This window comes from Streptomyces sp. NPDC047042 (assembly GCF_040644035.1).
Lineage (GTDB): Bacteria > Actinomycetota > Actinomycetes > Streptomycetales > Streptomycetaceae > Streptomyces.
Genome location: NZ_JBEYVP010000037.1, coordinates 56,828 through 111,376 on the forward strand (window position 1 = coordinate 56,828; position 54,549 = coordinate 111,376).

Consider the following 54,549-nt stretch of genomic DNA (forward strand, 5'->3'; position numbering starts at 1 on the left):
GAGCACGGGCCGAACCGACTATGGCCAAAAATACCTCCGATGTCTTAGGTCCGGACCATTGACCCGGGGCCTGTCGCCCCGGGACGCTGTGTCGCGCCGTCACAAGCCCTCAGGTCGAACGAACAGTCAACTGTGAGGTGATGAGTGTCATGAGCCCGTCCAGAAGGGCACTGCTGGGTGCGGCCCTCGGCGGGGCCGCCGGAGCGGCCGTCGGTCTGCCGGCCGCCACCACCGCCAACGCCGCCTCCTGGCAGCAGAAATGGGCACCGTCGGCGAGCGCCGACGGCCTCGGCGCCTTCGAGACGATCGAGGACGACCGCGCCGACTCCCACACCGCCGCACACCCGCACATCTACGCCACCGGCGACAACTGGCGCTTCAACATGCACACCGTCGACCGGGACACCTCCACCGACCGCCAACGCCACGAGGTCACGGGACTGCGGAACGGCAGCGGCGGCAACTACCTCAAGTGGACCGAGGGCCAGACCTGGCGGGTCACCTACTCGATGTACATCCCGAGCTCGCTCAAGGCGACCACCACCTTCACCCACATCATGCAGATGAAGCAGCCGGGCAGCGGTACCTCGCCGCTCGTCGTGCAGTCGCTGCGCCGGGTGAACGGCGTCCAGACCATCGAACTCAAGCTGGCCATCGACAACATCCTGGTCGGCCGCACCGACCTGGCACCGCTGCACGACAGATGGACCGACGTCGACTTCCAGATCAAGGTCGGCAACGGCTCGGCGGGCACGGTCCGTTGGATCCTCAAGTCCGGTGGCGCGACCGTGATCGACGCCTCGAAGACCGGCGTCGACACCTTCCTGGCCGACCGTGTGCGCCCGAAGTGGGGCATCTACCGCTCTCTCGGCGACACCTCCGGGTCGCTGCAGGACACCTACCTCCTGCTCACCAACCTCCGCGGCTACCAGCTCGTCTGACGGCCACCGGTGAGGGTCAGGCCCGGTACAGGGCCTCGACCTCCTTCGCGTACGCGTCCTCGATCGCCCTGCGCTTCAGCTTCAGGGACGGGGTCAGCAGACCGTGCTCCTCGGTGAACGGCTGGGCCAGGATGCGGAACGTACGGATCGACTCGGCCTTGGAGACCAGGGTGTTCGCGGCGACCACCGCACGCCGTACCTCTTTCTCCAGGTCCGGGTCGCGCACCAGTTCGGTCGGGGTCAGCTGCGGTTTGCCGCGCATCGTCAGCCAGTGCTCGACCGCCTCGTGGTCCAGGGTGACCAGGGCCGCGATGTACGGACGGTCGTTGCCGACCAGGATGCACTGCGCGACCAGGGGATGGTCCCGGACGCGTTCCTCGAGGCCGCCCGGGGAGACGCTCTTGCCGCCCGAGGTCACCAGGATCTCCTTCTTGCGGCCGGTGATCGTGAGGAAGCCGTCCTCGTCGAGGGAGCCCAGGTCGCCGGTGGCGAGCCAGCCGTCGTGCAGGGTCGCGTCCGTCGCCTTCTGGTTGTTCAGATAACCCTGGAAGACGTTGTCGCCGCGCAGCCAGATCTCGCCGTCGTCCGCGATGTGCACGGTCATGCCCGGGATGGCCTGGCCGACCGTGCCGTAACGGGTGCGCTCGGGCGGGTTCGCGGTGGCCGCCGCCGTCGTCTCCGTCAGCCCGTAGCCCTCGTATATATGGACGCCCGCGCCCGCGAAGAACAGACCGAGCCGCCGGTCCATCCCCGAACCGCCCGTCATGGCGTGCCGTACCCGCCCGCCCATCGCGGCCCGGATCTTGGAGTAGACGAGCTTCTCGAACAACTGGTGCTGCATCCGCAGGCCGGCCGACGGGCCGGGGCCGACGTCCCAGGCCTTCTCCTCCATGGCCTCCGCGTAGCGCACCGCACACTCGACGGCCTTCTCGAAGGGACCGGCCTTGCCCTCCCGCTCGGCCTTGCGGCGGGCCGCGTTGAAGACCTTCTCGAAGATGTACGGCACCCCGAGGAAGAACGTCGGCCGGAACGCGGCCAGGTCGGGCAGCAGCGCCGCCGCGTTCAACTGCGGCTGATGGCCGAAACGCACCCCGCCGCGGATCGCGGCCACCTGCACCATCCGGCCGAAGACATGCGCGAGCGGGAGAAAGAGGAGGGTGGCCGCCTCGTCGCCCTTCTTGGAGTGGAACACCGGTTCCCAGCGCCCGATCATCGTGTCCGCCTCGAACATGAAGTTGGCGTGGGAGATGACACAGCCCTTGGGGCGGCCCGTGGTCCCGGAGGTGTAGATGATCGTCGCCGTCGACTCGGGGGTGACGGCGAGCCGGTGCCGGTGCACCGTGTCGTCGTCGAGGTGGGCGCCGGCCTCGTACAGCTCCTGCACCGCGCCCACGTCGAGCTGCCACAGCTGACGCAGCCGGGGCAGCCGGTCGATGACCGTGGCGATGGTCATGGCGTGGTCCTCGTGCTCCACCATCGCCGCCGTCACCTCGGCGTCGTACAGCATCCAGAAGACCTGCTCGGCCGAGGACGTCGGATAGACCGGCACCACCTGGGCGCCGATGCTCCACAGCGCGTAGTCGAAGAGCGTCCACTCGTAGCGCGTACGGGACATGATCGCGACCCGGTCCCCGAACCGGATGCCCTGCGCGAGCAGGCCCTTGGCGAGGGCGAGGACCTCGTCGCGGAACTCGCCCGCGGTCACGTCCCGCCACTGGCCGGTCTCGTCCTTGCGGCCGAGCGCGACACGGTTCGGGTCTTCCTGGGCATGTTCGAACACCACGTCGGCCAGTCCGCCCACGGGCGGCGCCAACGCCAACGGAGGGTTGGTGAATTCGCGCAAACCCGCTCCCAGTGACGCTTTGCACAGCGCCGTGAAAGCTACCCCACGGCCAGGCCGGGCGGGAGGGGGTACCAAGCCGAGTACTGTTCGGTTTCGACGTCGTGCCGGGGGCGTCCCGGGGCGGAAAATGCGTCTGTATGGGTAGGGGTCGGACAGAATTTCTTGCGCCGAAGCGGGCCGCGCTTCGCCAATCTCCACCGAATCCGACCGACCCGCTCACCGCCCGCGCCAGGCCTCTTGGGGCTTTCTTTAAGGTTGACCGGCCCCTGAGGTCAGCTACTCACCGTGACATCGTCAGCGGCGGTGCAGCCGGTCCCCGCTCGTCAGGATCGCCGCCGCCAGCGCGTCCGCCGCGCTCTGGGCCGACGTACGACGGCGGCCGTGCACCAGGACGAAGTCGACCTGACCCAGCTCCGGCAGCCCGGCCCGGTCGGGTACGCGGACCAGACCGGGCGGGATCATCCCGCGCGAGTGGGCCATCACACCGAGGCCCGCGCGGGCCGCCGCGATCAGTCCGTTGAGGCTGCCGCTGGTGCAGGCGACGCGCCAGGCCCGGCCCTGTCGTTCCAGGGCCTCCATGGCGAGGGCGCGGGTGATGCCCGGCGGCGGGTAGACGATCAGCGGCACCGGGCGGTCGGGGTCCAGGCGGAGCCGTTCCGTACCGATCCATACCAGCTCGTCGTGCCAGACCGGCTCGCCGCGCGGGTCCTCGGGGCGCCGCTTGGCCAGGACGAGGTCCAGTTTCCCGGCGGTCAGCTGCTCGTGCAGGGTGCCCGACAGCTCGACCGTCAGCTCGAGATCGACCTCGGGGTGGTCGTACCGGAAGGCCTCCAGGATCTCCGGCAGCCGGGTCAGTACGAAGTCCTCCGAGGCGCCGAACCGCAGTCGGCCGCGCAGCCGGGTGCCCGTGAAGAACGCCGTCGCCTGTTCGTGCACCTCCAGGATCCGGCGGGCGAAACCGAGCATCACCTCGCCGTCCTCGGTCAGCTCCACGGAGTGGGTGTCCCGGGAGAACAACTGCCGTCCGGCCGCGTCCTCCAGCCGCCGCACATGCTGGCTGACCGTCGACTGACGCAGCCCGAGCCGCCGGGCGGCTTGCGTGAAGCTGAGCGTCTGGGCGACGGTCAGGAAGGTGCGCAGCTGAGAGGGGTCGTACATTCCTCCACGGTACCGGGTCATCACGCAACGCGATGACAGTCAGAGCGGTGTACAGGATTCCCGATCACGAACCGGAAGAGGACGATGGAAAGGGCACGCCCGTCCCTGTATTTGACCTCCCTGTATGGAGCACCGTGAAACGCCTGAAGTGGCCGAGCTGGATGCCGATCGACCCCTACATCCTGCTGTTGCTCGGGACGGTGGGCCTCGCCGCGCTCCTCCCCGCGCGCGGGACGGGCGCCGACGTCGCCTCGGGGGCCTCCACGGCCGCCATCGCCTTCCTCTTCTTCCTCTACGGCGCCCGCCTCTCCACCCGCGAGGCGCTGGCGGGACTGAAGCACTGGCGGCTGCACGCCACGGTCCTCGCCTGTACGTTCGTCGTCTTCCCGCTGCTCGGCCTGGCCGCCCGCGGACTCGAACCGGTGTTCCTGACCCACGACCTCTACATCGGGCTGCTCTTCCTCACCCTCGTCCCGTCCACGATCCAGTCGTCGATAGCCTTCACCTCAATGGCCCGGGGCAACGTGCCCGCCGCGATCTGCGCGGGCTCCTTCTCCTCCCTCGTCGGCATCGTCGTCACCCCGCTGCTCGCGGCCACCCTGCTCGGCAGCACCGGTGGCGGCTTCTCGCTCGACTCACTCCTGGAGATCGTGCTCCAACTGCTGGTCCCGTTCCTCGCCGGGCAGTTCCTGAGGCGCTGGATCGGCACGTTCGTCACCCGGCACAAGAAGGTGCTCGGGCTGGTCGACCGGGGCTCGATCCTCCTCGTCGTCTACACCGCGTTCAGCGAGGGCATGGTCGAGGGCATCTGGCACCAGGTGAGCCCGGCCCGGCTCGCCGGACTCCTGGTCGTCGAGGCGGTGCTGCTCGCGGTGATGCTGGCGCTCACCTGGTACGGCGGCAAGGCGCTGGGCTTCGACCGCGAGGACCGGATCACGATCCAGTTCGCCGGCTCGAAGAAGTCCCTGGCGGCCGGCCTGCCCATGGCAAGCGTCCTGTTCGGCACCCAGGCCTCGCTGGCGGTACTGCCGCTGATGCTCTTCCACCAGATGCAGCTGATGGTGTGCGCGGTCATAGCCAAACGCCGCGCCCACGACCCGACACCCGAGCCCGGGACCACCGTGCAGAACCCGCCCCCCATCCCGGCCGCCACAACACCACACCCCAACTGAGCCCCAGCCCGACCGACCCGGGCGCGGGGCCTTGTGGGACTGGCACGCGTTCCCCGACCTCAGGGACGCCGGGGCTGCTGTGATCGGGCTGGCGTTCCCCGACTTCAGGGGCGCGGGGAACTGCGCGACCGGCCCCAACCGGCCCGCGGTGACGCACACACCCGCGGGCCGCGGGGGGCAGGCGCTGTGGGACCGGCTCGCGCTTCCCGACCCCTAGGGGCGCGGGGAACTGCGCGACCAGCCCCCACCTGCCCGCACCGATACACACACCTAGCTCGACGTCACCTCATCCATCGGCAACCACAACACCGTGCCCCCCGTAACCGCCCCCCCACTCGCCGACACAGACGCCGCCGACAACTCGCCCGTACTCAACGCCCGATCCCACACCCGCACCTCATCAATCGCCCCACTGAAGTGCTGCAAACTGTCCACCCGTTGCCCCACATGCACCCCGAACCCCGAGTTACGACTGACCGTCCCGGCCACGTCCGCCACACTCACCGCCGTACCGTCGACGAAGAGGGTGAACTGCCCACCACCACGCCGCAGAGCGACAAAGTGCCACTGGCCGTCGTTGTACGTGCCCACCGAGGTCGCCGACGCCGTCCTGACCGCCGACGCCCCGTCCCGGACGGTCATCAGCCCCCGTACGCGCCCGCTCGCGGGCTCGGCCCGCAGCCAGACCTGCGGCTGGGTGGAGCCGACCCCTCCCATCCACAGCAGCGGCCGGTCACCCGTCGTCGCCGTGGAACGGAACCAGAGCGCCACCGTGAAGTCCTTCGTGCCGAGCGGCAGCCGGTCGCTGTACGGCAGGCGTACGGCATCGTTCACACCGTCGAACTCCAGCGCGCCACCGCCGAACACACCACCCGTCCGCGTGGCGCCGCCGAGCACGGCGGCCGGGCGGGCCTGCGGGGCCAGGTCGGGCGTGGTCGGGTCCGGGCCGCGCGCCGGCGTCAGCCAGTCCTCCGTGAAGCGGGCGAAGCGGATCTCGTCGCGCGCCTCGACGGTTCCGCCCTCGTACATCAGACCCACCGTCGCGCTGTCGATCTTCACCAGGTCGGAGTAGCCCGACCAGTCCCGGGTGACGACCGTGCCCCGGTCCACGCTGTCCCAGGTGCGCCCGCCGTCGTACGAGGAGCGGATCATCATCGTCCGGCGCCGGTCGGGATCGGCCGGACAGGCCAGCAGGATCCGGGCGCCGAAGCCGACGGTGGAGCACTGGACCTGCGGTGCGTAGAGGTCGGGGAGGGCACGGAACGGAGTGAGGAAGCTGGCGCCGCCGTCCGCACTGAAGGCCTGGGTACGGTGGCCGAGATCGGTCCCGTCCTGTTCCCGCCCGCTGACCAGGATCACCCCGTCCGAGCGCTCGGTGAGCGTCACCTCTGACGGTTTCTGCCGGAAGGTGCCGTCCGCCGCGATGGGCCAGCTGTCGGTGGCGCCGACCTTCCAGTGGTCGCCGCCGTCGTCGCTGAAGATCAGCGCGGCGTGGTTGGCGCTGATCCGGTCGCCCGCCCATGTCTCGGTGTTGACCCCGAACACGAGCCGGCCCGCGTGCTCGCCCCGGGTGAGCTGGATGCCGTGGACGGGGCCCGTCGCGTACCAGGAGTTCCACTCGGGCGGCATGATCTCGGCGCTGAGGTCGCGCGGATCGGACCAGGTCAGTCCGTCGTCGTCGCTGTACTGCAGATGGGGGCTGCGGTCGCAGGGGACCGGGCAGTTGCCGCCGCCCCGGCCCGTGTTCCAGCTCTCCGCGAGGATGATGCGGCCGGTCTCCCGGTCCACGATCGGCGTCGGGTTGCCGTGCGTGTCGACCCCGCCGTCGTCGACGACCTTGAGCGGGCCCCAGGTCCGCCCGTCGTCGGTCGACCGCTTGAGGACGATGTCGATGTCACCGGCGTCCCCGCAGTTGTCCTTGCGTCCCTCGGCGAAGGCCAGCAGCGTGCCCTTCAGGGTCCTGACGATCGCGGGGATCCGGTAGCAGGAGTACCCGGGGTCCTGGGAAGCCCGGAAGAGCACCTGCTGTTCGAACGTGGCCGTCGGGGTGGTCGGTTCGGCGTCCGCCGGGCTCGGCAGGGCGAGCAGCAGAGCGGCCGTGGTGAACACGGCCATGAGGGTGAATCTAAGGCGTGCGCGAAGACTTGACGGCATGTACGGCCTGCCCTTCAACGTCTGGACTTCATGCGTCTGGACTTCAGAGTTCGTTGACTTCAGAGGTCTGGACATCTGAACAACCGGGCATCCGGAAATCCGGACATCCCACGTCCAACGTGCGCGCAGAAGACGGTAGTTGGATGCTCAGCCGCCCCACAAGAACCGTGTGTCGCGGGTTCAGGACAACCTTGCTATTCGGCCGTACGCGATCACACCACTCCTCCGTAGAGCCGCCAGAACCGTTGGGCATCCCAACGATAAACGTATAACCGTTGGGAGGTCCAATGATTATTGGCTAGTATTTCTTTATGTCTGTCGAACTTCGTTCCATACGCGTCCTCCCCAGCTGGATCCTGGGGAGGGCCGCCGACCGCGGGCGGGCGCTGGTCGCCGCCGCGCTGGCCGGCGAAGGGCTGAAGATGTGGCATCACGTGGTGCTCTCCGCCGTCGCGGAGCTGGGCCCGGTCGCGCAGGCCGAACTGGTGCGCGGGGTGGGGCTCGACGCCAAGGACATGGTCGGCGTCCTCAACGACCTCCAGGCCGCCGGACTGGTCGTACGCGCACCCGATCCGCACGACCGCCGCAAGAACGCGGTGACGCTCACGGCACAGGGCCGGCGACTGCTGGCCCGCTGCGAGCGGGCGGCGCGCAAGGCCAACGAGGAGCTGCTGGCGCCGCTCACGGTCGTCGAACGCGAGCTGTTGACGGGCCTGCTCACCCGGGTCGCGAACGCCGGGTGACGTACCGGTAGAGGCGGGGCCCCAGCGGCGCAGGGGGCGCTCCCCGCCGTTCGGGGCCCCGCCGCCGTGTCGCGGGGAAGCCGGTCAGCCCTGGGAGGCCGTGGCCCGCAGGGCGATACGGTCCTCGCCCGCGTACACGTTCATGTTGGCGCCCCGCAGGAACCCCACCAGGGTCAGCCCCGACTCGGCCGCCAGGTCGACGGCGAGCGAAGAGGGCGCCGAGACGGCCGCCAGTACGGGGATCCCGGCCATGACGGCCTTCTGCGCCAGCTCGAAGGAGGCCCGGCCCGAGACGAGAAGGATCGTGCGGGACAGCGGCAGGTCGCCGTTCTGCAGCGCCCGGCCGACCAGTTTGTCGACCGCGTTGTGCCGGCCCACGTCCTCGCGGATGTCGAGCAGTTCGCCCTCCTCCGTGAACAGGGCCGCCGCGTGCAGGCCCCCGGTCCGGTCGAACACCCGTTGGGACGCCCGGAGCCGGTCGGGGAGGCTCGCGAGCAGTTCGGGCGCGAGCCGGACCGGGGGAGCGCCGGCGCCGTCGTCGATGGCCCAGCGCGCCGTCGTACGGACGGCGTCCAGGCTCGCCTTGCCGCACAGGCCGCATGACGACGTCGTGTAGACGTTCCGTTCCAGCGTGATGTCGGGCAGCACCACGTCCGGGGCCGTGCTCACGTCCACCACGTTGTACGTGTTGGAGCCGTCCGCCGTGGCGCCCGCGCAGTACACGATGTTCTGGAGTTCGCGTCGCTCGGCCAGCACGCCCTCGCTCACCAGGAAGCCGACGGCGAGCGCGAAGTCGTCGCCCGGGGTGCGCATGGTGATGGCGATCGGCTTGCCGTTCAGCCGGATCTCCATGGGTTCCTCGGCGACGAGCGTGTCCGGCCGGGCGGACACCGCCCCCTCCCGGATGCGGATCACCTTGCGTCGTTCCGTGACTCGTCCCATGTTCTGATCAGCCCCGGTTCTGTACGTGCCTGGTTGGTGACCTTCGCGATCCATTGTCCTGCACGGGCGAGGTGACGCCGCGGCCACCGGACTCGGTCGACGCCGGAGAATGGCTGGACGAATATTGTCTACAGTATGGTGGTCGCGGCGGCAAGAGATGCGGCAAGAGATGCGGCAGCACAGGTGGCAGGACATGCGGCACGGCGCGAGCGCCGGGACGAGTGGCCGGAAACGCCAACACCCGCTTCTCGGGCGACCGTTCATCGGGTCCGAACGACCGTTCGGCGCTCCCCGGATACCGTTCACCGCATACGGTCGCCGACTTCGCCGGGCCGCCTTCCCAACCATGCGGCCGGTTTCTATCGTCCGCTCATGAGTCCCCCCATAGCACCGCCCGGCTGGAGCCGCTGGCTCGTTCCTCCGGCCGCCCTCTCGGTCCATCTCTCCATCGGTCAGGCCTACGCCTGGAGCGTCTTCAAGCCGCCCCTGGAATCGGCCCTCGGCCTCAGCGGCACGCAGAGCGCGCTGCCCTTCCAGCTCGGCATCGTCATGCTCGGCCTGTCCGCCGCGTTCGGCGGCACCCTCGTCGAGCGCAACGGGCCGCGCTGGGCCATGACCGTCGCCCTGGTCTGCTTCTCCTCCGGTTTCCTGATCGCCTCGCTCGGCGCGGCGACCGAGCAGTACTGGCTGATCGTCTTCGGCTACGGCTTCGTCGGCGGCATCGGCCTCGGCATCGGCTACATCTCGCCCGTCTCCACGCTCATCAAGTGGTTCCCGGACCGGCCCGGCATGGCCACCGGCATCGCGATCATGGGCTTCGGCGGCGGCGCGCTGATCGCCTCGCCCTGGTCGGCGCAGATGCTGGAGTCGTTCGGTTCCGACAGCTCCGGGATCGCGCTCGCCTTCCTCGTGCACGGACTGTCGTACGCCGTGTTCATGTCGCTCGGCGTGCTCCTGGTGCGGGTGCCGCGCGCCGACCGGCCCGCCGGGACCGGGGCGAGCGGGCCGAGCGCCCTCGCGGGCGTCCAGGTCTCCGCGCGCAGTGCCGTGCGGACCCCGCAGTTCTGGTGCCTGTGGGTCATCCTCTGCATGAACGTCACGGCGGGCATCGGCATCCTGGAGAAGGCCGCGCCGATGATCAAGGACTTCTTCGCGGACAGCTCCACGCCGGTCTCGGTGTCGGCGGCGGCCGGCTTCGTCGCGCTGCTGTCGGCGGCCAACATGGCGGGCCGTATCGGCTGGTCGTCCACCTCCGACCTCATCGGACGCAAGAACATCTACCGCGTCTACCTGGGCGTGGGCGCGCTGATGTACGCGTCGATCGCCTGGTTCGGGGACTCCTCCAAGCCGCTGTTCATCCTGTGCGCGCTGGTGATCCTCTCCTTCTACGGCGGCGGTTTCGCCACCATCCCCGCCTACTTGAAGGACCTCTTCGGGACCTACCAGGTCGGCGCGATCCACGGCCGGCTGCTCACCGCCTGGTCCACGGCCGGGGTCCTCGGCCCGCTGATCGTCAACTGGATCGCCGACCGGCAGGAGGAGGCCGGCAAGCACGGCTCGGCGCTCTACGGGCTGTCGTTCTACATCATGATCGGACTGCTGGCGGTCGGTTTCGTCGCCAACGAACTCGTCCGCCCCGTCCACCCCCGCCACCACATCCCAGCGCCCACGTCCGCGCCGAAGGAGGCCGACGATGTCCAGCGAGAGCAGTCCGTCTGAGAACACGGGCCCGCCCGACCGCCGTCCCCTGATCGCGTTCGCCTGGCTGTGGGTGGGTGTGCCGCTCTGCTACGGACTCTACGAGCTGGTGCAGAAGGCGACACAGCTGTTCACAGGGTAGGCGTTCGGTCACCGGGACGGCTGATGGAAGCCGACAAGCCGGCCGCGTTAATCCTGTGGCATCGCGTGCCGTCGTACTGGTGAGTCACTGATCAGACTGGTGGATCCCGCTACCGAAAAGCAGTAAGGGGGCCCACCCATGAACGGCTCGCGTATCACCGCCGTCGGTCACTACCAGCCCGCCAAGGTACTCACCAACGAGGATCTGGCGGGCCTGGTGGACACCAGCGACGAGTGGATCAGAAGCCGGGTGGGCATCCGTACACGCCACATCGCCGGGCCCGACGAGCCCGTGGACGAGCTCGCCGCGCACGCCGCCGCCAAGGCGCTCGCGGCGGCGGGGCTGGCCGCGACCGACATCGACCTCGTCCTCGTCGCCACCTCCACCGCCGTCGACCGCTCCCCGAACATGGCCGCCCGGGTCGCCAACCGGCTCGGCATCCCCTCGGCGGCCACGATGGACCTCAACGTCGTGTGCGCCGGCTTCACCCACGCCCTGGCCACGGCCGACCACGCGGTACGGGCCGGCGGATCCACCCGGGCCCTGGTCATCGGCGCCGACAAGATGTCCGCGGTGGCGGACTGGACCGACCGCACGACCTGCGTACTCGTCGGGGACGGGGCGGGCGCGGCGGTCGTCGAGGCCACCGAGGCACCGGACCCCGCCGAGCCGGGGCTCGCCGGTATCGGGCCCGTGCTGTGGGGCTCGGTGCCCGAGATGGGCAACGCGGTCCGCATCGAGGGCACACCCTCACGGTTCGCACAGGAGGGCCAGAGCGTCTACCGCTGGGCCACCACCCAGCTGCCGCGGTTCGCCCGCCAGGCCTGCGAGCGCGCCGGACTCACCCCCGAGGACCTCGCCGCCGTGGTCCTGCACCAGGCCAACCTGCGCATCATCGAACCGCTGGCCGAGAAGATCGGCGCGGTGAACGCCGTCGTGGCACGCGATGTCATCGAGTCCGGCAACACCTCGGCCGCCAGCATCCCGCTCGCCTTCTCGAAACTGGTCGAGCGCGCGGAGATCTCCACCGGCGACCCGGTCCTGCTGTTCGGCTTCGGTGGCAACCTCTCGTACGCGGGACAGGTCGTCCGCTGCCCCTGAGCACACGGTTTGGTTGATCCGCGACCCACTGAAGGCGCCCTCGTGGCGCCTTCTCCTTTGTCCTGTCAGTGGAAAAAGTCAGCGGCAATCTGTGCGTGACTTCTTCCCAGCCCCGGCAGCGACTGCTACGTTCCACTCGAAAGCCCGGCGAAGTGGCCGGAAAACGCGGCCGGTTGGTGCCTGACTAGGCGGGGAGGGGCTTGTGAGACGTATGACCGCGCGACCCGCGAACGCCCATCAGGCCCGGCTGCTACGGCTGTTGCGTGACGGTGGGCCCAACTCCCGGGCCCAGCTCGGGGATCAGGTCGACCTTTCACGGTCCAAGCTGGCCGTGGAGGTGGACCGGCTCCTGGAGACGGGCCTGATCGTGGCCGACGGACTCGCCGCCTCGCGCGGCGGGCGCCGCTCCCACAACATCCGGCTCGCCCCCGCCCTGCGCTTCCTCGGCGTCGACATCGGCGCGACCTCGATCGACGTCGCGGTCACCAACGCCGAACTGGAAGTGCTGGGACACCTCAACCAGCCCATGGACGTACGCGAGGGCCCGGTCGCGGTCTTCGAGCAAGTCCTGTCCATGGCCGCCAAGTTGAAGGCCACCGGGCTCGCGGAGGGGTTCGACGGTGCCGGCATCGGCGTCCCGGGCCCGGTCCGCTTCCCCGAGGGCGTACCGGTCGCCCCGCCGATCATGCCCGGCTGGGACGGCTTCCCCGTACGGGAGGCGCTCAGCCAGGAACTGGGCTGCCCGGTGATGGTCGACAACGACGTGAACCTGATGGCGATGGGGGAGCAGCACGCGGGCGTCGCCCGTTCCGTGGGCGACTTCCTCTGCGTCAAGATCGGCACCGGTATCGGCTGCGGCATCGTCGTCGGCGGTGAGGTACACCGCGGCGTGACGGGCAGCGCCGGCGACATCGGGCACATCCAGGCGGTGCCCGACGGCCGCCCGTGCGCCTGCGGCAACCGCGGTTGCCTGGAGGCCCACTTCAGTGGCGCCGCGCTCGCCCGGGACGCCAAAGAGGCGGCCCAGCAAGGACTTTCGGCGGAACTCGCGGCCCGGCTGGAGGCGAGCGGCGCCCTGAGCGCCGTCGACGTCGCCGCCGCCGCTGCCGCCGGGGACGCCACCTCCCTCGACCTGATCCGCGAGGGCGGCAACCGCACCGGCCAGGTCATCGCCGGTCTCGTCAGCTTCTTCAACCCCGGCCTGGTGGTGATCGGCGGCGGGGTGACCGGCCTCGGCCACACCCTCCTCGCCGCGATCCGGACCCAGGTCTACCGCCAGTCGCTGCCGCTGGCGACCGGCAACCTGCCCATCGTGCTCGGGGAGTTGGGCCCAACCGCCGGAGTCATCGGCGCGGCCCGGCTCATCAGCGACCACCTGTTCTCACCCGCGTAGACCCCCTCGTACCCACGGCTCATTCGGCTGTGCGGTCACGCCTCACCAGTACAGCGCACTGCTCTGCCCTGCGCACCGCGCCTGCCGCGGCCGCCTGCCCGCCAGGCGGTCTGTTCCGGCACGCGATCTGCCCTGCAACCGGCCCGCACGCCCGCCAAGGGGAACAGTCATGGCACCAGAACCACCGCTGCTCAGCATGTCCGGCATCACCAAGTCGTTCCCCGGCGTCCGGGCCCTCGACGGCGTCGACCTCGACGTCCAGGCCGGAGAAGTGCACTGCCTGCTCGGCCAGAACGGGGCCGGCAAGTCCACGCTCATCAAGGTCCTGGCCGGCGCCCACCAGCCCGACGACGGCCGCCTCACCTGGCGCGGCGAACCGGTCACCCTGCGCTCGCCCATCGCCGCCATGCGCCTCGGCATCGCCACCATCTACCAGGAACTCGACCTGGTGGAACACCTGTCGGTGGCCGAGAACGTCCACCTCGGCCATGAACCCACGACCGCCGGCTTCGTCGTACGGGGAAAGGCGGCCAAAGCGTCAACTGCCGCTCTCCTCAAGCGACTTGGACATCCCGAGGTCGATCCCGGGTGTCTGGTCGGCGAGTTGTCGGCGGCGCAGCAGCAGATCGTGTCGATGGCACGGGCGCTGTCCCACGACGTACGGCTGATCGTCATGGACGAACCCTCCGCCGCGCTCGACCCGGAGGAGGTCGACAACCTCTTCCGGATCGTCGGCGACCTGACGGCCGACGGGGTGGCCGTCGTCTACATCTCGCACCGGCTGGAGGAGATCCGCCGCATCGGCGACCGCGTGACCGTGCTCAAGGACGGCCGGGCGGTCGCGGGCGGACTCCCCGCGAAGTCCACACCGACCCGCGAGGTGGTCGCCCTGATGACGGGCCGCAACGTCGAGTACGTCTTCCCGGACCGCCCGGTGACAGCGGGAGACCCGGCGGCCGCGCCGGTACTCGAGGTCCGAGGGCTCGCCAGGGAAGGCGAGTTCGCGCCCGTCGACCTCACCGTACGACCCGGCGAGATCGTCGGCCTCGCGGGCCTGGTCGGCTCCGGCCGCTCCGAGATCCTGGAGACGATCTACGGCGCCCGCAAACCGACAGCAGGCCAAGTCCTCGTCGGCGGACAGGTGTTGAAGCCGGGCAGCGTACGAGCCGCCGTGCGCGCCGGACTCGGGCTCGCCCCCGAGGAACGCAAGGCACAGGCCCTGCTGATGCTGGAGTCCGTCACCCGCAATGTGTCGGTCTCCTCCATGTCCCGCTTCGCCCGCGTCGGCTGGATCGACCGCGGCGCCGAACTCGGCGCCGCCCGCACCGCCACCCGCGAGCTGTCGTTGCGGCCCGACAACCCCTCCGTACCCGTCCGCACCCTCTCCGGCGGCAACCAGCAGAAGGCGGTCCTCGCCCGCTGGCTGCTGCGCGGCTGCCGGGTCCTGCTGCTCGACGAACCGACCCGGGGCGTCGACGTCGGCGCCCGCGCCGAGCTGTACGCGGTCATCCGCCGCCTCGCCGACGAGGGCCTGGCAGTCCTGCTGGTCTCCAGCGAAGTACCCGAGGTGCTCGGCCTCGCCGACCGCGTCCTGGTCCTGCGCGAGGGCCAGGTCGTCCACACGGCACCCGCCCGCGAACTCGACGAACACCGCGTGCTCGACCTCGTCATGGAAGGAGCCCCAGTGGCCAGCACAAGCTCGACGGCCGGCAGTTCCGCAACCGGCGGTTCTGCGGCCGGTGAAAGGGGCCCCGCATCATGACGCAGCCCGTGTCCCCACCGCGCGCCGGCACCGACAAGGCCCCGACCGCCGGTCAACCCCCGGCCTGGCGGGTCACGATGGCCCGCGCCGACATCCGTACCTTCTCCCTCCTCGGTGTCCTCGCCGCACTGATCGTCGTCGGCGGCATCACCAAGCCCGACCAGTTCCTCGACACCCGCAACCTCCAACTCGTCCTCACCCAGGCCTCGGTGATCGGTGTCGTCACCGTCGGCATGACCTTCGTCATCATGTCGGGCGGCATCGATCTGTCGGTCGGCGCGATCGTCGCCCTCTCCTCGGTGTGGGCGACCACCGTCGCCACCCAGGAGTACGGCTTCGCCGGCATCCTCTTCACCGCGGTGATCGTCGGAGTGGGCTGCGGCCTGGTCAACGGGCTGCTCATCGCGTACGGCGGGATGGTCCCGTTCATCGCCACGCTCGCCATGCTGGCCTCGGCGCGCGGACTCGCCCTCCAGATCACCGACGGCGCGACACAGATCGTCACCATCGACAGCGTCCTCGACCTCGGCGAGCGTGACGCGTACATCCTCGGCATCCCGCCGCTGGTGTTGGTATTCGCGGTAGTGACGATCCTCGGCTGGCTGGTCCTCAACCGCACCACCTTCGGCCGCCGCACGGTCGCCGTCGGCGGCAACGCGGAGGCGGCCCGGCTGGCCGGCATCGACGTACGCCGCCAGCGCCTCTACCTCTACCTCCTGTCCGGACTGTGCTGCGGGATCGCCGCCTTCCTGCTGATCATCCTGTCCGGCTCGGGCCAGAACACCAACGGCAATCTGTACGAGCTCGACGCCATCGCCGCCGCGATCATCGGCGGCACCCTGCTCAGCGGGGGTCGCGGCACCATCGTCGGCTCCGTCCTGGGCGTCCTGATCTTCACCACCATCACCAACATCTTCGCCCTGAACAACCTGCAGAGCGATGTGCAGCAGATCGCCAAGGGCGCGATCATCGTCGCCGCCGTGCTCGTCCAGCGCCGTACCGCCAGCACGACCTGAGGGAAGGGTTCACCGCCATGCCAGAGTCGACGCCTTTCGCCAGCCGCAGAGGGCTGCTCTTCGGAACCGCCGCCGTCGGGGCCGGAGTCCTGCTCGCCGGTTGCACCAGCAATGAGTCCGACAACGAGCCCGCCGCGAACGACCAGCCGGCCGCCGCCGACACCCCGGGCAAGGCCGTCACCATCGGCTTCGCCGGACCGCAGGCCGACCACGGCTGGCTCAACGCGATCAACGACAACGCCAAGAGCCGGGCGAAGAAGTACTCCGACGTGACCCTGGAGATCACCGAGGGTGCCAACGACACCGCCGCACAGATCGGCCAGATCGAGACGCTGATCAACAAGAAGGTCGACGTGCTGGTGATCCTGCCCGCCGACGGCAAGGCGCTCACCCAGGTCGGCCTGAAGGCGATGCGCGCCGGCATCCCCGTCGTCAACCTCGACCGGATCTTCAACACCCCCCAGGCGTACCGCTGTTGGATAGGCGGCGACAACTACGGCATGGGCCTCAACGCCGGTCACTACATCGGCGAGAAGCTCAAGGACGTCGACGACGCCAAGGTCATCGAACTCGCGGGCCTCGACAACCTGGAACTGACCAAACAGCGCACCCAGGGCTTCGACGACGCCCTGAAGAACTACCCGAACATCAAGAAGGTCGCCCGCCAGGCAGCCGACTTCACCGTTGAGTCCGGCCAGGCCAAGATGGCCCAACTCCTGCAGGCCCAGCCCAAGTTCGACGCCCTGTGGAACCACGACGACGACCAGGGCGTGGGCGCGCTGCGGGCGATCGCCCAGGCCGGCCGCGACGACTTCCTGATGGTCGGCGGCGCGGGCGCACTCTCCGCCTTCCAGGCCATCAAGCAGGACAACGGCGTCCTGAAGGCGACGGTGCTCTACCCGCCCACGATGGCCGCGTCAGCCATCGACCTGGCCCGCGCCCTGGGCCAGAGCAAGGGAATCGGCGGACTCTCCGAGTTCGAGATCCCGACCTCCCTGACGCTCTACTCGGCAGTCGTGGACAAAACCAACGTCGACCAGTACATGCCCACCGGCTTCAAGTAGAGGGACCCGAGCTTTTAAGGGGCGCGGGGAACTGCGCGACCAGCCACAGCGCACCCGCAGCCGACAACCACCACGAGGAGGACCCCCGTATGGGACAGGCAGACGCCGACACGCCAACACTGGGCGTCGGCATGGTCGGATACGCGTTCATGGGCGCAGCCCACTCCCAGGGCTGGCGCACCGTGAGCCACGTCTTCGACCTCCCCCGGCGCCCGGCCCTCGCCGCGATCTGCGGCCGGGACGCCGGTGCCGTCCGAGCGGCAGCGACCAAGTACGGCTGGGCGGCGACCGAGACCGACTGGCGTGCCCTGATCGCCCGGGACGACGTCGACCTCGTGGACATCTGCACCCCCGGCGACAGCCACGCCGAGATCGCCCTCGCCGCCCTCGCCGCGGGCAAGCACGTCCTGTGCGAGAAGCCCCTCGCGAACAGCGTCGAGGAAGCCGTGGCGATGACAGAGGCAGCCGAAGAGGCCGAGCAGCGCGGCCAGTTGGCGATGGTCGGCTTCAACTACCGTCGGCTGCCCGCCACCTCGCTCGCCCGTTCCATGGTCGCCGAGGGCCGGCTCGGCCGACTGCGCCACGTACGGGTGACGTACCTTCAGGACTGGCTGGTCGACCCGCAGTTCCCGCTCACCTGGCGGCTGCGCAAGGAGTCCGCCGGGTCCGGCGCGCTCGGCGACCTGGGTGCCCACATCATCGACCTCGCCCAGTACCTCGTGGGCGAGCCGCTCGCCGGCGTCTCCGCCCTCACCGAAACCTTCGTACGGGAACGCCCGTTGCCCGGCGGCCCGACCAGCGGCATGAGCGCCGCGGCGAGCGTCGGCACCGGACAGGTCACCGTGGACGACGCGGCCGTCTTCACCGGCCGCTTCCCCTCGGGCGCCCTCGCCTCCTTCGAGGCCACCCGGTACGCGACCGGCCGCAAGAACGCCCTGCGCATCGAACTCAACGGCGAACAGGGCTCGTTGGCCTTCGACCTGGAACGCCTCAACGAACTCGAGTTCCACGACGGCACCGAACCCGGCACCCACGCGGGCTTTCGCCGCATCCTCGTCACCGAACCCGACCACCCCTACCTGGACGCCTGGTGGCCGCCGGGGCACGGCCTCGGCTACGAGCACTCCTTCGTCCACCAGGCCCGCGACCTCGTCCACGCCATCGCGGCCGGCCACCGCCCCCGCCCCTCCTTCGCGGAGGGCCTCCAGGTCCAACGGGTCCTTGCGGCGGTCGAGGAGAGCGCGGAGAAGAACTCCGTCTACACGCCCATCTCGCACTCAGCCGTACCGACTTCGCCCGTATCGATATCACCTCTGTCGGACTGAGGAGGCTCGACGAGCATGCCGCGCGACTTCACACTCTTCACCGGCCAGTGGGCCGACCTGCCCCTCGAAGAGGTCTGCCGCCTCGCCCGGGACTTCGGCTACGACGGACTCGAACTCGCCTGCTGGGGCGACCACTTCGAGGTCGACAAGGCCCTCACGGACCCCTCCTACCTGGAAGGCCGCCACCAGCTCCTCGACAAGTACGGCCTCAAGTGCTGGGCGATCTCCAACCATCTGGTCGGCCAGGCCGTCTGCGACGCCATCATCGACGAACGGCACCAGGCGATCCTGCCCGGCCGTATCTGGGGCGACGGCGACGCGGAAGGTGTACGGCAGCGGGCGGCGGCCGAGATCGCCGACACCGCGCGGGCCGCCGCCGCCTTCGGCGTCGACACCGTCATCGGCTTCACCGGCTCCGCGATCTGGCACCTGGTCGCGATGTTCCCGCCCGCACCGGAGTCGATGATCGACCGCGGCTACCAGGACTTCGCCGACCGCTGGAACCCGATCCTCGACGTCTTCGACGCCCAGGGCGTGCGGTTCGCCCACGAGGTCCACCCGAGCGAGATCGCCTACGACTACTGGACAACTCAGCGTGCGCTGGCGGCAGTTGACCACCGCGCCGCCTTCGGACTGAACTTCGACCCCTCGCACTTCGTGTGGCAGGACCTCGACCCGGTCGGCTTCCTGTGGGACTTCCGCGACCGGATCTACCACGTCGACTGCAAGGAGGCCCGCAAGCGGCTCGACGGCCGCAACGGCCGCCTCGGCTCGCACCTGCCCTGGGGCGACCCGCGCCGCGGCTGGGACTTCGTGTCGGCGGGCCACGGCGACGTCCCCTGGGAGGACGTCTTCCGCATGCTGCGCTCCATCGACTACCGGGGCCCCATCTCCGTGGAGTGGGAGGACGCCGGCATGGACCGGCTCCAGGGCGCCCCCGAGGCACTGACCCGCCTCAAGGCGTACGACTTCGACCCGCCGTCGGCCTCGTTCGACGCGGCGTTCGGCAGCAACGACTAGGGCCTACAGCCCTGTTGTGTCTTCCGGGGTGACGGCGCACCCCGGCGTACCGCACACACCCGTGCACCTCCGTACGACCAATTCCTCTCTGGAGGCATTTCGTGCACCCGTACGACGACCACAGACGCCCCACCAGCCCCCTCGGCCGCCGCCGAATACGCGGGCCGATCGCCCTGCTGAGTGGTCTGCTGCTCGCGGGCGCCTCGCTCTCGCTCACCGCGCCCGCTGCGGGCGCCGCCGCCGCCGAGCCGGCTGCCGCGGCCGCCGAGGACTTCCAGCAGGTCACCCTGGCGAAGGGCGAGCCGGAGGTCGGCGAGCCCATGTCGCTCGCCGTCCTCCCCGACCGCTCGGTCCTGCACACCTCGCGCGACGGCGAACTCCGCATCACCGACGCCGCCGGAAACACCCGGCTCGCCGGCAAGCTCGACGTCTACTCCCACGATGAAGAGGGCCTCCAAGGCATCGGCGTGGACCCGCAGTTCAGCTCCAACCGCTTCATCTACCTCTACTACGCACCCCCATTGGACACCCCGGCGGGCGACGCCCCCGAGACGGGTACCCCGGCCGACTTCGCGCCCTTTGACGGCGTCAACCGGCTCTCCCGGTTCGTCCTCAACGCCGACGGCACCCTGAACAACGCCAGCGAGAAGAAGATCCTCGACGTCCCGGCCTCGCGCGGCCTGTGCTGCCATGTCGGCGGCGACATCGACTTCGACGCGGCGGGCAACCTGTACCTGTCGACGGGCGACGACACCAACCCCTTCCAGTCCGACGGCTACACGCCCATCGACGAGCGGGCCAACCGCAACCCGGCCTTCGACGCCCAGCGTTCGGCCGGCAACACCAACGACCTGCGCGGCAAGATCCTGCGCGTCAAGGTCAACGCGGACGGCTCGTACTCCGTCCCGGACGGCAACCTGTTCGCCCCCGGCACGGACAGGACGCGGCCCGAGATCTACGCGATGGGCTTCCGCAACCCGTTCCGCTTCAGCGTCGACAAGGCGACCGGCATCCTCTACATCGGCGAGTACGGTCCCGACGCGGGCGCGGCCGACCCGGCCCGAGGCCCCGCAGGCCAGGTCGAGTTCGCCCGGGTCACCGGCCCCGGCAACTTCGGCTGGCCGTACTGCACCGGTGCCAACGACCCCTACGTGGACTACGACTTCGCGACCAAGGCATCGGGCGCCGCCTTCGACTGCGCCGCCCCGAAGAACACCTCGCCGAACAACACCGGCCTGACCGACCTTCCCCCGGCGCAGGCCGCCTGGATCCCGTACAACGGCGCCTCCGTACCGGAGTTCGGCGACGGCTCCGAGTCCCCGATGGGCGGCCCGGTCTACCACTACGACGCCTCGCTCGACTCCCCGGTCAAGTTCCCGGAGGCCTACGACGGCGACTTCTTCGCCGGTGAGTTCGGCCGCCGCTGGATCAAGCGCATCAGCAGCAACGCCAACGGGACCGTCCAGTCCATCAACGACATCCCGTGGACCGGCACCCAGGTGATGGACATGGCCTTCGGTCCGGACGGCGCGCTCTACGTCCTCGACTACGGCGTCTCCTGGTTCGGCGGTGACGAGCACTCCGCCCTCTACCGCATCGAGAACGCCACCGACGGCCACTCCCCGGTGGCCCAGGCCGCCGCGGACGTCACCTCCGGACAGGCCCCGCTCAAGGTGAAGTTCTCCTCCGCGGGCACCACCGACCAGGACGGCGACGCCCTCACCTACAGCTGGGACTTCGGCGACGGCACGACATCCGCCTCCGCGAACCCCTCCCACAAGTACAAGAAGAACGGGACGTACACGGCGACGGTGACCGCGAAGGACACCACAGGCCGCACCGGCGGCGCGAGCGTCCAGATCGTGGTCGGCAACACCGCGCCCAAGGTCGTCCTCCAACTCCCGCAGGACGGACAGCTGTTCTCGTTCGGCGACGCGATCCCGTTCAAGGTGAGGGTCACCGACCGGGAGGACGGCCGGACCATCGACTGCACCAAGGTCCAGGTCACCTTCGTCCTCGGCCACGACAGCCACGGCCACCCGCAGACCTCGGCGACCGGCTGCTCCGGCACCATCCAGACCAGCGCCGACGGCGGTCACGACCCGGACGCCAACATCTTCGGGGTCTTCGACGCCCAGTACACCGACCTCGGAGGCGGCGGCCAGGCGCCCCTGACCACCCACGACCAGAACGTGGTCCAGCCCACCCACCGGCAGGCCGAGCACTCCAACAACTCCTCCGGAACAGCGGTGAGTTCACGCGCGGCGGCGAACGGCGGCAAGACGGTCGGTGACATCGACAACGGCGACTGGATCGCCTTCACGCCGTACGTCCTGAGCAACGCCAAGTCGCTCACGGCACGCGTCGCCTCGGCCGGCGCGGGCGGCAAGCTGGAGATCCGCGCGGGTTCCCCGACCGGCAAGGTGCTGGGCCGTACGACCGTACCGGCGACCGGCGGCTGGGACACCTACCAGGACGTCACCGCCGGACTCTCCCACGCCCCACAGGGCACGACCACGCTCTACCTGGTCTTCAAGGGAGCGGCGAGCGGCGACCTCTACGAGGTGGACGACTTCGTCCTCACCACGGGCTGAGGGGAGGCGCCGCCATGCGATCAACAGACCGAACAGACCGAACAGGACGAACTGGATCAGCTGTCACCGCTGTTGTGGGCGCGGCACTTCTTCTCGGAGGCGTGTCGACCCCGGCCGCCTCCACGCCCGCCCCACGGCACGCCGACCGGGTACTGGTCTTCTCCAAGACCGCGGCCTTCCGGCACGACTCCATCCCCGACGGGGTCGCGGCGCTCAAGGAGATCGGCGCGAGCGCCGGCTTCAGGGTCGACGCGACGGAGGACGCGGCGGCGTTCAATGCGAAGAACCTCCGCCGGTACGCGGCGGTCGTCTTCCTCTCGACGACCGGCGACGTACTGACGGACCGTCAACAGGTTGCGTTCGAAAGCTATGTCCGCCATGGCGGCGGCTATGTGGGCATCCACGCGGCGGCCGACACCGAGTACGACTGGGCCTTCTACGGCGGCCTCGTCGGTGCCTACTTCCAGGGGCACCCGGCGATCCAGCCGGCCCGGACGGTGGTGGAGGACCGCGCCCACCCGGCGACCTCGTCCCTCGGGGTGGACTGGAACCGTACCGACGAGTGGTACAACTACCGCTCCAATCCCCGTAGTTCGGTGCGCGTCCTGGCCTCGCTCGACGAGTCGTCGTACACCGGCGGCACGATGAACGGCGACCATCCGATCGCCTGGTGCCACACCTACGCGGGCGGCCGTTCCTTCTACACCGGCGTCGGCCGTCTGTCGTCCGCGTACGCCGAACCGGCGCTGCGGCAACACCTGTTGGGCGGACTGCGCTGGGCCACCGGCAAGGCCCAGGCGGACTGCCGCCCGGAGAACGGCTACCGGCCGCTCTTCGACGGCACCTCAAAGGAAGGGTGGAAACAGGCAGGCCCCGGCACCTTCACCGTGTCCGACGACGGCACACTGACGTCGTCCGGCGGCATGGGCCTGCTCTGGTACGCCACCCGGAGCTTCGGCGCCTACTCGCTCAAGCTGGACTGGAAAGCCCGCGGCGACGACAACTCCGGTGTGTTCGTGGGCTTCCCGCCCTCGGACGACCCGTGGTCGGCGGTCGACAAGGGCTACGAGATCCAGATCGACGCGACCGACACCCCCGACCGCACCACCGGGGCCGTGTACGGCTTCCGCTCCGCCGACCTGAAGAAGCGCGACCGCGCGCTGAATCCGCCGGGGGAGTGGAACACGTACGAGATCCGCGTGGAGGGCGAACGGCTCCGCGTCTGGCTCAACGGCGTACGCATCAACGATTTCACCAACACCGACCCGGCCCGCAGCCTGCGGGACGGTCACCTCGGCATCCAGAACCACGGAGCCGGCGACCAGGTGTCCTTCCGGGACATCCGGATCAAGGAACTGCCCGCGAACACGCCGGCGCACCCGGCCACCACGGGCCACTGAGCGGCGACGGGCGGAGGACGCCGGACCTCCGCCCGCCGCCTTCCTTCCCTCTCGGCCACGTGAACGACAAGGAGGCTGCCCATGTCCACGTCGTCGTCCCTTCCCCGGACTCGTGTGGGGGTATGGCTGATCGGAGCGCGCGGCTCCGTCGCCACCACCGTCGTCGCGGGCTGCGCCGCCGTGACAGCGGGACTGCACCGCCCCACCGGCATGGTCACCGAAACACCCCCCTTCACGGACTGTGACCTCCCACCCCTCTCCGACCTCGTCTTCGGCGGCCACGACACCGTGGACTGCCCGCTGCCGAAACGCGCCGAGGCCCTGACAGCGGCAGGCGTCCTGCCGTACGGCCTCATCTCGGCGATCACCTCCGAACTGACCGCCGCCGACCGGGAGATCAGACCCGGCGGCCCCGCCCCCGGCGACACCTCCCGCACCCCGGACGACCTCGTGGCGACCTTCGCCGCGGACATCCAGGACTTCATACGGCGCCACGACCTGGCCCGGGCCGTGGTGGTGAACGTCGCCTCCACGGAGCCCGCCCCGGCCGGCACCGCGCTCCCGCCGAGTTCCCTGTACGCGGCGGCGGCCCTGCGCGCGGGCTGCCCGTACGTCAACTTCACCCCGTCCACAGGGCTGCACCACCCGGCGCTCGCCCGCGCGGCGGCGACGAGCGGTCTGCCCTACGCCGGCCGGGACGGCAAAACCGGTCAGACCCTGCTCAGGTCGGTCCTCGGCCCGATGTTCACCCAGCGGGCCCTGGAGGTCCGCGCATGGTCGGGCACCAACCTCCTCGGCGGGGGAGACGGTGCGGCCCTCGCCGATCCCGCCGCGGCGGCGGCGAAGAACGCCGGCAAGGAACGCGTCCTCACCGACACCCTCGGCACGACACCGGAGGGCGTGGTCCACATCGACGACGTCCCCTCCCTCGGCGACTGGAAAACCGCGTGGGACCACATCGCCTTCGACGGTTTCCTCGGCGCCCGCATGATCCTCCAGACCACCTGGCAGGGCTGTGACTCGGCCCTGGCGGCCCCCCTGATCCTCGACCTGGCCCGCCTCGCCGCCCGCGCCCACGAAGCGGGCCTCTCCGGCCCCCTGAGCGAACTCGGCTTCTACTTCAAGGACCCCCTGGGCGACGGCCCACCGGGCCTGGCGGAGCAGTACGCGGCGCTGGTGAACTTCGCGACGCGCCTGCGGGGCGGGGGAGAGGCGACGGCTCCGCCGGAGCAGTCGGGGGAGGAGGTGCGCCGGTGAGCATCGGACCAAGCACGACAGCACCCTTCGGCGGCGCACCGGACCGCGGCAACCTGGGAACCGCCCGGTCCACGGCACCGGCATCGGCACGTGTACCGGAGTCGGCACGGGCGGAGGCGCCTTGCGGCGCCCCCGCCACCCCCCTCCGCTTCGGTTACGGAACCAACGGCCTCGCCGATCTCCGCCTCGACGACGCCCTCGGGCTGCTCGCCGACCTCGGCTACGACGGTGTCGGACTGACCCTCGACCACATGCACCTCGACCCGCTCGCCCCCGACCTCCCCGCCCGCACCCGGCAGGTCGCCCGCCGGCTCACCACCCTCGGCCTGGGCGTCACCGTGGAGACGGGAGCCCGCTATGTGCTCGACCCACGCCGCAAACACGGCCCCTCCCTCCTCGACCCCGACCCGGACGACCGCTCACGACGCGTCGACCTCCTGCTCCGTGCCGTACGAGTCGCCGCGGACCTCGGCGCCCACGCCGTGCACTGCTTCAGCGGCATCACCCCGACGGGCACGGACCCGGACACCGCCTGGCACCGCCTGACCGAAGCCCTCACCCCCGTCCTGGACGCGGCCACCTCGGCCGGCGTCCCCCTCGCGATCGAACCCGAACCCGGCCAGTTGCTCGCCACCATCGCCGACTTCCACCGCCTGCGCCACGCACTCGACGACCCAGAGGCCCTCGGCCTCACCCTCGACATCGGTCACTGCCAGTGCCTCGAACCCCTCCCTCCCGCCGACTGCGTCCGCGCCGCCGCGCCCTGGCTGCGCCATGTCCAGATCGAGGACATGCGCCGCGGAATCCACGAGCACCTCCCGTTCGGCGACGGAGAGATCGACTTTCCGCCGGTACTCGCCGCGCTGGCCGCCACCGGCTATCAGGGCCTGACCGTCGTGGAACTCCCGCGCCACTCCCACGCGGGCCCCCACTACGCCGAACACTCCCTCCACTTCCTCCACGACACGGTCCGCGCCACCAACGCCCCCGCCCACGGCTCCTCGGGGGCCACGGAGCCGACCGCCACGGCACCCCGGACCACCACCGCCCCACGGGGCCCCGCCACGGCCTGCCGCAACGCCACGTTCCCGACCGGGTTTCCCACCCCTCCGCAGGCAGCCGTCTCGATCGCCATCCCCTCGGCGGCCACCACCACGGCGTCCGCAGCCACCCCTTCCTTCGCCACGCAGGCCACGCCCTCCGTCACCGCGGCCGAAGGGAGCAACCCATGACCCAGCCCCACCTCGGTCCGGTCACCCCGGCTGCCCCCAACCCCCTCTCCCTCACCTCGCCGGCCGACCTCCGCACCCACGTCACCGCCCACCTCGACGAGGCCGCCCGCGCCTGGCTCGCCCACGCCCTGGACGAGGCGGCCGCCCGCTCCGGCACCCACGGCCCCATCTCCGCCTGGGAGCTGCGCCTCGCCGAAGCCGGCCGCCGCTGCGGCGCCGACCACGCGGACGCCGTACGCGTCCTGATCCTGCACGCCGCCCACGCCGGCCCGGACGCCCTCACCCGCGTCTACCGACAGGGCACCGCCGCCGAACGCCGAGCCGTCCTGCACGCCCTGCCCCATCTGGTGTCAGGCCCCGACGCCCTCCCCCTGGTCGAGGACGCCCTGCGCACCAACGACACCCGCCTCGTGGCCGCAGCCGTCGGTCCGTACGCCGCCCGGCACCTGGACGCCCACAACTGGCGTCACGCCGTGCTGAAGTGCCTGTTCACCGGAGTGCCCGTCGACACGGTGGCCGACCTCCAGCGCCGGGCCCGGGCCGACACGGAACTCGCCCGCATGCTCGACGACTACGCCGCCGAACGCACCGCCTCCGGCCGCCCCGTCCCCCAGGACCTGCACCGCGTCCTGGCCCTGGCGGAGTCCGAAGCGAAGGAGTCCTGATGCGCATCTTCGACCCCCACATCCACATGACGTCACGGACCACCGACGACTACCAGGCCATGTACAGCGCAGGCGTCCGCGCCGTCGTCGAACCCTCCTTCTGGCTCGGCCAGCCACGCACCTCGCCCGCCTCCTTTGTCGACTACTTCGACTCCCTCCTGGGCTGGGAGCCCTTCCGCGCCGCCCAGTACGGCATCGCCCATCACTGCACCATCGCCCTCAACCCCAAGGAGGCGAACGACCCCCGCTGCGCTCCCGTCCTCGACGAACTGCCCCGCTATCTCGCCAAGGACCGCGTCGTGGCCGTCGGCGAGATCGGCTACGACTCGATGACCCCCGCCGAGGACACCGCGTTCGCCACCCAGCTCCAGCTCGCCGCCGACAACGGCCTGCCCGCGCTCGTCCACACCCCGCACCGCGACAAACTCGCCGGTCTGCGCCGCACCCTCGACGTCGTACAGGAATCCGCCCTGCCCCCGGAACACGTCCTGGTCGACCACCTCAACGAGACCACCGTGAAGGAGGCGAAGGACGCCGGCTGCTGGCTCGGCTTCTCGGTCTACCCGGAGACCAAGATGGACGAGCGAAGGATGGTCGCGATCCTCCGCGACCACGGCCTCGAGCGGGTGCTCATCAACTCCGCGGCCGACTGGGGCAGAAGCGACCCCCTCAAGACCCGCAGGGTCGGCGACCTGATGCTGGCGGAGGGATTCACCGAGGACGACGTCGACCGCGTCCTGTGGCGCAATCCTGTCGCCTTCTACGGACTCAGCGGCCGACTGGAACTCGACGTCGCCGCGACCGACGCGACCCACGAGGGCAACTCCGTGCTGCGCGGCGGGGAGTGACCGATGCGCTTCCGCCACCCCGACGGCTCCACCGTCCACCTCGCCTACTGCACCAACGTCCACCCCGCCGAAACCCTCGACGGCGTCCTCGCCCAGCTCCGCGACCACTGCGAACCCGTACGCCGACGCCTCGGCCGCGACCGGCTGGGCATCGGACTGTGGCTGGCCAGGGACGCCGCCCACGCCCTGGTCACCGACCCCTCCGCCCTGCGCCGCCTGCGCACCGAACTCGACCGGCGCGGCCTCGAAGTCGTCACCCTCAACGGCTTCCCCTACGAGGGCTTCGGCGCCGAAGAGGTCAAGTACCGCGTCTACAAACCGGACTGGGCCGACCCCGAGCGCCTCGCGCACACCACCGACCTGGCCCGGCTCCTCGCCGGTCTCCTCCCCGACGACGTCACCGAGGGCAGCGTCTCCACCCTGCCGCTCGCCTGGCGCACCACCTACGACACCGAGCGCGCGGCCACCGCCACGACCGCCCTGCGCACCCTCGCGCAGCGCCTCGACGCACTCGCCGAACTCACCGGCCGCTCCATCCGTATCGGCCTGGAACCGGAACCCGGCTGCACCGTCGAGACCACCGCCGACGCCATCGCCCCGCTCACCGAGATCAGCCACCCCCGCATCGGCATCTGCGTAGACACCTGCCACCTCGCCACCTCCTTCGAAGATCCGCACACCGCCCTGGACGCGCTCACCCAGGCCCGCGTCCCCATCGTCAAGTCCCAGCTCTCAGCCGCCCTGCACGCCGAACACCCCCATCTCCCCGAAGTCCGAGAGGCACTCGCCGCCTTCGACGAACCCCGCTTCCTGCACCAGACCCGCACGGCCACCGCCGCCGGCCTGCGCGGCACCGACGACCTCGGCGAGGCACTCCACGGCCAGGTGCTGCCCGACGCCTCACCCTGGCGCGCCCACTTCCACGTCCCCCTCCACGCGGCCCCCGCCGCACCCCTCACCTCCACGCTCCCCGTCCTCAAAGCCGCGCTGACCCGGCTCGTCGGCGGACCGCACCCCCTCACCAGTCACCTGGAGATCGAGACCTACACCTGGCAGGCACTCCCACCCGAGCTGCGACCCCGCGCCCGCGCCCAGCTCGCCGACGGCATCGCCGCCGAACTGGCCCTCGCCCGAGACCTGTTGACCGACCTGGGCCTGAAGGAGCTGCCATGAGCCCCCGCCCCGCCCACGAAGACCCCGTACCACCCGAGACACCAGTACCCGCAGAGCCCGCGTCTCCGGGGACCGAGTCCCCTGAGCCCGTACCCCTCCTCGTCCTGGACGTCGTCGGCCTCACCCCCCGTCTCCTCGACCACATGCCCCGCCTCAAAGCCCTCGGCCAGTCCGGCTTCCGTGCCCCGCTGGGCACCGTCCTGCCCGCCGTCACCTGCGCCGCCCAGTCCACCTTCCTCACCGGCGCCCTTCCCTCCGAGCACGGCATCGTCGGCAACGGCTGGTACTTCCGTGAGCTCGGCGACGTACTCCTGTGGCGCCAGCACAACGGTCTCGTCGCCGGCGACAAGCTGTGGGACGCCGCCCGCCGCGCCCACCCCGGCTACACGGTCGCCAATATCTGCTGGTGGTACGCCATGGGCGCCGACACCGACATCACCGTCACTCCCCGTCCCGTCTACTACTCCGACGGCCGCAAGGAACCCGACTGCTACACCCGGCCCCCGGCCCTGCACGACGAACTCACCGCCGCATTCGGCACATTCCCCCTCTTCCACTTCTGGGGCCCCCGCGCCGACCTCACCTCCAGCCGCTGGATCATCGACGCGACCCGGCACATCCTGCGCACCCGCCACCCCGACCTGGCCCTGTGCTACCTCCCCCATCTCGACTACGACCTGCAGCGCTTCGGCCCCGACGACCCACGCTCCCTGAAAGCCGCCGCCGACCTCGACGCGGCCATGGCCCCGCTCCTGGACGAGGCCCGGGCCGAAGGCCGAACCGTCGTCGCGCTCTCCGAGTACGGCATCACCCGCGTCGAGCGGCCCGTCGACATCAACCGGGCCCTGCGCCGCGCCGGACTGCTGGAGGTGCACACCCAGGACGGCATGGAGTACCTCGACCCGATGACGTCACGCGCCTTCGCCGTCGCCGACCACCAGATCGCCCATGTCTACGTACGCCGGCCGGAGGATCTGGAGACCGTCAAAGTAGCCCTCGCCGGCCTGCCCGGCATCGAGCAACTCCTCGACGACGAGGGCAAGAAGACCCACCATCTCGACCATCCGCGCGCCGGCGAACTCGTCGCCGTGGCGGAGCCGGACGCCTGGTTCACGTACTACTACTGGCTCGACGACGCCCGCGCGCCCGACTTCGCACAGCTCGTCGAGATCCACCGCAAACCCGGATACGACCCGGTCGAACTCTTCATGGATCCGCTCGACCCGCTCATCAAGGTCAAGGCGGCCACCGCACTGGCCCGCAAGAAGCTCGGCCTGCGTTACCGCATGGCGGTCGTGCCCCTGGATCCCTCACCTATTCGCGGCAGCCACGGCCGCCTTCCGGCGAGCGACGACGACGGTCCGCTCCTCATCTGCTCCACCCCCCGTGCCGTCGACGGCCGTATCGCGGCCACCGACGTGAAGTCACTCCTGCTCCAACTGGCCGGTCTGTCCTGACTGGTCACAAGTGAAGCACTCACCACTGACAACGCCTTCCCCCAACGAGGAGTTCCCCATGAGCCGCACACCCCGCACGACCGGCAGCAGCAAGTCGCACGACCCCGAACTCGCCGACCGGCTCAGCCGCAGAGGCATGCTCGGCGTGGCCGCCGGTGCCACCGCCGCCGCCCTCCTCGGGGCCGCCGCCCCGGCCACGGCGGCCACCTCGGCACAGACCACCGCCGCGGGCCGCGGCCGCCCCGTACTGCCGCCCGGCCGGCTCGGCATCCAGCTCTACAGCCTGCGCGACAAGGTCTCCACGCTGGGCTTCGCCCCCGTCTTCGCCGAACTGAAGAAGTACGGCTACGACGAGGTCGAGTTCGCCGGATACACCCAGGGCTCCGCGGGACCCATCACCCTTGCCCAGCTCAAAAAACTGGCGCGCGACCACGGCCTGAACCCCATCGGCAGCCACGTCGGCTACTACGCCGCCGACCCGAACGCGTACACCTTCGCGCAGAACCTGAACAAGGTCCTCGACGACGCCCAAACCCTCGGCCTCAAGCACATAGGCACCGCCTCCAACCCGTTCCGCTACGGCTCCACCGTCGACGCGTGGAAGCGCGCGGCGGAGGAGTTCAACACGTACGGCGCGGCGGCCCGGGCCCGCGGCATGAAGTTCTACCAGCACAACCACTCCGAGGAGTTCTCCTTCGCCACCGACAACCCGAAGGTCCGGCTCTACGACGTCCTGCTCGCCGAGACCGACCCCAGGCTCGTGTACCTGGAGATGGACATCTTCTGGGCGTACTCGGGCCAGTTCCGCTTCTCGAAGCGCCCCGACGGCAAACCCGCGCCGTTCGAGCCCCTCGACTACGTGCTCAGGCAGCCCCACCGCTACCCGCTCTTCCATGTGAAGGACGGCGTGAGCGACCCGGGCAACCAGTACGGCTACCGCATGACCGACGTCGGCGACGGAGACATCGACTACCAGCGGTTCATCTCCGCCGTGACCCGACTGCGCGGCGAGCGCCTGGCCCACCACTGGCAGGCCGAGCACGACAACCCGACCGAGTCCTTCACCTTCGCGCGCCGCTCCAGCGCGCACCTCCACTCGCTGCGCGAGAAGTGCTGACAGCAGCCCCGTACAGCTGAGGAGGCCCTCCCGGAATCCCGGGAGGGCCTCCTCACGCGCGCGTGGCGTCAGCCCGCCGGCTGCGGTCGCGCGGTCCGGGCGGCTGTGACGCGGCCCGGCTGTCGCAGCAGCAGGGCGATGCCCGCGGCCACCATGGAGCCCAAACCCCCGCCGAACAGGCCGCTGATCAGCTTTCCGCTGTACACCAGCCCGTAGTTGGAGGCGTTGTGGTTCTCCCCGAAGTAGTCCGGGGTGAGTGCCGCGAACAGCGGGTAGAACGCGCCGCCGCCGAAGCCGGAGAGGAAGGCGAAGAACAGGAACAGTGGCTCACTCCTGACGTCGCCCGCCCAGATCACCCCGAACTGGGCCAGGCCCAGGACGACGATGACGAACACCAGGGTGGGTTTGCGGCCCCATTTGTCGGAGAGCCAGCCCACCACGCCGCGGCCGATGCCGTTGATGACCGCCATGACGCCCATCGAGGACGCGGCCACCAGCGGGCCGAAGCCCACTTCCCTGGCGAAGTCGACCTGGAACGAGATCCCGAAGATCGACACACCGGCGGTCAGCACGATGGAGACTCGCGTTCTTCGCGTCGCCGGAGTACGTCAGCGGATCGATGTCCGCGGGCCACCAGTTCTTCGGGGGATCCTTGAAGAAGAAGGCGGACGCGAGGACCACGATCATGATGTAGGCGCCGATCAGGTCCAGCACCCGGTGGTAGTTCGCGGTGTCGAAGCCGTAGTTGAAGATGAAGATGAACGGCAGGGACCTGTACGCGAACCCGCCGTTGACGAAGCCCGTCCTCGCTCCCCGGCGCTCGGGGAACCACTTGCCGACCATGTTGATGCAGGTCGCGTAGACGAGTCCGGCGCCGATGCCTCCGACGACGCCGAAGCCGAGGATGGCCAGCCAGACGTTGCCGAGATGCGAGAGGGCGAGGAATCCCAGGGCGCACAGGCCCGAGCTGATGTACATGGCCTTGCGGGCCGTCAGGATGCCCCTCTCCCGCAGCCGGCCCGCGGGGAAGGCGATGCCGGCCTGGAAGAAGACCCAGACACTGAGGATCCAGCTTGCGGGAGTGACCGAGGATGTCCCGGTCGGTCTCGCCCACGCGGTAGACGCGGCCACGGGAGTCGGTCACTTCTCGGTAGGGACGGTGTGCGGCTTGGGGGTCGGACGGTGAACCGTTCGTCGAGTCGCCGGTCGAGTCGCCGGTCGAGTCGCCGGTCGAGCCGCCGGTCGAGTCGCTCGTCGAACTGTTCGTGGCGATGGGATCTGCCGTCATGTCAGGCCATTTCCTCGCCGAGGGGCTGGGGATTGGGGGAGACCCTGCGGTCGGCTACGGGCCTGCCCGGTGCCTTCAGGAACACCGCCAGCACCGCGGACGCCAGCCCGATGCAGCCGGCCAGGACGAACGCGCCCTCGTAGTCCCAGTGGTCGACGACGATCGCGCCCACTCCGGAGCCGACGAGGCCGGAGATGAGTTTCGAGCTGTAGACCATGCCGTAGTTGGAGGCGTTGTTGTTCTCACCGAAGTAGTCCGCGGTCATGGCGGCGAACAGCGGGAAGATCGCCCCGCCGCCGAAGCCGGAGACCATGGAGCAGAACAGGAAGAACGGCATGCTGCCCATCTGGCCGGAGGCCAGTACCCCGAACTGCGCCGTACCCAGCACCACACATACGATGATCAGCGTGTTGCGTCGCCCGTAGCGGTCGGATATCCAGCCGATGACACCCCGGCCGGTGCCGTTGACGATGGCCTTCAGGGACATCGCCGTGGCCACGATTCCGCCCGCGAAACCCATGTCCTTGCCGAACGGCACCTGGAAGGCGATCCCGAAGATGTTGATGCCGGCGGTGCACAGCAGACAGAACCACATCATCCACAGGACGGGCTGACGTGCGGCCTCCCTCGGGACGTACTGCTTGACCGCCGGCGGGTTCTTCTCCAGCGCCCGGCGGATCTTCGGGTCGTCCGTCACCTTGAGCGGGTCGACGTGCGAGGGCCACCAGTTCTTCGGCGGGTCCTTGAAGAACCAGCCCGCCGACGCCACGACCAGGCACAGCCCGACGCCGACACAGGCCAGCACGGTCTGGTAGTTGCTCAGGTCCATGTACGAGGTGAACAGGAACACGAAGGGCACCGAGCCGTAGGCGAAACCGCCGTTGACGAAGCCCGTCTTGCCGCCCTTGCGCTCCGGATACCACTTGCCGACCATGTTGACGCAGGTCGCGTAGACGAGACCGGCGCCGATACCGCTGCACATGCCGAAGCCGAAGTAGGCCACGAGCACGTTCGGCGCGTACGCCAGCGAGAGGTAGCCGAGCATGGTGCCGACCGCGCCGAGCATCATCGCCGTACGGGCGGGCAGCCTGCCGCTCTCCCGCAGCTGTCCGGCGGGGAAGGCCACGGCCGCCTGGAAGAACACCCAGACGCCCATCAGCCAGAAGATGTGCCCGCTGTCCCACAGATGGGCCTCGTGGAGGGTGTCCTCCGCGGACGTGAACGCGTACTCGGCGGAGCTGATGCCCATCATGCCGATCCACGGCAGGATGACCATCCACCTGCGCCTGCGGCCCATGATGTCGACGTCGGATTCCCCGATGCGGTACATGCGGCCGTTGCGGTCCGTCACCTCCCGATAGGGGAGGGACGTCGAATAGTCAATGGTTGTCATCTGGTGAAGACTCCTTGCGTCGAAAGATCTGGCCAGCGCCCCCTGTCCAAATGCCTTTCGTGCGCGCATGGGTCCCGGGGCCGTCCGACGCGCACCGTCGGACGCCTCCCTGTGCCTGGTTACGTCATGAACCGCCCCCAAGAGTCACCTCGTTCGGCACATTGCATACAGTCGACGAATACTGTATGAAGATTGTTATCCCGCATCCGATGGGTGATGTCCAGGGGGCGTGCAGCACTTTTCAGACGACGCCGAATCATGAACCCGCACCCCGCCGCGACTCCTGCCCCATCCCATCCCCGCCCCCGACTGTGCACCGAGAGCGGAGACACCGAATGGCGACCACCCTCAACCCGACCCACCTCGTGCTGAAGTCCGGCACATCCTGGTCCGACGCCTGGCAGCGATGCCTCACCGTGGCCCCCGAGGCCTTCCGCGACGACCGCGTCCTCAACCTCTGGAACGCCTCCTGGCAGGCCGACGGCCGGGCCCTGCCCGCCACCAGCCCCGTCGACGGCAGCCCGATCGCCGGCCCGCCCCGCCTGGACCCCGACACCGCCCACCACGCCGTACGCGCGTGCCTGGACCAGCACCGCGCCTGGCGCCACATCCCGCTGGGCGAGCGCCGCGCCCGCGTCGCGGCCACCCTCGACGCCCTCACTCAGCACCGCGAACTCCTCGCCCTCCTGCTCGTCTGGGAGATCGGCAAGCCCTGGCGGCTCGCGCAGGCGGACGTCGACCGGGCCATCGACGGGGTGCGCTGGTACGTCGACGGCATCGAGCCGATGGTCGCCGACCGGGTCCCGCTGGACGGCCCGGTGTCCAACATCGCCAGCTGGAACTACCCGATGAGCGTGCTCGTTCACGCAATGCTGGTACAGGCACTGGCAGGCAACGCGGTCATCGCCAAGACCCCGACCGACGGCGGTGTCGCCTGTCTGACCCTGGCCTGCGCGCTCGCCGCCCGTGAGGGCATTCCCGTCACCCTCGTCAGCGGCGGCGGGGGAGAGCTGTCCGAGGCGCTGGTGCGGGCGCCCGAGATCGGCTGCGTCTCCTTCGTGGGCGGTCGCGACACCGGCGCCGCGGTGGCCACGGCCGTCGCCGACCTGGGCAAGCGCCACATACTCGAGCAGGAAGGACTCAACACCTGGGGCATCTGGAACTTCTCCGACTGGGACACCCTCGAGACCGTCGTCCCCAAGCTCTTCGACTACGGCAAACAGCGCTGCACGGCGTACCCGCGCTTCGTCGTCCAACGCGCCTTGTTCGACGAGTTCCTGACGGCGTACCTCCCCGCCGTGCGCACCCTGCGCGTCGGCCACCCGCTCGCCGTAGAGAACCCCGACGACCCTTACCCGGCACTGGACTTCGGGCCCATGATCAACGCGGCCAAGGCGAAGGAACTCCACGACCAGGTCGCCGAGGCGGTCGCCCGCGGCGCCGTCCCCCTGCACCGCGCCAGTGAGATCGACGCCCGCTTCCTGCCCGGTCAGGACACCTCGGCGTACGTCCAACCAGTCACCCTTCTGGGCCCGCCGCCCTCCTCGCCGCTGCACCACGCGGAACCGTTCGGGCCGGTCGACACCATCGTCCTCGTCGACACAGAGGCGGAGCTGCTGGCCGCGATGAACGCCTCCAACGGCGCACTCGTCGCCACCCTGTCCACGGACGACAGGGCGACCTTCGACCGGCTCGCCCCGCAGATCCGCGCCTTCAAAGTAGGCCACAACAAGCCGCGTTCACGAGGCGACCGCGACGAGCTGTTCGGCGGCTTCGGCGCGTCCTGGCGCGGCGCGTTCGTCGGCGGCGAGCTGCTGGTGCGCGCCGTGACCCGGGGACCGGCGGACGAACGGCTGCCCGGCAACTTCCCGGAGTACCAGCTCATGCCGTGACCGGCGGCCGGGCGGCACCCGTGCGGGGGTGCCGCCCTCCGGCAGACATCGCGTGCACACCCGTCGACGTACAAGTGAGGTGGCGATCATGGAGAAGGCGCTCGCGGGAATCCGCGTTCTGGATATGACGCATGTGCAGTCGGGTCCGTCGGCGACGCAGTTGCTGGGGTGGCTGGGCGCGGATGTGGTGAAGGTGGAGGCGCCGGGAGGCGATGTCACGCGGGGGCAGTTGCGGGACGTGGCGGGGGCGGACTCCCTGTATTTCACGATGCTCAACTGCAACAAGCGCAGTGTCACGCTGAACACCAAGTCGGCGCGGGGCCGGGAGATCCTCACGGAGCTGATCCGGCGTTCGGACGTGCTGGTGGAGAACTTCGGGCCGGGCGCGGTCGACCGGATGGGTTTCACCTGGGATCGCATCAAGGAGATCAATCCGCGGATCGTGTACGCGTCGATCAAGGGGTTCGGGGAGGGCCCGTACACCGGTTTCAAGGCGTACGAGGTGGTGGCGCAGGCGATGGGCGGGTCGATGGCGACCACCGGGTTCGAGGACGGGCCGCCGATGGCCACCGGCGCGCAGATCGGCGATTCCGGCACCGGGATCCACGCGGTGGCGGGTGTCCTGGCCGCCCTGCTGCAGCGCGAACGCACGGGACGGGGGCAGCGGGTGAACGTGGCGATGCAGCACGCCGTCCTCAACCTGTGCCGGGTCAAACTGCGTGACCAGCAGCGTCTTCAGCGCGGCCCGCTGGCCGAGTACCCCACGGAGGATTTCGGTGACGAGGTACCGCGTTCGGGCAACGCCTCGGGCGGCGGGCAACCGGGCTGGGCGGTGCGATGCGCGCCGGGCGGACCCAACGACTATGTGTACGTGATCGTGCAGCCGCCCGGCTGGAAGCCTCTCGCAGAGCTGATCGGCAGGCCCGAACTCGCCGACGACCCGCAATGGGCCACTCCCGAAGCCCGCCTGCCGAGGCTGGCGAAGATGTTCCAGCTGATCGAGGAGTGGACTTCGACCCTGCCGAAGTGGCAGGTCCTCGAACGGCTGAACGCGCACAGCATTCCCTGCGGGCCGATCCTGTCCACGAAGGAGATCATCGAGGACTCCTCGCTCGCCGCGAACGACATGATCGTCACGGTCGACCATCCCGAACGCGGCCCCTTCACCACGGTCGGCAACCCCCTCAAACTCTCCGACTCGCCCACCCACATCACCACCCCGCCCCTCCTGGGCGAACACACCGAGGAAATCCTCATCGGCGAACTCGGCCTCGGTGACGAGGAACTGCGCCTGCTCAGGGCGGAGGGCGTGGTCTGACCGGCGGCGACCGACGCTGCTTTCACCCCGTCCCGGCACGCGGCGCGGACCGGCGTGTCCGGGACGGTTCCCGTTCGTCTCCGATTCGCGTTCGACCGGAGTGAGGTAGCCCAGCATGTCGACACACGCGTCTCATATCGCCCAACACACGGTCACCGACAGGCTCGTGGAGTCCAACCGCGCCTACGCCGCCAGGTTCGCCGACCCGGGGACGGACGCCCGCCCGGTCCTCGGGGTCGCGATCGTGGCCTGCATGGACGCCCGTCTCGACCTGCACGCCGCGCTCGGCCTGGAGCTCGGCGACTGCCACACCGTCCGCAACGCCGGCGGCGTCGTCACCGACGACACCATCCGCTCCCTGACGATCAGTCAGCGCGCGCTGGGTACCCGCAGTGTCATCCCCGCCAGTCGATGCAGCGCGTACGCACCAACCCGTTCCTGCCGCACACGGACGATGTCCGGGGCTTCGTCTTCGACGTGACGACCGGGCTGCTGCGGGAGATCGACCCGAGCCCCGACCCGCGCCCGTGAACCGGGTGGCGTCGGCCACTGTACGCAATCACTCTCAGGGGGCACTCCATGTCGTCGTACCGCACCGCTCTCGCGGAAGTCCTGGCCCGTGCCGTCGCGCCATGTGCCGAAGTCACCGGCACGGAGGGCAGGTTCCCCCGAGGCGCCGTGACGGCCCTCGGGGCCACCGGGCTGTTGGGGCTCACCGTCTCCACCGAGTTCGGCGGCGCCGGACTGGGCCTGCCGGAAGCCGCCGAGGTGGTCGCCCGGACGGCGCGGGTCTGCCCGGCGACGGCAGCCGTGCTCCGGTCCCACTACGCGGCGGTCGCCGTCATCGACTCGCACGGCAGCCCGTGGGTACGCGGCGAGATCGCCGCCGGACGCCACCTCGCCGGCCTCGCCCTGGCCGAGGACGACACCGGAGAACAGGGGGCGGAGGCCCAACTGCTCATGCCTCGCTGCACCGCCGTGCGCTCCGGAGGGGTGGTCGCCCTGCGCGCCCGCAAGCGCGGGGTGGTCGCGGCGGGGGAGGCGGACAGTTACGTCTGGTCCTCCCGGCCGCTCGGCGTACGCGACGGCCTCACTCTCTGGGGAGTCCCGGCGCACGCCCCGGACCTGTTCGTACCCGCCCGGCCCGACGCCGCCGGACCGCCGGGCAGCGCCACGTCCACGGTGCTGGCCGACCCGGTGCTGATACCGGCGGACGCCCGACTTGGCCCGGACGGCGGCGGGGACGACATCGTGCTGCGCACGATCCTGCCGTGGCTGCTCGAACTGGGGGCCGCAGCCGCTGCGGGGACCCCACGGTTGGCCGCCGCCGACTCTCTCGCGCGCTCCTGAAGCTCCGGTCTGTGGCGGCTGGGGAAACCCCGGCGGAGACTCGGGCGGGCGAACCCTGCCCGGGGTGAACCCGCCTCGCGAAAGCCCACGCCGGAGGGACCTCACCGCGCACTGAACTCCCGTTCCCGGAAGGTTGGTTCGGCCGCTTGCCGTGGCTGTCAGGACTGGCTTGCCCCGATGGCCAGCTGCCTGCGGTAGAACTCCGTTGTGCGTTCCGTGTGTTTGCGCATGACCTCGCCCGCGCGGTCCGCGTCGCCCCTGGAGATGGCCTTGATGAGCTGGATGTGCTCGTTCCACGCCTCCTTGCCCCGGGGCTTGGCGATCGGCGTGTAGTACCAGCGCACCTTCTGGCCCACCTGCGCAAGCATCTCGGCCAGTACGTCGTTGGCGGCCAGGGTGGTGACGAAGGCGTGCAGGGCGGTGTTGGCCGCGACCAGGCGTTCGACATCGCCGGCGGCGAGCGCGTCGAGGCCCTCCGACTGGAGCTCGCAGAGGCGCTCGACGTCCTCGGGCGTCGCGTTGCGGGCGGCGAGCTGGGCCGAGTAGGTCTCCAGCACCGAGCGGACGCCCAGGAGTTGGGCGGCCTCCTCCTCGGTGGGGGAGTGGACGAAGGCGCCCTGCGCGGGCCGCAGATCGACCCAGCCGGCGGTCTGCAGGCGCTGCAGGGCCTCACGAACCGGTTGCCGGCTGACTCCGAGATGCTCGGCGAGTTCGGCCTCGACCAGGTGCTGACCGGGCTTGAGCGAGCCGTTGACGATCAGTTCGGTCAGGGCGTCGTACACGGCCTGGCGCAGGGGTGCCGGGCGGGTGACGCGCCGGGACGCCGCAGCCGTGAGTGCCTCGCGCATGGTTGTCCTGTTCTGCTTCGCCGCCGGGCCGACGGCTTTGCCAAGAGGTGGCCGCCAAGAGGGATGCCGACGACGTTTTCAGCATACAGGTTTTGGTATGCAACATGGCGTGGTCGCCGTTGCGCTGAGGCCAGTTCAAACTGTCGTCTGTATACAGAAGCCTGTATGGGGTATCGTCGAAGTCTCCTGCAACCCTCGCCGGGGACCGCGTTTCGGAAGGCGGAGCGATCATGACGACCAGCGGGAGCGATATGACGGTCGAGAGCGTGGTCCGGAGGGCGGTGGCCGATCACCGGGGTTGGCGTGGCGCGCTGCTGCCCGTACTGCACGCGATCCAGGCCGAGTTGGGCCATGTGCCGCAGGAGGCGGTTCCGGTGCTGGCCGACGAACTCAACCTCTCCCGGGCGGACGTCCACGGAGTGGTGACCTTCTACCACGACTTCCGCCGCGAGCCCGCCGGCCGCACCACGGTGCGCGTCTGCCGCGCCGAGGCCTGCCAGGCCCTGGGAGCCGACCGCCTCGTGAACCACGTACGGGAGAGCGGACTGACCCTGGGGGAGACGTCGGTGGACGGGTCGGTGACCGTCGAGCAGGTCTTCTGTCTGGGCAACTGCGCACTGGGGCCGTCGGTCGAGGCGAACGGACGGCTGTACGGACGGGTGAGCCCGGCCCGACTGGGCTCCCTCCTCAACGGCACGCGCGACGCGACGCCCAACGGATCGCTGAAGGGGACGGTCTCCTCATGAACAACTCCTCGCACAGCGCCGCCACCGTCTACGTCCCCCGTGACTCGGCAGCCAGGTCCGTCGGCGCCGACGAGGTCGCGGGCGCCCTGCAACGGGCCGCCACCCGCGGCGACTTCGCCATCGACGTCGTACGCAACGGATCGCGCGGCATGCTCTGGCTGGAGCCGATGATCGAGGTAGTGACCCCGCAGGGCCGCGTCGGCTACGGCCCGGTGGCCGCCGAGGACGTGGACGCACTCCTGGCCGCCGGCCTGCTGGACGGCGCGGACCACCCGCTGCGCCTCGGCCTGGTCGACGAACTGCCCTGGCTGGCCCACCAGACCCGTGTCACCTTCGCCAGAGTCGGGCTGACCGACCCCCTGTCGACGCGGGACTACGTCGAGCACGGCGGCCTGGCCGGGCTGCGGGCCGCCCTGGACATGGCGCCCGCCGACGTGGTCGCCGAGGTCACCGAATCCGGACTGCGAGGTCGCGGCGGCGCCGGATTCCCGGCCGGCATCAAGTGGAAGACGGTCCTGGACTGCGCCGACGAGCTGAAGTTCGTCTGCTGCAACGCCGACGAGGGCGACAGCGGGACCTTCGCCGACCGCATGGTCATGGAGGGCGACCCGTTCCTCCTCATCGAGGGCATGACCATCGCCGCGCACGCCGTCGGCGCGAGCGAGGGCTATCTCTACATCCGCTCCGAATACCCGGACGCGATCGCCACGATGCGCGAGGCCATCGAGATCGCCCGCGAGCACGGCTGGCTCGGCAAGGGCATCCTCGGCTCCGCCCTCGACTTCGACCTGCACGTCCGTGTCGGCGCGGGTGCGTACATCTGCGGCGAGGAGACCTCCATGCTGGAGAGCCTCGAGGGCAGGCGGGGCACCGTGCGCGCGAAACCGCCGATCCCGGCGATCGAGGGCCTGTTCGGCAAGCCGACCGTCGTGAACAACGTCCTCACCCTGACCACCGTCCCGGTCGTCCTCGCCCACGGCGCGAAGGCCTACCAGGACCTCGGCGTCGGCCGTTCACGCGGCACCCAGGTCTTCCAGCTCGGCGGCAACATCGCGCGCGGCGGCATCGTCGAGACGGCCTTCGGCATCACCCTGCGCGAGCTGATCGAGGACTTCGGCGGCGGCACCCGCAGCGGACGCCCGCTGCGCACGGCGCAGGTCGGCGGACCCCTCGGCGCGTATCTGCCGACGTCGATGTTCGACCTGCCGATGGACTACGAGGCCTTCGCCGAGGCCGGCGCGATGCTCGGGCACGGCGGGATCGTCGTCTTCGACGACAGCGTGGACATGGCGGCGCAGGCCCGCTTCGCGATGGAGTTCTGCGCCGAGGAGTCCTGCGGCAAGTGCACACCGTGCAGAGTCGGTTCGGTCCGTGGCGTCGAGGTGATCGACAGGATCGTGGCCGGTACGCACCGCGACGAGAACCTCGCCCTGCTGGAAGACCTCTGTGACCTGATGACCGACGGCTCGCTGTGCGCGATGGGCGGGCTGACCCCGATGCCCGTGCGCAGCGCCCTCACCCACTTCCCCGACGACTTCCTCGGCGGCCGTCAACTTCTGAGCATCCAGCCCGTACCGGCGACCCGCCCGAAGACGGAGGGAACGGCATGACACTCCTCAAGGAACCCGACTTCGGAACCCCGGAACGCCCCGGCCCGGCAACGGTGTCGGTGGAGGTGGACGGCCTTCCGGTGACCGTCCCCGAGGGCACCTCGGTGATGCGCGCGGCGGCACAAGCGGGCGTCGACATACCCAAGTTGTGCGCCACCGACAGCCTGGAGGCGTTCGGCTCCTGCCGGTTGTGCGTGGTCGAGATCGACGGCCGGCGCGGCACCCCGGCCTCCTGCACGACACCGTGCGCCGACGGCATGAAGGTGAGCACCCAGACACCGAAGGTGGAGAAGCTCCGCCAGGGCGTCATGGAGCTCTACATCTCCGACCACCCCCTCGACTGCCTCACCTGCCCGGCCAACGGGGACTGCGAACTCCAGGACATGGCAGGGGTGGTGGGGCTCAGGCAGGTCCGGTACGGCTACGAGGGCGCCAGCCATCTCGACGCCGAGAAGGACACCTCCAACCCCTACTTCGACTTCGACCCCTCCAAGTGCATCGCCTGCTCCCGCTGCGTACGGGCCTGCGGCGAGGTCCAGGGCACCTTCGCGCTGACCATCGAGGGGCGCGGCTTCGACTCCAAGGTGTCGGCGGGCGCCGGCGAGACCTTCATGGACTCCGAGTGCGTCTCCTGCGGAGCCTGCGTCCAGGCCTGCCCGACATCCACGCTCCAGGAACGCTCGGTCGTCGAACTCGGCATGCCCACCAGGTCGGTTGTGACGACCTGCGCCTACTGCGGAGTCGGCTGCTCCTTCAAGGCCGAGCTGCGCGGCGACGAACTGGTGCGCATGGTGCCGTACAAGGACGGCGGGGCGAACGAGGGCCACTCCTGCGTCAAGGGCCGCTTCGCCTTCGGGTACGCCACCCACCCCGACCGCCAACTCAAGCCCATGGTGCGGGAGAAGACCACCGATCCCTGGCGCGAGGTCGAGTGGGACGAGGCGATCGGCATGGTCGCCCGCCGCATGCGCGAACTCCAGGACCGGTACGGAACGAGTGCGGTGGGCGCCATCACCTCCTCGCGCTGCACCAACGAAGAGGTGTACGTCGTACAGAAGATGGTGCGCGCCGCCTTCGGCAACAACAACGTCGACACCTGCGCCCGTGTCTGCCACTCCCCGACGGGATACGGACTCAAGCAGACCTTCGGCGAGTCGGCGGGCACCCAGGACTTCCGGTCCGTGGCCGAGGCCGACGTCATCATGGTGATCGGCGCCAACCCCACCGACGGGCACCCGGTGTTCGCCTCCCGGATGAAGCGCCGGCTGCGCGAGGGCGCCAAGCTCATCGTGGTCGACCCGCGCCGCATCGACCTCGTCCGCTCGCCGCACATCGAGGCCGAGCACCATCTCCAGCTCAGGCCGAGCACCAACGTGGCCGTCGTGAACGCGATGGCCCATGTGGTGGTCACCGAGGCCCTGTTCGACCGGGACTTCGTGGACGCGCGGTGCGAGGACTTCGACCAGTGGGCGGAGTTCGTGGGCCGCCCCGCGAACAGCCCGGAGGCGGTCGAGCCGATCACCGGCGTACCGGCCGCCGAACTCCGGGCCGCCGCAAGGCTGTACGCGACCGCCCCCAACGGAGCCATCTACTACGGTCTCGGTGTCACCGAGCACAGCCAGGGCTCGACCATGGTCATGGGAATGGCCAACCTCGCGATGGCGTGCGGCAACATCGGCCGGGACGGCGTCGGCGTGAACCCGCTGCGCGGTCAGAACAACGTGCAGGGCTCCTGCGACATGGGCTCCTTCCCGCACGAACTCCCCGGCTACCGGCATGTATCCGACGACGCCGTGCGTACCGTCTTCGAGAACCTCTGGGGCGGAACCCTCCTCGCCGAACCGGGACTTCGTATCCCGAACATGTTCGACGCGGCGATCGACGGCACCTTCCGCGGACTGTTCGTCCACGGCGAGGACATCGCCCAGTCGGACCCCAACCTCAAGCACGTCAGCGCCGCGCTCGAGGCCATGGAACTGGTCGTCGTACAGGACCTGTTCCTCAACGAGACGGCCAAGTTCGCGCATGTCTTCCTGCCCGGCGCCTCGTTCCTGGAGAAGGACGGCACGTTCACCAACGCCGAGCGCCGGATCAACCGGGTGCGCGCGGTGATGAAGCCGAAGACGGGCAAGCACGAGTGGCAGATCGTCAGCGAGATCGCCACCGCCATGGGCTACCCGATGGCGTACGACCATCCGCGCCAGATCATGGACGAGATCGCCTCGGTCACCCCCACCTTCACCGGTGTCTCCTTCGAGCTGCTGGACAAGCTCGGCAGCATCCAGTGGCCGTGCAACGAGGAGGCGCCGGAGGGGACGCCCATCATGCACGTGGACGAATTCGTGCGCGGCAAGGGCCGGTTCGTGGTCACCTCGTACGTGCCGACGAACGAGCGCAGCACCCGGCGCTACCCCCTGGTGCTGACCACGGGCCGCATCCTCAGCCAGTACAACGTCGGCGCGCAGACCCGCCGCACCGGCAATGTTGCCTGGCACCCCGAGGACATCCTCGAACTGCACCCGCACGACGCCGAGGACCGCGGCATCAAGAGCGGTGACATGGTCACCCTGGCGAGTCGCGTCGGGCAGACGACGCTGCGCGCGGAGATCTCCGACCGGATGCCGACCGGCGTCGTCTACACCACCTTCCACCACCCGGTGACCGGCGCCAACGTGGTGACCACGGAGAACTCCGACTGGGCGACCAACTGCCCGGAGTACAAGGTCACCGCCGTGCAGGTCGGCCTGGTCATGGTGGCGGACTGAGATGGCCGCAACCGCCGTACCCCCGGAGCGCCGGATGGCCAACGACATCGCCGCCAACCACGGTCATCTGCCGGACGACGTCGCCGCCGAGGCGATCGCCGGGCACGTGGGCAGGTTCTGGGACCCGCGCATGCGTACCCGGTTGTACGAGTTCGTCGATGCCGGGGCGGACGGACTCGACCCCCTGGTGGTGGCCGCCGTGAAGCTCCTGCGCTGACCGACAGAGAGGAGTCGTTCATGCTGTTCCGGCAGCTGGAGTACTTCGTGGCGGTGGCGAGGGAACGGCACTTCGCCCGGGCGGCGGAGTCCTGCTACGTCTCCCAGCCGGCGCTCTCGGCCGCGATCGCCAAGCTGGAACGGGAGTTGAACGTCACGCTGATCAACCGCGGCCACAACTACCAGGGCCTCACCCCGGAAGGCGAACGCCTCGTCGTCTGGGCCAAACGCATCCTCGCCGAACAGGACGCGTTCAAGGCGGAAGTTGCCGCCGTACAGTCCGGTATCACCGGGACACTGCGGCTGGGCACGGACCCCACGGCGTCCACGACTCTCGCGCTCCCCGTCGCGGCCTTCTGCGCCGCCCATCCGCTGGCCAAGGTGCAGGTCAGGTCCCGGCTGTCGACGAAGGAACTCCACCGCCAACTGCGCGACTACGAACTGGACGTGGCGATAGCCCACTTCGACCCGGGCGACCAGGAGGGCCTCCAGGTCGTCCCCCTCTACCAGGAGCGCTACATGCTGCTGGTCTCCGACGACCAACCCGTCGCCCAGGCGGCCACCGTCACCTGGGCGGACGCCGCCCAACTGCCGCTCGCCCTGCTGACACCCGACATGCGCATCCGCCAGATCGTCGACACCGTGTTCGCGCAGAAGGGGTTCGTGGTGACCCCGCAGGTCGAGACGGACTCCATCGCCTCCCTCTACGCCCATGTGGGCGGCGGCGGTTGGGCGAGCATAGTGCCGCACACCTGGCTGCGCGCGATGCCCGTCGTCGGCCGGACGAGAGCGCTGCCCCTGGTCGACCCGGAGGCCGGCGCGCAGGTCTCGGTGGCGATCCACGCGGCCACACCGGGCTCGGTCGCCGCGCGGGCGTTCGTCAACGCCGCGACGGGCCTGTCCCTCGACGAATTCTTCGCCCGCCCGATGCCACTTCCGCTTCCCCTGCCGACACCGCATCCGCTGCCGACACCGACACCGACCGAGCACAGCGTGCGTTGACCTGCGGGCACCGAGCCCGCCCCTCAGGGCGCGTACCGGGCCTGTACGGCCTTCCGGTCCAGGCCTCCCTTCGCGGTGTGCGGGAGGGCGGCGACCAGCTCGATCCTGTCCGGCACCTCGAACGCGGCCAGCCGGTCCCGGCAGTAGCGCAGGATCTCCGCGGGCCCCACGTCCTCGCCGGCGCGCACCACCACGGCGGCACCGACCAGCTGCCCGTAGACCGCGTCGGGTACGGCGAACACGGCCGCCTCGGCGACCCCCGGGCAACCGGCGAGGATGTCCTCGACATGCTCGGGCGAGATCTTCTCCCCGCCCCGGTTGATGAGGTTCTTGATCCGTCCGGTCAGCGACAGATAGCCGTCCGCGTCCAGCGCGCCCAGATCACCGGTGCGCAGCCACCCGTCGACAAAGATGTACGCCGTCCCGTCCGGATCGCCGAGATAGCCGCGGGCGACGGTCGGACCGTGCACCCACACCTCTCCCTCGACGCCCACCGGACACGCCCGCCCACTCCGGTCGACGACCCGCACCTCGACCCCGGTCGGCCGCCCGACCGAGCCCTGCTTCAGTGCGCCCCGCTCGGGCAGCGGCTCGCTGGTCGCCTGGTGCGAGGACTCGGTCATCCCGTACGCGGACAGCAGCGGAGCGCCGAACGTCCGCTCCAACGCGCGCTGCGTGGCCGTGTTGAGGGGGGCGCTGCAACTCCGTACGAACTTCAGGGGCGGCGCCTTCGGTCCCGGGTACTCCCGTTCCGAGCGGTCGAGGAGGATCTCGTGGATCGCCGGCACCGCGGTGAACCAGGTGGCGGTCACGGCCCGCATGTCGTCCCAGAACGTGCCCGCCGAGAAGCGCCCCCGCTCGGGCAGCAGTACGCACCCTCCGCTGGCCAGGGAGGCCAGCAGCGCCGCGAACAGCCCGTGCCCGTGGAAGAACGGCATCACCGCGACCGTCGCGTCCCCCGGGCCCAACTCGTAGGTGGCACACACTCCTTGCACGGAGGCGGCCACATTGGCGTGGGTCAGCGGGACCATCTTCGCCCGGCCGGTGGTCCCCGCCGTGAACAGGACGAGGGCGTCCCGATCCGACAACTCGCCTGCGGTGACCGCCACTTCGGGCACGTCCCCGGTGTCGAGTGCGACCGCCGCCGAACCCGCCCGGGACACTTCCACCCGCAACGGCCACACCGGCACCGGCAGTACGGCGACATCGGATACGGACGGTCCTACGAGCACCGCCCGAGCCCCCAACGCGCGCAGCCGGGCCACGAGTTGGGACGCGGGAAGCGCCGGATCCAGCGGAGCGACCACCAGCCCCGCCCGCGCCGCACCCAGCAACGCCACCACGAACTCGGCGGTGTTGGCACAGATCAGCCCGACCGCGTCACCCCGCCGAAGACCCGCACGGCCGAGACGGTCCGCCACGTCGGCGGCCAGCGTGGCAAGGCCCCGATAGGAAAGCGGCACCCGCTCACCGGTGACCACCAGAGCCCGGGCGTACGGCCGTTCCCGCACCTGCCAGTCGAGGAGATCCACGAGGCCGGTGACCGCCGGAGGCCGGTACCGGTTCACGTCGCGCACGGATGCCGCGGCCGGAACCGCCATGCCCCCACCCCCTCGCGCCAGCTCTGATGAAGCAGTCCTCTGCGAGCCTGCGGCGGCCCGCGGTCGGCGTCCAATACGCACTGGTGAACGGCCGATAGCAGCCGTCTATCAAGGGAGTTGGCAAGCCCTCGACCAGCCCTCGATAGAAGCTGTTTATCGGCTGGTCGCCGATGGGTCTTGGACGCGGCCGGGCGCGCTGCGGATGGTGAATGAAGTAGCCGCTCCGGCAGGACCTGCCCAAGGAGGACCTCGGACCATGACCGCCCCCTCGCCCCTGGAGACCGCGGCAGCAGCCGACGTTCCGACCGAACTCACCGACGGGTACCACCTGGTCGTCGACGCGCTGAAGATGAACGACGTCGACACCATCTACGGAGTGGTCGGCATCCCGATCACCGACCTGGCCCGCCTCGCCCAGGCGCAGGGCATCCGCTACATAGGCTTCCGGCACGAGAGCAACGCCGGACACGCGGCGGCCGCGGCCGGCTACCTCAACAAGAAGCCCGGCGTGGCCCTGACCGTGTCGGCGCCCGGCTTCCTCAACGGTCTGGTCGCGCTGGCCAACGCGACGACCAACTGCTTCCCGATGGTCCAGATCTCCGGCTCCAGCGAGCGCCATCTCGTCGACCTCAAGCAGGGCGACTACGAGGAGATGGACCAGCTCGCCGCCGCGCAGCCGTTCGTCAAGGCCGCCTACCGGGTCAGCCGCGTCGAGGACATCGGCCGGGGCATCGCCCGCGCGCTGCGCACGGCGATCTCCGGACGCCCCGGCGGCGTCTACCTCGACATCCCCGCCGCCGTGCTCGGCGCCATCATGCCGGCCGAGGAGGGCGCGAAGACCCTGAGCCGCCTCGTCGACCCCGCGCCGCGTCAGCTGCCCGCGCCGGAGGCCGTGGACCGGGCGATCGAGCTGTTGGCAGGCGCCGAGCGGCCGTTGGTGGTGCTGGGCAAGGGCGCCGCGTACGCGCAGGCCGACGAACGGGTCCGCGAGTTCATCGAGTCCACGGGCATTCCGTACGTACCGATGTCGATGGCCAAGGGCCTGCTGCCCGACGACCACCCGCAGTCGGCGGCCACCGCGCGCTCACTCGCGCTGAAGAAGGCCGACGTCGTGATGCTGATCGGTGCCCGCCTCAACTGGCTGCTGGGGCACGGCCAGGCGGGCTGGAACCCCGAGGCCAGGTTCGTGCAGATCGACATCGACCCCAAGGAGATCGACAGCAACCAGCCCATCGCCGCCCCCCTCGTCGGTGACATCGAGTCGGTGCTCGAGGCACTCGCCGAGCGGACCAAGCCCGGTCAGATCTCGGCCCCTTCGGCCTGGCGCGAGGAGCTCGGGGCCCGCTCGGCGCAGAACGTGGCCAAGATGGCGCAGCGCCTGGCGGCCGACCCGCACCCCATGCAGTTCATGGGCGCCCTGAAGGCCGTACGCGATGTCGTGCGCGCGCGCCCGGAGACGTACATCGTCAACGAGGGCGCCAACGCGCTGGACATCGCGCGCAACGTCATCGACATGCACGTACCGCGCCACCGTCTCGACAGCGGGACCTGGGGCGTCATGGGCATCGGTATGGGATATGCCATCGCCGCAGCCGTCGAGAGCGGCGCGCCGGTCGTGGCCGTCGAGGGCGACAGCGCCTTCGGGTTCAGCGGGATCGAGATCGAGACGATCTGCCGCTACAACCTGCCCGTCGTCACCGTGATCATGAACAACGGCGGGGTCTACCGGGGCGACGACACCAACCCCTACGACGACGCCCCCTCGCCGACGACCCTCATGGGCTCCGCCCGCCACGACCTCATGATCGAGGCGTTCGGCGGCAGGGGCTACCGCGCGACCACGCCCGCCGAGGTCACCGCCGCCCTCACCGAGGCCCTGGCCTCCGGCGGACCGGCCCTCATCGACTGCGTGATCGACCCCTCGGCCGGCACCGAGAGCGGCCACATCTCGCACCTCAACCCCAAGGGCATCACCGTCGGCAACATCACCACCGCAGCGAAGAAGTGACCCTACGCACATGAAAAGGAAGCTGACATGAGTGAAAAGCCGCTCGCCGGAATCAAGGTGATCGACTTCACCGGGGTCCAAGCCGGTCCCGCCTGCACGCAGTTGCTCGCCTGGTTCGGCGCCGACGTCCTCAAGGTGGAGCGCCCGGGCGGCGGCGACGTCACCCGGAAGCAACTGCGGGACATCGAGGATCTCGACGCGCTGTACTTCACGATGCTCAACAGCAACAAGCGCTCCCTCGCGATCAACACCAAGACCGCCGAGGGTCTCGAGGTGCTGGAGAAGCTCATCACCGACGCCGACGTGCTGGTGGAGAACTTCGCGCCGGGCGCCCTGGACCGGATGGGCCTGACCTGGGAGCGCATCCAGGAACTCAACCCGCGCCTGATCTTCGGCTCGGTGAAGGGCTTCAACGACCAGTCGTCCTGGAACGACCTCAAGGTCTACGAGAACGTCGCCCAGTGCGCGGGCGGCGCCGCCTCCACCACCGGCTTCTGGGACGGCCCCCCGACCATCTCCGGTGGCGCCCTCGGCGACACCAACACCGGTATGCACCTGGCGATCGGCATCCTCACCGCGATCATCGACCGGGGGAAGACCGGCAAGGGGCAGAAGGTGTCCGTCTCCATGCAGGACGCCGTCCTCAACCTCTGCCGGGTCAAGCTGCGCGACCAGCAGCGCCTCGAGCGGGTCGGCCACCTGGAGGAGTACCCGCAGTACCCGAACGGCGAGTTCACCGACGTCGTGCCGCGCGGGGGCAACGCGGGCGGCGGCGGGCAGCCCGGCTGGGTCCTCAAGTGCAAGGGCTGGGAGACGGACCCGAACGCGTACATCTACTTCACCGTCCAGGAGCAGAACTGGAAGCGCACGGCGGAGGTGATCGGCCGTCCGGAGTGGGCCGAGGACCCGGCGTACGCCACCGCGCGCGCCCGGCAGTCGCACATCTTCGAGATCTTCGACGAGATCGAGAAGTGGCTCGCGGACAAGACCAAGTACGAGGCGGTGAACATCCTGCGGGAGTGGGAGGTCCCTTGCGCCCCGGTCATGAGCATGAAGGAGCTGGCCTACGACGAGGACCTGCGCAAGAGCGGCACGGTCGTCGAGGTCGAGCAGAAGGGGCGGGGCACCTATCTGACCGTCGGCAGCCCGGTGAAGTTCTCCTCCTTCAAGCCGGAGATCGTCGGCGCCCCGCTGCTGGGCGAACACAGCTCCGAGGTCCTGGTCGAACTCGGGTACGACGAGGAGACCATCGGCCGGCTGAAGGAGAGCGGCGTCATCGTCTGACGCGGTGACCGACGCGGTGTCCGACGGGAAGCGGCCGTGGCCTTGTGGGCCACGGCCGCTTCCGTGTCATCGGGCACGTTGTCCGGTGGGACTCAGACCGACGCGTCGGCCTCGGCCCGCCGACGCATGAGTTCGCGCTCGCGCTCGCGGCGCGCGGTGACGTCCCGGATGACCGCTCCGACGTATGTGCTGCCGTCGGGGCCCGGCAGCAGCACCACGCTGAACTCGATGGACAGCTTGCGGCCGTCCGCCGCCAGTGCGGGAACGTTCAGCAGGTCCGCGTCCCCGTACTTGGTCGTGCCCCGGTCCATGGCCTCCTCAAAGCCGTCCCAGTGACGCTTGCGATGCCGCTCGGGGATGATGACGTCCAGGCTGCGACCGTCCACGTCACCAGCAGAGAACCCGAAGATGCGCTCCGCGCCCCGGTTCCAGAAGCGGATCAGTCCCTCGCCGTCGATGATCACTATGCCGTCGGGTGCCTGGGCGGCCATTCCCAGCACCACCTCGGGATTCAGATCTTCCATGTCGCCTCCGTGCAGGGGCAGTCGGACACCGAACGCGTGCGAGAAGACAGTATACAGATGGATCGTATACAGAATCCATAATGAGTCACGCGGCGGTTCCCAACGCCAGGAGGTCGCTGATGGCGTGGACGGTCCGCAGGGTAGGGACGTCGACACCGGTGATGTCGGCGAGCTCGATGACGGCGGTCAGCAGGACGTCGAGCTCGAGGGGTTTGCCCCGTTCGAGGTCCTGGAGCGTGGAGGTGCGATGGTCGCCCACGCGTTCCGCTCCGGCCAGCCGGCGTTCGATGGAGATGCCGATACGGCAGTTGAGGGCCTCGGCGACGGTGAGGGTCTCCTCCATCATGGTCTGGATGACCTGCCGGGTGCCGCCGTGGTGGCACATCTGACGCATCGTGGCACGGGCGAGGGCACTGATGGGGTTGAAGGAGATGTTGCCGAGGAGCTTGAGCCAGATGTCGTTGCGCAGGTCGGGTTCGACCGGGCATTTGAGCCCGCCGGCCTGCATGACCTCGCTGAAGGCCAGGCAGCGGGGGGAGAGGGTGCGGTCCGGTTCGCCGATGGAGAACCGGGTGCCCTCCAGGTGTCTGACGACGCCCGGCCCTTCGAGCTCGGTCGCCGCGTACACCACGCAGCCGATGGCCCGCTCGGGCGCGAGTACGGCACTGACCGCGCCGCCGGGATCCACGCTCTCGACACGATGCCCGTCGTGAGGTCCGCCGTGGCGGTGGAAGTACCACCACGGGATGCCGTTCTGCGCCGCGATGACGGCCGTGGACCCGTGGAGCAGGGGCTCGATGAGCGGCCCGCACGCCGCGTACGAGTTCGCCTTGAGTCCGAGGAAGACATAGTCGACGGGGCCGATGTCGGCCGGGTCGTCGGTGGCCTGGGCGTGAGCGGTGAAATCACCGCGTGGGCTGAGGACCCGTACGCCGTGTTGCCTCATGGCCGCGAGGTGCGGTCCACGGGCGACAAGGTGGACGTCGGCGCCTGCTTGGTGCAGGGCCGCGCCGACATAGGCGCCGATGGCACCGGCGCCGAGGATGGCGACTTTCACTGGGTGGCGCTCCGTTCGGTCGAGGGTGTACCGCGGAACTGTCGAGAATGGCGAAAACTGTCGACGAAATATTGTCTACAGGATGGAGATGGCGGCAGCAAGGGTTTGCGGTGGCACCCGGACGGCCACCCGTGCCGTGTGAGCACCGGGTTCCCGGGGTTTGCGGGGTTTGTGCGCCGTAGACTGTAGGCGAAAGCCAATTCATACTTGGCTCTCATATGTAGCCACGGCGCTGCAGAGGAGGGGCTGCGATGTTGTCGACGACAGGACTGCCGCAGGGCGCGGTACCCAAGCTCGAACGTCCCGGCCCGCTCCGTGACCGGGTGTACGAGGCGCTGCTCGAACTCATCACCACCCGAGCCCTGCAGCCCGGGCAGCATCTTGTGGAGAGTGAGCTCGCCGGACATCTGGGGGTCTCCCGCCAGCCCGTACGGGAGGCGCTCCAGCGGCTGAACACGGACGGCTGGGTCGATCTGCGGCCCGCCCAGGGCGCCTTCGTGCACGAGCCGACGGAAGCGGAGGCGGATCAACTCCTCACCGTCCGCGCGCTGTTGGAGGCCGAGGCGGCCCGGCTCGCCGCCGCCAACGCGGGTGCCGCGTCCATCGCCGCGCTGGAGGAGCTGTGTGCGGAGGGCGAGCGCGCCGTCGCCGCCGATGACGTGGACGGCGCGGTCGCCATGAACGCCCGGTTGCACGCCAAGATCATGGAACTGGCCGGCAATACGGTCCTCGCCGAGCTGGCGGCGCAGGTCGACCGCAGGGTCCGCTGGTACTACACGCCGGTCGCCCGGCAGCGCGGGAAGCAGTCCTGGATCGAGCACCGCGCGCTGATCGCGGCGATCGCCGACCGCGACGAGCGGCGCGCGACGGAGATCATGCGGGCCCACACGGAGCACACGCGCGAGATGTACCACCAGCGGGAGAAGTAGGCGTGGCGCGGTAGTCGTACGGTCGCTCCGCGCGGTCGCCCGGGGTGAGAGATATGCAGGTGAAAGCCAGTCCGAAACCTTGGTATTGTTGGCCATGCCGCTGCGGGGAACACCCCCGACTGCGGCAGACACCTTGTCCGGGTGGCGGAATGGCAGACGCGCTAGCTTGAGGTGCTAGTGCCCTTTAACGGGCGTGGGGGTTCAAGTCCCCCCTCGGACACCAGAACAGCACGTTTGAACCCCGGCCCCGGATGGGTCCGGGGTTCTTCGTATTTTCGAGTTTGTCGGCGGCGCATCCTTCGGCGGCTGACCGAGCAGTTCAGGACCGGCCACACCGCGCCTGCGGCGGAGCAACTCGACTGGATGCGGGCGCAGTCTTCGGCCCGCCGCCCAGGCGACCGCCCGGCGGCGCGTGAACCTGCGGGCCGTGTCCCCGCGCGTCGAAGTTGGGCCGGCCGCATCGCATGCCTGTGCGACGAGGCCGGCCGTCCCCTTCTCAGCTCTCAGGTGTGGCGGGGGCGGGGCAGTAGGGCGAAGGCGGTCTCCGCGATGGAGGTCAGGCGGTCGGGGCTGTGGCCGTACGCGCCCACGACATCGCTCCCGCGGATGACGGTCAGCAGGAGGTAGGCGAGGTCGTCGGCATCCGCGTCGGGGGCGAGGTCGCCGTGGCGCTGTGCCGCTCGCAGGCAGTCGGCCACCGCTGTCCTGACCACGGTGAAGCAGTCGTGGGCCAGGCGTTTGACCTCGGGGTCGGAGGCGCCGATCTCCAGGGCCATCTTGGCGGCGAAGCAGGCCGCCTCCGTCCGGTCGTCGGCGGGAGGCACGTCGGGGGCGAGTGGCACTCCGTGGACGGCGCGCAGCAGGTACGCGTGCAGTCGTTCCAGGGCGCCCTCGTCCGGTCCGGCGAGCATCTTCGGCGGCCCCTGCCCCAGCCGGGAGAAGTAGCCGGTCATCGCCTCCAGCAGCACGCCGTGCTTGCCGTCGAACGCGGCATAGAGGCTGCCGCGGCCCAGGCCGGTGGCGGTGCTGATGTCGTCGACGCTCGTGCCGTTGTAGCCCGAGGCGCGGAACTGCCGCTCGGCGGCGTGCAGGACGTGGTCGCGGTCAAAGCTTCGTGGTCTGGCCATGCACCGAAGGTACGTCCGACCCACCCTTCTTGACAAGTCAGTACAGAACCATCTAGGTTTCCGACTGTTCAGTCCACAACGGTCCTGACCTCCCCGGACAGGCTGTGCATCACGAATGTCGGGCTACCCCCCCGCCAACCACCACCCAGAACTCGAAGGACTGACCGAACCATGACTGACAAGGAAACGCAGGAGGCGATGGCGGTGGCGACTCCTCCGTACGCAAGCGACGCACTGTCCGAGGAGACTGTCGACGCGGTGGTGATCGGCGGGGGCGCTGCGGGGCTGAACGGTGCACTGGTCCTCGCTCGCTCCCGCCGCTCGGTCGTCGTGATCGACGGCGGCTCCCCGCGCAACGCGCCCGCCGAGGCCGT

At 69.9% G+C, this 54,549-nt stretch carries 43 protein-coding genes, 1 tRNA gene and 2 pseudogenes; 35 read left to right on the forward strand and 11 right to left on the reverse strand.

What is annotated here, in order from left to right; genetic code table 11:
• The first annotated feature begins 149 nt into the window (after positions 1-149).
• Entirely contained in the window at positions 150-941 is a 792-nt protein-coding gene (locus ABZ855_RS35905) for a Tat pathway signal sequence domain protein (protein ID WP_360814086.1), read from the forward strand.
• Positions 942-957: 16 nt separating this feature from the next.
• Here ABZ855_RS35905 and ABZ855_RS35910 read toward each other — a convergent pair whose 3' ends face one another.
• On the reverse strand, positions 958-2,784 hold the full coding sequence (locus ABZ855_RS35910; RefSeq protein WP_360814088.1) for an AMP-binding protein: 1,827 nt from the start codon (positions 2,782-2,784) through the stop codon (positions 958-960).
• 294 nt (positions 2,785-3,078) lie between these two features.
• Positions 3,079-3,942: a LysR substrate-binding domain-containing protein gene (locus ABZ855_RS35915; RefSeq protein ID WP_360814090.1), complete on the reverse strand. Its 864-nt coding sequence runs from the start codon at positions 3,940-3,942 to the stop codon at positions 3,079-3,081.
• Positions 3,943-4,103: 161 nt separating this feature from the next.
• Between ABZ855_RS35915 and ABZ855_RS35920 the strand changes: the two genes are divergently transcribed.
• On the forward strand, positions 4,104-5,114 hold the full coding sequence (locus ABZ855_RS35920) for a bile acid:sodium symporter family protein (protein ID WP_360814166.1): 1,011 nt from the start codon (positions 4,104-4,106) through the stop codon (positions 5,112-5,114).
• 270 nt (positions 5,115-5,384) lie between these two features.
• On the opposite strand, the gene ABZ855_RS35925 is transcribed toward ABZ855_RS35920, so the two are convergent.
• The gene (locus ABZ855_RS35925) at positions 5,385-7,268 is read right to left on the reverse strand and encodes a sialidase family protein (RefSeq protein ID WP_360814092.1); all 1,884 of its coding nucleotides are present in this window, start codon (positions 7,266-7,268) and stop codon (positions 5,385-5,387) included.
• A 311-nt stretch (positions 7,269-7,579) separates the two neighbouring features.
• Here ABZ855_RS35925 and ABZ855_RS35930 point away from each other — a divergent pair, with 311 nt between their 5' ends.
• Positions 7,580-8,011: a MarR family winged helix-turn-helix transcriptional regulator gene (locus ABZ855_RS35930; RefSeq protein ID WP_360814094.1), complete on the forward strand. Its 432-nt coding sequence runs from the start codon at positions 7,580-7,582 to the stop codon at positions 8,009-8,011.
• Between the two features lie 84 nt (positions 8,012-8,095).
• Here the strand turns inward: ABZ855_RS35930 and fdhD are convergent, their stop codons facing one another.
• On the reverse strand, positions 8,096-8,953 hold the full coding sequence (fdhD, locus tag ABZ855_RS35935; RefSeq protein ID WP_360814096.1) for a formate dehydrogenase accessory sulfurtransferase FdhD: 858 nt from the start codon (positions 8,951-8,953) through the stop codon (positions 8,096-8,098).
• A 372-nt stretch (positions 8,954-9,325) separates the two neighbouring features.
• On the opposite strand from fdhD, the gene ABZ855_RS35940 reads away from it, so the two are divergent.
• From ABZ855_RS35940 to ABZ855_RS36025, 18 genes are all read left to right on the forward strand, one after another.
• Complete coding sequence (locus ABZ855_RS35940) at positions 9,326-10,672, forward strand: OFA family MFS transporter (RefSeq protein WP_360814098.1); 1,347 nt, start codon at positions 9,326-9,328, stop codon at positions 10,670-10,672.
• Positions 10,647-10,793, forward strand: coding sequence for a hypothetical protein (locus ABZ855_RS35945; RefSeq protein WP_360814100.1), 147 nt, complete (start codon positions 10,647-10,649; stop codon positions 10,791-10,793). The genes ABZ855_RS35940 and ABZ855_RS35945 overlap by 26 nt, the downstream gene beginning before the upstream one ends.
• Before the next feature lie 138 nt (positions 10,794-10,931).
• Positions 10,932-11,894: a beta-ketoacyl-ACP synthase III gene (locus ABZ855_RS35950; RefSeq protein ID WP_360814102.1), complete on the forward strand. Its 963-nt coding sequence runs from the start codon at positions 10,932-10,934 to the stop codon at positions 11,892-11,894.
• Between the two features lie 211 nt (positions 11,895-12,105).
• Positions 12,106-13,287 (forward strand): ROK family transcriptional regulator, encoded by a 1,182-nt coding sequence (locus tag ABZ855_RS35955; protein WP_360814104.1) that lies wholly within the window; start codon positions 12,106-12,108, stop codon positions 13,285-13,287.
• 169 nt (positions 13,288-13,456) lie between these two features.
• Complete coding sequence (locus ABZ855_RS35960) at positions 13,457-15,049, forward strand: sugar ABC transporter ATP-binding protein (RefSeq protein WP_360814106.1); 1,593 nt, start codon at positions 13,457-13,459, stop codon at positions 15,047-15,049.
• The gene (locus ABZ855_RS35965; RefSeq protein ID WP_360814108.1) at positions 15,046-16,065 is read left to right on the forward strand and encodes an ABC transporter permease; all 1,020 of its coding nucleotides are present in this window, start codon (positions 15,046-15,048) and stop codon (positions 16,063-16,065) included. Before ABZ855_RS35960 ends, ABZ855_RS35965 begins: the two co-directional genes overlap by 4 nt.
• A 17-nt stretch (positions 16,066-16,082) precedes the next feature.
• Entirely contained in the window at positions 16,083-17,129 is a 1,047-nt protein-coding gene (locus tag ABZ855_RS35970) for a substrate-binding domain-containing protein (protein WP_360814110.1), read from the forward strand.
• 89 nt (positions 17,130-17,218) lie between these two features.
• A complete protein-coding gene (locus ABZ855_RS35975; RefSeq protein WP_360814112.1) occupies positions 17,219-18,454 on the forward strand; it encodes a Gfo/Idh/MocA family oxidoreductase in 1,236 nt (411 codons plus the stop codon).
• Positions 18,455-18,469: 15 nt separating this feature from the next.
• Entirely contained in the window at positions 18,470-19,474 is a 1,005-nt protein-coding gene (locus ABZ855_RS35980) for a sugar phosphate isomerase/epimerase family protein (protein WP_360814114.1), read from the forward strand.
• A 101-nt stretch (positions 19,475-19,575) separates the two neighbouring features.
• Complete coding sequence (locus ABZ855_RS35985) at positions 19,576-22,068, forward strand: PQQ-dependent sugar dehydrogenase (protein ID WP_360814116.1); 2,493 nt, start codon at positions 19,576-19,578, stop codon at positions 22,066-22,068.
• 14 nt (positions 22,069-22,082) lie between these two features.
• The gene (locus ABZ855_RS35990; RefSeq protein WP_360814118.1) at positions 22,083-23,468 is read left to right on the forward strand and encodes a ThuA domain-containing protein; all 1,386 of its coding nucleotides are present in this window, start codon (positions 22,083-22,085) and stop codon (positions 23,466-23,468) included.
• 81 nt (positions 23,469-23,549) lie between these two features.
• Entirely contained in the window at positions 23,550-24,725 is a 1,176-nt protein-coding gene (locus ABZ855_RS35995) for an inositol-3-phosphate synthase (protein WP_360814120.1), read from the forward strand.
• On the forward strand, positions 24,722-25,957 hold the full coding sequence (locus ABZ855_RS36000) for a sugar phosphate isomerase/epimerase family protein (RefSeq protein WP_360814122.1): 1,236 nt from the start codon (positions 24,722-24,724) through the stop codon (positions 25,955-25,957). The genes ABZ855_RS35995 and ABZ855_RS36000 overlap by 4 nt, the downstream gene beginning before the upstream one ends.
• On the forward strand, positions 25,954-26,622 hold the full coding sequence (locus ABZ855_RS36005) for an EboA domain-containing protein (RefSeq protein ID WP_360814124.1): 669 nt from the start codon (positions 25,954-25,956) through the stop codon (positions 26,620-26,622). The genes ABZ855_RS36000 and ABZ855_RS36005 overlap by 4 nt, the downstream gene beginning before the upstream one ends.
• Complete coding sequence (locus ABZ855_RS36010) at positions 26,622-27,470, forward strand: TatD family hydrolase (protein WP_360814126.1); 849 nt, start codon at positions 26,622-26,624, stop codon at positions 27,468-27,470. The genes ABZ855_RS36005 and ABZ855_RS36010 overlap by 1 nt, the downstream gene beginning before the upstream one ends.
• Positions 27,471-27,473: 3 nt before the next feature.
• On the forward strand, positions 27,474-28,643 hold the full coding sequence (gene eboE, locus ABZ855_RS36015; protein ID WP_360814128.1) for a metabolite traffic protein EboE: 1,170 nt from the start codon (positions 27,474-27,476) through the stop codon (positions 28,641-28,643).
• Complete coding sequence (locus tag ABZ855_RS36020; RefSeq protein WP_360814130.1) at positions 28,640-30,100, forward strand: nucleotide pyrophosphatase/phosphodiesterase family protein; 1,461 nt, start codon at positions 28,640-28,642, stop codon at positions 30,098-30,100. The genes eboE and ABZ855_RS36020 overlap by 4 nt, the downstream gene beginning before the upstream one ends.
• A 58-nt stretch (positions 30,101-30,158) precedes the next feature.
• Positions 30,159-31,217, forward strand: coding sequence for a sugar phosphate isomerase/epimerase (locus ABZ855_RS36025; RefSeq protein ID WP_360814132.1), 1,059 nt, complete (start codon positions 30,159-30,161; stop codon positions 31,215-31,217).
• A gap of 68 nt (positions 31,218-31,285) precedes the next feature.
• Here ABZ855_RS36025 and ABZ855_RS36030 read toward each other — a convergent pair.
• Positions 31,286-32,361, reverse strand: a pseudogene (locus tag ABZ855_RS36030) (OFA family MFS transporter).
• Positions 32,362-32,506: 145 nt separating this feature from the next.
• A complete protein-coding gene (locus ABZ855_RS36035; protein ID WP_319201014.1) occupies positions 32,507-33,898 on the reverse strand; it encodes an OFA family MFS transporter in 1,392 nt (463 codons plus the stop codon).
• A 335-nt stretch (positions 33,899-34,233) separates the two neighbouring features.
• Here ABZ855_RS36035 and ABZ855_RS36040 point away from each other — a divergent pair, with 335 nt between their 5' ends.
• The 4 genes and pseudogenes from ABZ855_RS36040 (at position 34,234) to ABZ855_RS36055 (ending at position 38,458) form a co-directional block, all read left to right on the forward strand.
• Positions 34,234-35,790 carry an aldehyde dehydrogenase family protein gene (locus ABZ855_RS36040; RefSeq protein ID WP_360814134.1) on the forward strand — a complete coding sequence of 519 codons (1,557 nt, stop codon included), beginning with the start codon at positions 34,234-34,236 and terminating at the stop codon, positions 35,788-35,790.
• 85 nt (positions 35,791-35,875) lie between these two features.
• Positions 35,876-37,108 (forward strand): formyl-CoA transferase, encoded by a 1,233-nt coding sequence (gene frc, locus ABZ855_RS36045; RefSeq protein ID WP_360814168.1) that lies wholly within the window; start codon positions 35,876-35,878, stop codon positions 37,106-37,108.
• A 115-nt stretch (positions 37,109-37,223) separates the two neighbouring features.
• A pseudogene (locus ABZ855_RS36050) lies at positions 37,224-37,639 on the forward strand (carbonic anhydrase).
• A gap of 48 nt (positions 37,640-37,687) precedes the next feature.
• Positions 37,688-38,458, forward strand: a complete 771-nt coding sequence (locus ABZ855_RS36055) for an acyl-CoA dehydrogenase family protein (protein WP_360814136.1) — start codon at positions 37,688-37,690, stop codon at positions 38,456-38,458.
• 158 nt (positions 38,459-38,616) lie between these two features.
• On the opposite strand, the gene ABZ855_RS36060 is transcribed toward ABZ855_RS36055, so the two are convergent.
• Positions 38,617-39,306: a GntR family transcriptional regulator gene (locus ABZ855_RS36060; protein ID WP_360814138.1), complete on the reverse strand. Its 690-nt coding sequence runs from the start codon at positions 39,304-39,306 to the stop codon at positions 38,617-38,619.
• Between the two features lie 230 nt (positions 39,307-39,536).
• Between ABZ855_RS36060 and ABZ855_RS36065 the strand changes: the two genes are divergently transcribed.
• From ABZ855_RS36065 to ABZ855_RS36085, 5 genes are read left to right on the forward strand one after another with little or no spacing between them, the layout of a single operon-like run.
• Positions 39,537-40,052, forward strand: a complete 516-nt coding sequence (locus ABZ855_RS36065) for a formate dehydrogenase subunit gamma (RefSeq protein WP_360814140.1) — start codon at positions 39,537-39,539, stop codon at positions 40,050-40,052.
• On the forward strand, positions 40,049-41,662 hold the full coding sequence (locus ABZ855_RS36070) for an NADH-quinone oxidoreductase subunit NuoF (protein ID WP_360814142.1): 1,614 nt from the start codon (positions 40,049-40,051) through the stop codon (positions 41,660-41,662). Before ABZ855_RS36065 ends, ABZ855_RS36070 begins: the two co-directional genes overlap by 4 nt.
• Positions 41,659-44,427 (forward strand): formate dehydrogenase subunit alpha, encoded by a 2,769-nt coding sequence (gene fdhF / locus ABZ855_RS36075; protein ID WP_360814144.1) that lies wholly within the window; start codon positions 41,659-41,661, stop codon positions 44,425-44,427. Before ABZ855_RS36070 ends, fdhF begins: the two co-directional genes overlap by 4 nt.
• A gap of 1 nt (position 44,428) precedes the next feature.
• Positions 44,429-44,644, forward strand: a complete 216-nt coding sequence (locus ABZ855_RS36080; protein ID WP_327698753.1) for a formate dehydrogenase subunit delta — start codon at positions 44,429-44,431, stop codon at positions 44,642-44,644.
• A 20-nt stretch (positions 44,645-44,664) separates the two neighbouring features.
• Positions 44,665-45,645 (forward strand): LysR family transcriptional regulator, encoded by a 981-nt coding sequence (locus tag ABZ855_RS36085; RefSeq protein ID WP_360814146.1) that lies wholly within the window; start codon positions 44,665-44,667, stop codon positions 45,643-45,645.
• A 23-nt stretch (positions 45,646-45,668) separates the two neighbouring features.
• Here the strand turns inward: ABZ855_RS36085 and ABZ855_RS36090 are convergent, their stop codons facing one another.
• Positions 45,669-47,246: a FadD7 family fatty acid--CoA ligase gene (locus ABZ855_RS36090; protein ID WP_360814148.1), complete on the reverse strand. Its 1,578-nt coding sequence runs from the start codon at positions 47,244-47,246 to the stop codon at positions 45,669-45,671.
• A gap of 256 nt (positions 47,247-47,502) precedes the next feature.
• On the opposite strand from ABZ855_RS36090, the gene oxc reads away from it, so the two are divergent.
• A complete protein-coding gene (gene oxc / locus ABZ855_RS36095) occupies positions 47,503-49,254 on the forward strand; it encodes an oxalyl-CoA decarboxylase (RefSeq protein ID WP_360814150.1) in 1,752 nt (583 codons plus the stop codon).
• Positions 49,255-49,281: 27 nt separating this feature from the next.
• Positions 49,282-50,538, forward strand: coding sequence for a formyl-CoA transferase (gene frc / locus ABZ855_RS36100; protein ID WP_360814152.1), 1,257 nt, complete (start codon positions 49,282-49,284; stop codon positions 50,536-50,538).
• A gap of 92 nt (positions 50,539-50,630) precedes the next feature.
• Here the strand turns inward: frc (ABZ855_RS36100) and ABZ855_RS36105 are convergent, their stop codons facing one another.
• Both ABZ855_RS36105 and ABZ855_RS36110 read right to left on the reverse strand, forming a co-directional pair.
• On the reverse strand, positions 50,631-51,062 hold the full coding sequence (locus ABZ855_RS36105) for a PAS domain S-box protein (protein ID WP_360814154.1): 432 nt from the start codon (positions 51,060-51,062) through the stop codon (positions 50,631-50,633).
• Between the two features lie 85 nt (positions 51,063-51,147).
• Complete coding sequence (locus tag ABZ855_RS36110) at positions 51,148-52,119, reverse strand: 2-dehydropantoate 2-reductase (RefSeq protein ID WP_360814156.1); 972 nt, start codon at positions 52,117-52,119, stop codon at positions 51,148-51,150.
• Between the two features lie 251 nt (positions 52,120-52,370).
• Between ABZ855_RS36110 and ABZ855_RS36115 the strand changes: the two genes are divergently transcribed.
• Both ABZ855_RS36115 and ABZ855_RS36120 read left to right on the forward strand, forming a co-directional pair.
• Positions 52,371-53,048 carry a GntR family transcriptional regulator gene (locus ABZ855_RS36115; RefSeq protein ID WP_360814158.1) on the forward strand — a complete coding sequence of 226 codons (678 nt, stop codon included), beginning with the start codon at positions 52,371-52,373 and terminating at the stop codon, positions 53,046-53,048.
• Positions 53,049-53,183: 135 nt separating this feature from the next.
• A tRNA-Leu gene (locus ABZ855_RS36120) sits at positions 53,184-53,271 on the forward strand.
• Positions 53,272-53,551: 280 nt separating this feature from the next.
• Here ABZ855_RS36120 and ABZ855_RS36125 read toward each other — a convergent pair.
• Positions 53,552-54,175 carry a TetR/AcrR family transcriptional regulator gene (locus tag ABZ855_RS36125; RefSeq protein WP_360814160.1) on the reverse strand — a complete coding sequence of 208 codons (624 nt, stop codon included), beginning with the start codon at positions 54,173-54,175 and terminating at the stop codon, positions 53,552-53,554.
• A 198-nt stretch (positions 54,176-54,373) separates the two neighbouring features.
• On the opposite strand from ABZ855_RS36125, the gene ABZ855_RS36130 reads away from it, so the two are divergent.
• The coding region (locus tag ABZ855_RS36130; RefSeq protein ID WP_360814170.1) for an FAD-binding protein at positions 54,374-54,549 on the forward strand (176 nt) is incomplete at its 3' end.

What these genes read in the sequence shown, in the direction of transcription:
- ABZ855_RS35915 (WP_360814090.1), bottom strand. Translation starts at nt 3,942, where the DNA reads ATGTACGACCCCTCTCAGCTGCGCACCTTCCTGACCGTCGCCCAGACG.
- frc (WP_360814152.1), top strand. Translation starts at nt 49,282, where the DNA reads ATGAGTGAAAAGCCGCTCGCCGGAATCAAGGTGATCGACTTCACCGGG.
- ABZ855_RS35965 (WP_360814108.1), top strand. Translation starts at nt 15,046, where the DNA reads ATGACGCAGCCCGTGTCCCCACCGCGCGCCGGCACCGACAAGGCCCCG.
- ABZ855_RS36105 (WP_360814154.1), bottom strand. Translation starts at nt 51,062, where the DNA reads ATGGAAGATCTGAATCCCGAGGTGGTGCTGGGAATGGCCGCCCAGGCA.
- oxc (WP_360814150.1), top strand. Translation starts at nt 47,503, where the DNA reads ATGACCGCCCCCTCGCCCCTGGAGACCGCGGCAGCAGCCGACGTTCCG.
- ABZ855_RS35995 (WP_360814120.1), top strand. Translation starts at nt 23,550, where the DNA reads ATGTCCACGTCGTCGTCCCTTCCCCGGACTCGTGTGGGGGTATGGCTG.
- ABZ855_RS35980 (WP_360814114.1), top strand. Translation starts at nt 18,470, where the DNA reads ATGCCGCGCGACTTCACACTCTTCACCGGCCAGTGGGCCGACCTGCCC.
- ABZ855_RS35950 (WP_360814102.1), top strand. Translation starts at nt 10,932, where the DNA reads ATGAACGGCTCGCGTATCACCGCCGTCGGTCACTACCAGCCCGCCAAG.
- ABZ855_RS35945 (WP_360814100.1), top strand. Translation starts at nt 10,647, where the DNA reads ATGTCCAGCGAGAGCAGTCCGTCTGAGAACACGGGCCCGCCCGACCGC.
- eboE (WP_360814128.1), top strand. Translation starts at nt 27,474, where the DNA reads ATGCGCTTCCGCCACCCCGACGGCTCCACCGTCCACCTCGCCTACTGC.
- ABZ855_RS35920 (WP_360814166.1), top strand. Translation starts at nt 4,104, where the DNA reads ATGCCGATCGACCCCTACATCCTGCTGTTGCTCGGGACGGTGGGCCTC.
- ABZ855_RS36040 (WP_360814134.1), top strand. Translation starts at nt 34,234, where the DNA reads ATGGCGACCACCCTCAACCCGACCCACCTCGTGCTGAAGTCCGGCACA.
- ABZ855_RS36080 (WP_327698753.1), top strand. Translation starts at nt 44,429, where the DNA reads ATGGCCGCAACCGCCGTACCCCCGGAGCGCCGGATGGCCAACGACATC.
- ABZ855_RS36025 (WP_360814132.1), top strand. Translation starts at nt 30,159, where the DNA reads ATGAGCCGCACACCCCGCACGACCGGCAGCAGCAAGTCGCACGACCCC.
- ABZ855_RS35905 (WP_360814086.1), top strand. Translation starts at nt 150, where the DNA reads ATGAGCCCGTCCAGAAGGGCACTGCTGGGTGCGGCCCTCGGCGGGGCC.
- fdhD (WP_360814096.1), bottom strand. Translation starts at nt 8,953, where the DNA reads ATGGGACGAGTCACGGAACGACGCAAGGTGATCCGCATCCGGGAGGGG.
- ABZ855_RS35925 (WP_360814092.1), bottom strand. Translation starts at nt 7,268, where the DNA reads ATGCCGTCAAGTCTTCGCGCACGCCTTAGATTCACCCTCATGGCCGTG.
- ABZ855_RS36065 (WP_360814140.1), top strand. Translation starts at nt 39,537, where the DNA reads ATGACGACCAGCGGGAGCGATATGACGGTCGAGAGCGTGGTCCGGAGG.
- ABZ855_RS36010 (WP_360814126.1), top strand. Translation starts at nt 26,622, where the DNA reads ATGCGCATCTTCGACCCCCACATCCACATGACGTCACGGACCACCGAC.
- ABZ855_RS35940 (WP_360814098.1), top strand. Translation starts at nt 9,326, where the DNA reads ATGAGTCCCCCCATAGCACCGCCCGGCTGGAGCCGCTGGCTCGTTCCT.
- ABZ855_RS36115 (WP_360814158.1), top strand. Translation starts at nt 52,371, where the DNA reads ATGTTGTCGACGACAGGACTGCCGCAGGGCGCGGTACCCAAGCTCGAA.
- ABZ855_RS36090 (WP_360814148.1), bottom strand. Translation starts at nt 47,246, where the DNA reads ATGGCGGTTCCGGCCGCGGCATCCGTGCGCGACGTGAACCGGTACCGG.
- fdhF (WP_360814144.1), top strand. Translation starts at nt 41,659, where the DNA reads ATGACACTCCTCAAGGAACCCGACTTCGGAACCCCGGAACGCCCCGGC.
- ABZ855_RS35975 (WP_360814112.1), top strand. Translation starts at nt 17,219, where the DNA reads ATGGGACAGGCAGACGCCGACACGCCAACACTGGGCGTCGGCATGGTC.
- ABZ855_RS35960 (WP_360814106.1), top strand. Translation starts at nt 13,457, where the DNA reads ATGGCACCAGAACCACCGCTGCTCAGCATGTCCGGCATCACCAAGTCG.
- ABZ855_RS36055 (WP_360814136.1), top strand. Translation starts at nt 37,688, where the DNA reads ATGTCGTCGTACCGCACCGCTCTCGCGGAAGTCCTGGCCCGTGCCGTC.
- ABZ855_RS35930 (WP_360814094.1), top strand. Translation starts at nt 7,580, where the DNA reads ATGTCTGTCGAACTTCGTTCCATACGCGTCCTCCCCAGCTGGATCCTG.
- ABZ855_RS36060 (WP_360814138.1), bottom strand. Translation starts at nt 39,306, where the DNA reads ATGCGCGAGGCACTCACGGCTGCGGCGTCCCGGCGCGTCACCCGCCCG.
- ABZ855_RS36005 (WP_360814124.1), top strand. Translation starts at nt 25,954, where the DNA reads ATGACCCAGCCCCACCTCGGTCCGGTCACCCCGGCTGCCCCCAACCCC.
- ABZ855_RS36125 (WP_360814160.1), bottom strand. Translation starts at nt 54,175, where the DNA reads ATGGCCAGACCACGAAGCTTTGACCGCGACCACGTCCTGCACGCCGCC.
- ABZ855_RS36085 (WP_360814146.1), top strand. Translation starts at nt 44,665, where the DNA reads ATGCTGTTCCGGCAGCTGGAGTACTTCGTGGCGGTGGCGAGGGAACGG.
- ABZ855_RS35970 (WP_360814110.1), top strand. Translation starts at nt 16,083, where the DNA reads ATGCCAGAGTCGACGCCTTTCGCCAGCCGCAGAGGGCTGCTCTTCGGA.
- ABZ855_RS36070 (WP_360814142.1), top strand. Translation starts at nt 40,049, where the DNA reads ATGAACAACTCCTCGCACAGCGCCGCCACCGTCTACGTCCCCCGTGAC.
- ABZ855_RS36020 (WP_360814130.1), top strand. Translation starts at nt 28,640, where the DNA reads ATGAGCCCCCGCCCCGCCCACGAAGACCCCGTACCACCCGAGACACCA.
- ABZ855_RS35990 (WP_360814118.1), top strand. Translation starts at nt 22,083, where the DNA reads ATGCGATCAACAGACCGAACAGACCGAACAGGACGAACTGGATCAGCT.
- ABZ855_RS35955 (WP_360814104.1), top strand. Translation starts at nt 12,106, where the DNA reads ATGACCGCGCGACCCGCGAACGCCCATCAGGCCCGGCTGCTACGGCTG.
- ABZ855_RS36035 (WP_319201014.1), bottom strand. Translation starts at nt 33,898, where the DNA reads ATGACAACCATTGACTATTCGACGTCCCTCCCCTATCGGGAGGTGACG.